The sequence below is a fragment of the Streptomyces nitrosporeus genome, assembly GCF_008704555.1.
Classification (GTDB): Bacteria; Actinomycetota; Actinomycetes; order Streptomycetales; family Streptomycetaceae; genus Streptomyces; species Streptomyces nitrosporeus.
Window position 1 is genome coordinate 1 of the sequence record NZ_CP023702.1, and the last position, 57,671, is coordinate 57,671.

At 71.3% G+C, this 57,671-nt stretch carries 43 protein-coding genes and 3 pseudogenes (1 of these 46 running past the window's edge); 16 read left to right on the top strand and 30 right to left on the bottom strand.

The genetic code is table 11. The annotated features are described in order from the left end of the window. Positions 1 to 1,558: 1,558 nt before the first annotated feature. Positions 1,559 to 1,738, bottom strand: coding sequence for a hypothetical protein (locus tag CP967_RS33795; RefSeq protein WP_167535288.1), 180 nt, complete (start codon positions 1,736 to 1,738; stop codon positions 1,559 to 1,561). A 248-nt stretch (positions 1,739 to 1,986) separates the two neighbouring features. Between CP967_RS33795 and CP967_RS00005 the strand changes: the two genes are divergently transcribed. Then, complete coding sequence (locus tag CP967_RS00005) at positions 1,987 to 2,178, top strand: hypothetical protein (protein ID WP_150485923.1); 192 nt, start codon at positions 1,987 to 1,989, stop codon at positions 2,176 to 2,178. Between the two features lie 845 nt (positions 2,179 to 3,023). Here the strand turns inward: CP967_RS00005 and CP967_RS00010 are convergent. From CP967_RS00010 to CP967_RS00020, 3 genes are all read right to left on the bottom strand, one after another. After that, positions 3,024 to 3,266 (bottom strand): hypothetical protein, encoded by a 243-nt coding sequence (locus tag CP967_RS00010; RefSeq protein WP_150485924.1) that lies wholly within the window; start codon positions 3,264 to 3,266, stop codon positions 3,024 to 3,026. Positions 3,267 to 3,891: 625 nt separating this feature from the next. After that, positions 3,892 to 4,239 (bottom strand): hypothetical protein, encoded by a 348-nt coding sequence (locus tag CP967_RS00015; protein ID WP_150485925.1) that lies wholly within the window; start codon positions 4,237 to 4,239, stop codon positions 3,892 to 3,894. Between the two features lie 1,112 nt (positions 4,240 to 5,351). After that, positions 5,352 to 5,813, bottom strand: a complete 462-nt coding sequence (locus tag CP967_RS00020) for a hypothetical protein (RefSeq protein ID WP_150485926.1) — start codon at positions 5,811 to 5,813, stop codon at positions 5,352 to 5,354. Between the two features lie 840 nt (positions 5,814 to 6,653). On the opposite strand from CP967_RS00020, the gene CP967_RS00025 reads away from it, so the two are divergent. After that, positions 6,654 to 7,328 carry a P-loop NTPase family protein gene (locus CP967_RS00025; RefSeq protein WP_150485927.1) on the top strand — a complete coding sequence of 225 codons (675 nt, stop codon included), beginning with the start codon at positions 6,654 to 6,656 and terminating at the stop codon, positions 7,326 to 7,328. A gap of 5 nt (positions 7,329 to 7,333) precedes the next feature. Beyond that, the gene (locus tag CP967_RS00030) at positions 7,334 to 8,248 is read left to right on the top strand and encodes a hypothetical protein (protein ID WP_150485928.1); all 915 of its coding nucleotides are present in this window, start codon (positions 7,334 to 7,336) and stop codon (positions 8,246 to 8,248) included. 80 nt (positions 8,249 to 8,328) lie between these two features. On the opposite strand, the gene CP967_RS00035 is transcribed toward CP967_RS00030, so the two are convergent. The 3 genes from CP967_RS00035 to CP967_RS00050 all read right to left on the bottom strand — a co-directional run bounded on the left by CP967_RS00035 (position 8,329) and on the right by CP967_RS00050 (position 10,962). Next, positions 8,329 to 9,147 (bottom strand): hypothetical protein, encoded by an 819-nt coding sequence (locus tag CP967_RS00035; RefSeq protein WP_150485929.1) that lies wholly within the window; start codon positions 9,145 to 9,147, stop codon positions 8,329 to 8,331. 760 nt (positions 9,148 to 9,907) lie between these two features. Further along, the gene (locus tag CP967_RS00045) at positions 9,908 to 10,150 is read right to left on the bottom strand and encodes a hypothetical protein (RefSeq protein WP_150485931.1); all 243 of its coding nucleotides are present in this window, start codon (positions 10,148 to 10,150) and stop codon (positions 9,908 to 9,910) included. Between the two features lie 2 nt (positions 10,151 to 10,152). Then, positions 10,153 to 10,962 (bottom strand): ParA family protein, encoded by an 810-nt coding sequence (locus tag CP967_RS00050; RefSeq protein WP_167535289.1) that lies wholly within the window; start codon positions 10,960 to 10,962, stop codon positions 10,153 to 10,155. Between the two features lie 559 nt (positions 10,963 to 11,521). On the opposite strand from CP967_RS00050, the gene CP967_RS33800 reads away from it, so the two are divergent. After that, a complete protein-coding gene (locus CP967_RS33800) occupies positions 11,522 to 11,665 on the top strand; it encodes a hypothetical protein (protein ID WP_167535290.1) in 144 nt (47 codons plus the stop codon). Positions 11,666 to 11,903: 238 nt separating this feature from the next. Here the strand turns inward: CP967_RS33800 and CP967_RS33805 are convergent, their stop codons facing one another. The 8 genes and pseudogenes from CP967_RS33805 to CP967_RS00085 all read right to left on the bottom strand — a co-directional run bounded on the left by CP967_RS33805 (position 11,904) and on the right by CP967_RS00085 (position 20,008). Next, positions 11,904 to 12,446, bottom strand: coding sequence for a hypothetical protein (locus CP967_RS33805; RefSeq protein ID WP_167535291.1), 543 nt, complete (start codon positions 12,444 to 12,446; stop codon positions 11,904 to 11,906). 404 nt (positions 12,447 to 12,850) lie between these two features. Further along, positions 12,851 to 13,186: a hypothetical protein gene (locus CP967_RS00060; protein WP_150485933.1), complete on the bottom strand. Its 336-nt coding sequence runs from the start codon at positions 13,184 to 13,186 to the stop codon at positions 12,851 to 12,853. 722 nt (positions 13,187 to 13,908) lie between these two features. Further along, positions 13,909 to 15,768, bottom strand: coding sequence for a DUF2637 domain-containing protein (locus CP967_RS00065; protein WP_280116533.1), 1,860 nt, complete (start codon positions 15,766 to 15,768; stop codon positions 13,909 to 13,911). Beyond that, a complete protein-coding gene (locus CP967_RS00070) occupies positions 15,723 to 16,295 on the bottom strand; it encodes a transcriptional regulator (RefSeq protein WP_150485935.1) in 573 nt (190 codons plus the stop codon). The genes CP967_RS00065 and CP967_RS00070 overlap by 46 nt, the downstream gene beginning before the upstream one ends. Next, positions 16,295 to 17,617, bottom strand: a complete 1,323-nt coding sequence (locus CP967_RS00075; protein ID WP_425281751.1) for a transcriptional regulator — start codon at positions 17,615 to 17,617, stop codon at positions 16,295 to 16,297. Before CP967_RS00075 ends, CP967_RS00070 begins: the two co-directional genes overlap by 1 nt. A gap of 46 nt (positions 17,618 to 17,663) precedes the next feature. Further along, a pseudogene (locus CP967_RS35325) lies at positions 17,664 to 17,909 on the bottom strand (helix-turn-helix domain-containing protein); the annotation flags it as partial. Next, complete coding sequence (locus tag CP967_RS00080; RefSeq protein ID WP_150485936.1) at positions 17,815 to 18,147, bottom strand: hypothetical protein; 333 nt, start codon at positions 18,145 to 18,147, stop codon at positions 17,815 to 17,817. The pseudogene CP967_RS35325 and the gene CP967_RS00080, both read right to left, overlap by 95 nt. A gap of 877 nt (positions 18,148 to 19,024) precedes the next feature. Next, a complete protein-coding gene (locus CP967_RS00085) occupies positions 19,025 to 20,008 on the bottom strand; it encodes a GNAT family N-acetyltransferase (protein ID WP_150485937.1) in 984 nt (327 codons plus the stop codon). A gap of 109 nt (positions 20,009 to 20,117) precedes the next feature. On the opposite strand from CP967_RS00085, the gene CP967_RS00090 reads away from it, so the two are divergent. Next, a complete protein-coding gene (locus tag CP967_RS00090) occupies positions 20,118 to 20,804 on the top strand; it encodes a TetR/AcrR family transcriptional regulator (protein WP_150485938.1) in 687 nt (228 codons plus the stop codon). Positions 20,805 to 20,900: 96 nt separating this feature from the next. After that, on the top strand, positions 20,901 to 21,947 hold the full coding sequence (locus CP967_RS00095) for a DMT family transporter (RefSeq protein WP_150485939.1): 1,047 nt from the start codon (positions 20,901 to 20,903) through the stop codon (positions 21,945 to 21,947). Between the two features lie 713 nt (positions 21,948 to 22,660). On the opposite strand, the gene CP967_RS00105 is transcribed toward CP967_RS00095, so the two are convergent. After that, a complete protein-coding gene (locus CP967_RS00105) occupies positions 22,661 to 23,392 on the bottom strand; it encodes a restriction endonuclease (RefSeq protein WP_150485940.1) in 732 nt (243 codons plus the stop codon). A 414-nt stretch (positions 23,393 to 23,806) separates the two neighbouring features. Then, positions 23,807 to 25,006 carry an MFS transporter gene (locus CP967_RS00110; RefSeq protein ID WP_167535292.1) on the bottom strand — a complete coding sequence of 400 codons (1,200 nt, stop codon included), beginning with the start codon at positions 25,004 to 25,006 and terminating at the stop codon, positions 23,807 to 23,809. Between the two features lie 218 nt (positions 25,007 to 25,224). Between CP967_RS00110 and CP967_RS00115 the strand changes: the two genes are divergently transcribed. Then, positions 25,225 to 26,033, top strand: a protein-coding gene (locus CP967_RS00115; protein WP_150485942.1) for an IS5 family transposase whose coding sequence is annotated in 2 segments (ribosomal slippage) — positions 25,225 to 25,579 and positions 25,579 to 26,033 — 810 coding nt in all. Because the reading frame shifts where the segments join, the coding sequence is not laid out codon by codon here. A gap of 24 nt (positions 26,034 to 26,057) precedes the next feature. Next, a complete protein-coding gene (locus CP967_RS34395) occupies positions 26,058 to 27,182 on the top strand; it encodes a winged helix-turn-helix domain-containing protein (protein WP_167535293.1) in 1,125 nt (374 codons plus the stop codon). A gap of 41 nt (positions 27,183 to 27,223) precedes the next feature. Here CP967_RS34395 and CP967_RS00125 read toward each other — a convergent pair. The 3 genes and pseudogenes from CP967_RS00125 to CP967_RS00135 form a co-directional block, all read right to left on the bottom strand. Further along, positions 27,224 to 27,709, bottom strand: a pseudogene (locus CP967_RS00125) (transposase family protein); the annotation flags it as partial. A 230-nt stretch (positions 27,710 to 27,939) separates the two neighbouring features. After that, a complete protein-coding gene (locus CP967_RS00130; protein ID WP_150485943.1) occupies positions 27,940 to 29,247 on the bottom strand; it encodes a DUF6357 family protein in 1,308 nt (435 codons plus the stop codon). Between the two features lie 655 nt (positions 29,248 to 29,902). Further along, positions 29,903 to 30,223 (bottom strand): hypothetical protein, encoded by a 321-nt coding sequence (locus tag CP967_RS00135; RefSeq protein ID WP_150485944.1) that lies wholly within the window; start codon positions 30,221 to 30,223, stop codon positions 29,903 to 29,905. Between the two features lie 519 nt (positions 30,224 to 30,742). Between CP967_RS00135 and CP967_RS00140 the strand changes: the two genes are divergently transcribed. Further along, positions 30,743 to 31,381, top strand: coding sequence for a hypothetical protein (locus CP967_RS00140; protein ID WP_150485945.1), 639 nt, complete (start codon positions 30,743 to 30,745; stop codon positions 31,379 to 31,381). Positions 31,382 to 31,571: 190 nt separating this feature from the next. On the opposite strand, the gene CP967_RS00145 is transcribed toward CP967_RS00140, so the two are convergent. The 3 genes and pseudogenes from CP967_RS00145 to araD form a co-directional block, all read right to left on the bottom strand. Then, positions 31,572 to 32,057, bottom strand: a complete 486-nt coding sequence (locus tag CP967_RS00145) for a GNAT family N-acetyltransferase (RefSeq protein WP_150485946.1) — start codon at positions 32,055 to 32,057, stop codon at positions 31,572 to 31,574. Between the two features lie 329 nt (positions 32,058 to 32,386). After that, a pseudogene (locus tag CP967_RS00150) lies at positions 32,387 to 33,485 on the bottom strand (alpha-L-arabinofuranosidase C-terminal domain-containing protein); the annotation flags it as partial. 193 nt (positions 33,486 to 33,678) lie between these two features. Beyond that, positions 33,679 to 34,416 (bottom strand): L-ribulose-5-phosphate 4-epimerase AraD, encoded by a 738-nt coding sequence (araD, locus tag CP967_RS00155; RefSeq protein ID WP_150485947.1) that lies wholly within the window; start codon positions 34,414 to 34,416, stop codon positions 33,679 to 33,681. A 360-nt stretch (positions 34,417 to 34,776) separates the two neighbouring features. Here araD and CP967_RS00160 point away from each other — a divergent pair, with 360 nt between their 5' ends. Further along, positions 34,777 to 35,790, top strand: coding sequence for a LacI family DNA-binding transcriptional regulator (locus CP967_RS00160; protein WP_167535488.1), 1,014 nt, complete (start codon positions 34,777 to 34,779; stop codon positions 35,788 to 35,790). Positions 35,791 to 36,441: 651 nt separating this feature from the next. Here the strand turns inward: CP967_RS00160 and CP967_RS35330 are convergent. The 5 genes from CP967_RS35330 to CP967_RS00190 form a co-directional block, all read right to left on the bottom strand. After that, positions 36,442 to 36,882 carry an aldose epimerase family protein gene (locus CP967_RS35330; RefSeq protein WP_150491611.1) on the bottom strand — a complete coding sequence of 147 codons (441 nt, stop codon included), beginning with the start codon at positions 36,880 to 36,882 and terminating at the stop codon, positions 36,442 to 36,444. A 96-nt stretch (positions 36,883 to 36,978) separates the two neighbouring features. Beyond that, the gene (gene yjfF, locus CP967_RS00175) at positions 36,979 to 38,004 is read right to left on the bottom strand and encodes a galactofuranose ABC transporter, permease protein YjfF (protein ID WP_150485949.1); all 1,026 of its coding nucleotides are present in this window, start codon (positions 38,002 to 38,004) and stop codon (positions 36,979 to 36,981) included. Continuing rightward, positions 38,001 to 39,101, bottom strand: a complete 1,101-nt coding sequence (locus CP967_RS00180) for an ABC transporter permease (protein WP_150485950.1) — start codon at positions 39,099 to 39,101, stop codon at positions 38,001 to 38,003. The genes yjfF and CP967_RS00180 overlap by 4 nt, the downstream gene beginning before the upstream one ends. Beyond that, the gene (locus tag CP967_RS00185) at positions 39,098 to 40,657 is read right to left on the bottom strand and encodes a sugar ABC transporter ATP-binding protein (RefSeq protein ID WP_150485951.1); all 1,560 of its coding nucleotides are present in this window, start codon (positions 40,655 to 40,657) and stop codon (positions 39,098 to 39,100) included. The genes CP967_RS00180 and CP967_RS00185 overlap by 4 nt, the downstream gene beginning before the upstream one ends. Before the next feature lie 72 nt (positions 40,658 to 40,729). Then, positions 40,730 to 41,728: an ABC transporter substrate-binding protein gene (locus CP967_RS00190; RefSeq protein ID WP_150485952.1), complete on the bottom strand. Its 999-nt coding sequence runs from the start codon at positions 41,726 to 41,728 to the stop codon at positions 40,730 to 40,732. A gap of 604 nt (positions 41,729 to 42,332) precedes the next feature. Here CP967_RS00190 and araB point away from each other — a divergent pair. Together araB and araA are read left to right on the top strand one after the other, a co-directional pair. Then, entirely contained in the window at positions 42,333 to 44,033 is a 1,701-nt protein-coding gene (gene araB, locus CP967_RS00200; protein WP_150485954.1) for a ribulokinase, read from the top strand. Positions 44,034 to 44,098: 65 nt separating this feature from the next. Beyond that, on the top strand, positions 44,099 to 45,610 hold the full coding sequence (gene araA, locus CP967_RS00205) for an L-arabinose isomerase (RefSeq protein ID WP_167535294.1): 1,512 nt from the start codon (positions 44,099 to 44,101) through the stop codon (positions 45,608 to 45,610). 368 nt (positions 45,611 to 45,978) lie between these two features. Here araA and CP967_RS00210 read toward each other — a convergent pair whose 3' ends face one another. After that, positions 45,979 to 46,992, bottom strand: a complete 1,014-nt coding sequence (locus CP967_RS00210; RefSeq protein WP_167535295.1) for a hypothetical protein — start codon at positions 46,990 to 46,992, stop codon at positions 45,979 to 45,981. Between the two features lie 115 nt (positions 46,993 to 47,107). Here CP967_RS00210 and CP967_RS00215 point away from each other — a divergent pair, with 115 nt between their 5' ends. The 3 genes from CP967_RS00215 to CP967_RS00225 all read left to right on the top strand — a co-directional run bounded on the left by CP967_RS00215 (position 47,108) and on the right by CP967_RS00225 (position 54,473). After that, complete coding sequence (locus CP967_RS00215) at positions 47,108 to 47,761, top strand: TetR/AcrR family transcriptional regulator (protein ID WP_150485956.1); 654 nt, start codon at positions 47,108 to 47,110, stop codon at positions 47,759 to 47,761. Positions 47,762 to 48,337: 576 nt separating this feature from the next. Then, positions 48,338 to 50,509: a TerD family protein gene (locus tag CP967_RS00220; RefSeq protein WP_150485957.1), complete on the top strand. Its 2,172-nt coding sequence runs from the start codon at positions 48,338 to 48,340 to the stop codon at positions 50,507 to 50,509. Positions 50,510 to 51,128: 619 nt separating this feature from the next. After that, a complete protein-coding gene (locus CP967_RS00225; RefSeq protein ID WP_150485958.1) occupies positions 51,129 to 54,473 on the top strand; it encodes a S8 family peptidase in 3,345 nt (1,114 codons plus the stop codon). 154 nt (positions 54,474 to 54,627) lie between these two features. Here CP967_RS00225 and CP967_RS00230 read toward each other — a convergent pair whose 3' ends face one another. Then, a complete protein-coding gene (locus CP967_RS00230) occupies positions 54,628 to 56,901 on the bottom strand; it encodes a protein kinase domain-containing protein (RefSeq protein WP_150485959.1) in 2,274 nt (757 codons plus the stop codon). A gap of 445 nt (positions 56,902 to 57,346) precedes the next feature. Between CP967_RS00230 and CP967_RS00235 the strand changes: the two genes are divergently transcribed. Further along, positions 57,347 to 57,671, top strand: the 5' portion of a protein-coding gene (locus tag CP967_RS00235) for a lysine transporter LysE (RefSeq protein WP_150485960.1). Its footprint extends 17 nt past the window's final position; 325 of the gene's 342 nt are visible here — the first part of the coding sequence; it begins with the start codon at positions 57,347 to 57,349; its stop codon lies off the right edge, out of view.

Sequence of the window (57,671 nt, forward strand, 5' to 3'; positions counted from 1 at the left end):
TCCCCGCGTGCGCGGGGAGCAGGGGCGGACGTGGGCGGACTGCTGCCAGGGCCGGGAGGTCATCCCCTCGTGCGCAGGGAGCAGATCGGCGTGGCCCACGGCCTGGCGGACGCCGCAGGGTCACCCCCGCGTGCGCGAGGACCAGCGGACTGACCGATACCCCTGTTCATGCTCGGTGGGATCATCCCCGCGGGCGCAGGGAGCAGTTCGACCTGCCCGAGCCCTCGGAGCGAACCACGGGGCCATCCCCACGTACGCGAGGAACAGAGCCAGCACTACCGGCACTCGCCCGACGACGGGGGGTGACCCCTGCGTGCGCAGGGAGCAGTCTTCTTGACCTGCGACGTTACAACGCCGTCCCGGGCTCCCGGACCACTTTCACCGAAACCGGCATACCGCCCGAACCCGCCCTGTGGGCTTGCTTCCGCTCGCGGTGGCCGCCCAGGCCACCGGCATCCGACGGACATCAAAGATCCCCAGAGTGAGCGCGGCCACCGAGCGGTCTGTGCACCTGGCGGGCCCCTCGGGCAGCACAGCCCTCTACATCTAGTAATAAAAACCGAAACGGTCCGCCGACTGCACCGGCGGACCGTTTCGGAAGATCGAGGCTAGTTTGGTCCTGCCCCCACCCAATCCGTACATGAGTTGAGGAGCGTGCTTCCTTCGAAGCGTGCAATTTCTACACCATAGTCCGCTATTCCATTCACGGAATCTTGGGCAGTAGTATTGTAAACAAGACTGCTCCCGTTCCCCCCCGTCTCAGAATGCCAGGACCATTTTTTCACGGAGAACGACGCAGTGAGCGTCAAATAGCGGACGCGAACGTGATGCCCGTCCGCCAAAGTGTCCTTAACTCGCAGGACAACATCGGCCTTACCGTAAGTCGAGCTATTGCTGGTGTAGGAAGATCCAGAGGCACCAGTAGTGGAGCAACTAGCGGTCCCACTTGACGCCGCAGCAGGCGCAGTCGATGCGGCGACCGCCGCCAAGGCTGTCGCAGACAAAACAATACCGACTCGACCGGTGGTACGCGAAAGATTCACTTTCCCCCCTCAGGTTTCAACCAGAAGATACATCGCAAACATATCTATCTTCAAGATCTTTGAAACCATTCCTACTCACTAGGGCTAAATTAAGACGCCAATCCACTGGGCAAACACCTCTCTAATCTCCCAGAGCTGCATTTTACGGATCATCTAAGTGGCCGGTTCCCGCCTGCGATGTACCGTCTTCATGACGGTGAGCCTCCTATGGATGTGCCACCGAACGTCAGCCGCCACTGCACGAAGCACCACCTCGTTTCAGCAGCCAGCTCTCTGCACGCAGCGGTTCATCTATCCTTCTCAGGGGCCAGGAAGACGTCCCGCGAGAGCACCCCGGCCGGGCCGGGCGGAACCCCCCCCCCCCAGGCCCGGGGCCGGGGCCGGGGCCGGTCGCAGGGCCGATGCCGGGCAAGCCGCTGATCTGATTCCTGCCCCGTCCAGGCCGCAGCCCTGTGGGTAAGCCTCCTGGCTACCAGGCAAGCCCCCTCCGAAAGGGCCCAGCGGGAGACAGGGTGTCACCGAACCACGACCGGGACGACGACGGCCGCGATGCCAGTCATGCCGCCGAGGCCGACGAGCATCGGGGTCGCCACCTTCAGGTAGCGGTGCGCGGGGTCGACAAGCAGGAGCACGAACAAGACGACGACGAGCAGGACGAGCGAGGACATGACGGGGGTCTCCTTCAAGTACGGCAAGCGCTCCGGATGAGCGCGGGGCCTACAGTCCGCGCCGGCCGCCGGTCATTCAACGTCTCGCGAGAACCCGCTCCAGCCGGACCCGGAAACGGTCCTGGCAGGGCGTGGAGCGAACTCGCGAGGGCTGGACAACCGGACGGTCGGGCACTGTGGCAGCACACTGCGGCACGACGGGGTCAGCCACGCAACCCCTCACCCCCCTTTGATGAAGGAAGCCGGTGACCTGCCCGGGAAAAGAGAAACCTCGGGTGACCACCCGCCACCCGCGGGGCACCGACCCCGCACCCGCCACCGACAACCCGGGGTTGTCGCCCGACCCGGACGCGGTGCCGCACGCCGTACCCACCACCGAGCACCCGGACGGCACCACCGCCGCCACACCGACGCTCCGACCGGCCGGGCGACGCCCGCTCAACACCGACCCCACCACAGCTGGGTGACAGGCGGGGGCCACCCGGCCGACCGGCGGGCACGACGGACAGGGCAGACCGGAGCGGACAGGGCAGAGGGACGACGCGTCCGATGCCGACCCAACGGGAAGCCGCCACCACGTGCGGTGCCAGCCGCACGACGATCCGCCGGCACCGCGAGGCCGGGAACCTGCCCCGCGCGGTCCAGGACCAGGCGCGAGGGTGGCTGATCCCGGTGGAGGATCTGCTGGCCACCGGGCTCCGGCTGAACGCCCCCGCCGACCCCGACATGCCGGCTGCGGATTCGGTGGCGGCCGGGACCGGCGAGCACCAGGAGCACGGCCACGGCGACGACGGCGATATGGACGAGCTGGAACGGATACGGCAGGAGCACACTCTGGCCGTGGCGGCCGAGCGGCACGGGCGGGAGCTGGCCGAAGCGGAGACCAAGTATCTGCGGGAGCAGCTCAGGGCGCGGGGCAAGCACATCGCGGACCTCCCGCCGGCGCTACGGACGCCGACACCCGCCCCAGCACGAACCGAGCTACCATCGTCCGTTCCCGGGCAGGCGGGCGGTGGGCGGCCCGGGCGGGCGCCGAAGCCCCAGAAGACGGAAACGGCCGGCGGAGAACAACGGCGGTGGCCTCGACGCGGGCCACCCTCTCGCACAGCCGGGCCACCTCCAGCGCAGCCGCGGGCGCGGGGAGCAGATGTACCTCACCCCCGCGACCGTCACAGCCGGCGCGCCCTGGTGGGACGTCACCATCTGCCTCGTCCTGCCCCTGGCCGCCACCTCCGCCGCAACACCCGCCCCTGCCCACCCGCCTGTAGCGTCGCCCCCTCGGCCGACCCGGCCGAGGGGGCGACGCAGCGGGTCACGAACGGCGGCGCTTCCACCACTCGACGCCTACCGTGGCAATGATCGCTGCGGTGACCTGCGAGACCAGACTGACGACCAGCTCCGCCCTTTCGACCGGTGCCCAAATGATCGCTGCGGTGACGCCTGCCGTGACGGTGGTACCGATTCCGACCAGAACAACCGCGCGGCGGTTGAGCCCGGCGGCATACTGGAAGCGGACGAGGACCTGTTTCATATGCGGGATCTCCTCCACGCTCACCGGCCATCTCCGACTCTGACCCCGGAAAGATGGCCGGTGCTGCGTTTGTGTGAGCAGTTGCGACCGAAGCGGTTGCCTCGGCATGCCAATAGCTTGCACACGAAGGCCGCTGGTCCCCAATCACGCATTTCAAGCACGCAGAATTAGCAACGGAGGGAAAGGGGGTGTGGGGGTACCCTGCCCATAAAACCTTGGTTTTATGGGCAGGGTACCCCCACACCCCCTTTCCCTCCGGCACTAATTCTGCGTCTCCACAACAAATGTGACTGAAGTCACAATGAGAGTTGATGGACGGTCACTTTTATCCGAATCGTCACCACGTTCCACATCGTCACCACGTTCCACCATGACGGGATTTCTATGACCGACACTCGGCTCACCGCTCGAAGGCGGTTCGGGTCCGACGCGATATACCGCCTCCATGACAGTGAGCCACCTGCGGACGTGCCGTTCCGCGCCAGTCATCTAGACACAAGGCACCACCTGGTGTCAGCGGCCAGCCATCGCCATAAGCCACAGAGCTGGAAGAACACGCCCTGCCTGATCAACCGTCACTGCCGCCAGCCCACTGACATGAAGCCGACACATCACACCAGGGCAGACGGGCCGAATCGGTCAGCCTCAGTCACCCCTTCTTCCAGAGGGTCACGTAAAGCACCACACGGCTGGGAGAATTCATCGAACCGGATCCCGCTTCTGGCCCAAAGCTCTTCACTCGAAGGAAGGCCACCCCTGCATCGGTAACTGTGCAGATCAGCGTGCCTGGCTTCACTTGACCTTGATTCTTGATGGGCGCGAGATTGATGTAATCCATACCGGAGCTTTGCGCAGACTCAGCACAGTCCTCAGCCCCTGTCGGCTCCGAGGAGATGACCCCCCAAGGGTTCGCACTACCAAATGCGCCCCACACACAGTTTCCGTAGTAGAAATCAATCGACACCTGCTGACCGTTATTGGCAGCCTGTGTCTTCATAGCGGTTAGATCTTCGCTTGAGTAAAATTTGGAAGTTCGCTCTTCGAAGTCGGCATACCAACTCCCGCCACAGTCCGGCAGTGTTAGCCCAATGGTTTTACTCTCGTAAACAAGAGCGTATGTGGCAGGCTTCTTGACCTCCGCAGACGCGGCAGACGAAGCCCGGGGCGTGCTTCCACCTGGCCGTTCCGTGCCCTTACCTACCCCTTGACCAACTTCGTTGTGGTCACGACCGGCACAGTCGGCAGCTGTAGTGCAGTTGTTCTGCGTATTGATCTTCGTCGTATCGCCACACCCCGATAGAAGCAGGGCCGCACTCACCGCCAGAACGACACCGTGAACGGTATGCCCCTTCGACACTCGCAGTCGGTCTCTCATCATTCGCTCTTGTTAACATCCCGGCCAGCACAGTACGAGGTTGTGCTGCAATCGTTCCTCACGCTGCCCTTGTCGGAATCCGCAAGAAGCATCGCGGTACCAGTGATCACCGCAGCAACGATAACGGCCACGGCGGACCACATAGAGATCTTCTGAGTGGTATCCACAGTTCCTCCAAGATCGATTTAGTTGTGCTGGATTACAGACATCATCCGCTACAACACCATCCCGCCTTGGCAGTGTTGCCGTTCTGGTACACATCCGGAACAGCCCTCAACTGCTGCACACGGGGCAGCCATCTCCCCCAGAAGCACAAACACGGCACCGCCGAGGAGACGCACCGGGGCGGTGGCCTCTCGGGCACGGCGGTCCGCCGGGGCAATGCGGGCGATGCGAGGGGAAGCGCGGCACCGAGCGCGGCAACCGGGGTCTCGGTATGCCGGTCATCCGGCAGCGGAACGCCCGCCACCACGTCGCCTCGCTGCGGGGCGTTTCGGCCAGGTCCCGGCCGCCGAGGTACCGCCCGATGCCGGCGGCCGCGGCCGCGAAGCCCTTCTCGATGGCCGCGTTGAACTCTCTCCGTTCGGTGGGGGTGCCCTGGGTGGCCATCACCGCCAGGAGCACGGCCACGGCCAGGGCGCCGCCGCCGAGCGCGCCTCCGGGGATGCTGTCGATCACGTCCATGACCGGTCAACTGCCGTACGCGGCTGCGGGATGCGTCCGGGTTCGGAAAATCAGCCGCAGTCGCCGGCCTGAAGAGAGATCCGGTTGGAGCCGGTGGGTGTCCGGCGGCGGAGAACGTGGGCGCGGATGAGTCGAACGGTGGGCGGGATGGGAATGGGGACGTGTCCGTGGCTCCACCGGAGCCACAGGGCGTGGTCGCCGAGTTCGGCGGCTCTGACGAGCTTGTTGAGCGAGTGGAGCTTGTTACCACGGTCGATCTCAATGCTGATGGGCCGGCCCTTACCTGAGCGGTGCTTGAGGCGGAGGTCCAGCAGTTCGGCATGAGGGTGGTCTGGGCGGGCAGGGAGGCGAACCTCCCGCCGGGCGTGGTAGTTGAGGCCGGCGGCCCACTCGATGGTGGTGCGGGTCAAGAACTGGGTGACCTCGCGTGCGGTGAGGTCCGTGAAGTGCTGGCGGTTGAGCCAGGCCCGTAAGGAGACGGCGGCAGCATCGAGCCCTGTTGTGGTCTGCATGGCGCGAGTATCCGACGTGCCGGAGCAACTGGTGAAAGGAGATAGCGACCGGTGCCCTCGGTCGTCTCCCAGTGCTGGGCGGCGGACCCGCGCCGGGGGCGGCACCTTCGGCAAGGGGGTTGCCGTGCAAGCGCCAGCGCTAACTTGTATCTGGATGCAAGTTACGCGCCGTAACTTGCATCCAGATACAAGTTAGGGCAGGCGGGCAGCAGCACTCGCGGCACCGCCTGACGTACGTCTTGCGGAAGCTCTCGACCGTGCCGGGCCGCGTTCCTGAACAGGTGTCAGGGGGTCAGCGTCGTGTGACCGCGTCACCCGTACCGGTGGGGTGCAGCGCGCTCCGGGCCGGGATCGGGGTCCTGCGGCACGGTGGGCGCATGCGCCCCGTGATCGTGTTTACCGTCGTGTTCGCCGCTCTCCTGACCGGATGTGTGGCGGTCACACCGACGGACAGCACCGCGCCCCGGCACCACCCTGCCGCCCTCACCGCGTCGCCCGTCGCGACGTCTCCCGCCGCGCCGCCCTCTCCGTACGTCGATGAACTGGCGCGGACCGAACCGGAGCCGGAGTCCAACAGCTCCTCGGCCCCCGTGGGCAACAAGTGCCGGGGCGCCGCCGGAGCAGAACAGCGGTCCGGCAGTGTCCGTGCCGCGCCGTGTCCAGCCTCCGGCACCCCGCCGGACCTACTGGGCCCCGGCCCCCCGGCGAGCCCCGCAGCAGCGTCCGCGAAGCGACGGTCGGCGCCGACCGTCGCTTCGCGGACCCGTCCTCGACCCCTGCATGCTGTCCGGGTGCGGGGGGCTCTGAGTCGTCCGGCCGGGCGGCCGTAGGGTGGCGCACATGCTGATCGCGAGTCTCAAGCCCCGCACCATGGGCGGTACGACCAACACCGGGCTCCTGGCCTACGCCCTGGCGCGCGCCGGCCACGCTGTCGCCTGCTACGACGCGGACGAGTCCCTGCAACTGTCGGCGTGGGCGCGGGACGCGGGTGACTTCCCGTGCGAGGTCCACGAGGCGGACACCCCCGCGTTCGCGGAGACGGTCTACCCGACAATGGACCACGGGCGGATCAATGTGGTGGACGCGGGGCACGCCGAGAACCACCCGGACGTCGTGGACAGCGTGCTGGAGGTCGCGGACCTTGCGATCGTGACGCTCTCGCCCACGCAGCCCGATTACGAGCGGCTGACGCGGCCGGAGCGGGGCACCCCGCTGGCCAAGGTCATCAAGCGGTCCGCCGCCCTGCGCGACAGCGGGCAGCCGCCGACCACCGTTGTCCTGCTGAACCGGTGCCAGGCCGAGGCGGCCAGCCCGAAGAAGTACGCGGACCTGCTGACGGGCGGCGGGAAGGACGGCACCGAGCCGGCCTGGACGGTGCTCTCCACCCGGATCCCCCGGCGCGAGGCCATCGCATCCGCGGTGGGTTTCCCCTGCGACAAACCCGAGCGGAAGGCCCCCTACGACGCGCTGATCACCGAGCTGACGCAGCGCGGGCACCTGCCCACGGTCCGGTGACCGGGATGGCCGACACCGAAGGAGCGGTGGCACGTCGGGACCGGGCGCGCGCGTTCGTGCCCGAGCTGCTCCCCGAACCGCAGGACATCGAGCGCACCGGGCCCCTGACACCCAAGGAGCAGCAGACGCTCGACCGCGTCCACGCTGCCCGTGACCATCACCAGGTCGCGAAGTGGATGCGGGGCAAGGCGCTCGCCGTGGCGTTCAGCCGCCAGCTGTACCGGGGCGAGGACGGGCAGCGGACCCGCCAGGAGTACCTGGACGATGAGTGGGACGGCATCAGTGAGTCCGCTGCGTACCGCGAGATCGGTGAGTGGCCGGTGGCGAAGGCGATCTCGGATGCGTGCGAGCGGCCGGCGCCGGACTCCCACGTCCGGGCCCTGGTCGACGTCGCCGACAAGCAGGGTGCCGAATCGGTCGCCCGCTGGTACGCCGAACTGCGCCGCCACGGCCAGCAGGCCGGACGCCGGGTGACCGCTGACGTGGTGGCCAACCTCGCGGACTTCCTGCGTGAGGGCGTCGAGCCGGAGCGCCTGGAGGCGCTGTTCGCCCCTCGCCAGCTTGCGCCCGCCGCCGGCAAGCCGAGCAAGTCCACCCCGGGCGGGCGCACCAAGCGCGGTGACGAGGCGGTGGTGGGCACGATCGTCCCCCACAGCCGGGACGGCTCATTCCCAAATTTGGGAATGAGCGCCGACGGTGCCAGTCCGGCCGAGGAGGGCGGGCGGTGGGTGCTGAGCGTGGATCACGTCGAACGGCTCAGTGCGTGGATCACCAGCGGAGCGGACCGGGCGCAGGTCAGTCCCGACCAGGCGGCGGATCTCCTCCTGGAAGCTCTCACCAGTTCGGACGCTCTGGCCGGTCTGGACGCTCTGACCAGCGACGATTTCCAGCGCTGGATCGCTGCCCGCGACCAGGTATAGCGTCCTCATCACGCGGGAGGCCCCGGGGCGATTGGTGCGCCCCGGGGCCTCCCCCTGTGCCGTGCTGTACTGCTGTCAGGTCAGATGGTGATCTCGTTCTGGCCGGGGATGGTGGCCGGGCCGGCGGCGGGTGTGGTGGTGAGGTCGGGGTCGTGCTCGGGGTAGCCCTGGGCGATAAGGCCGAGGGCAGCCTTGCGGTAGTCGGAGGTGCGGGAGGCGGACGCGCCGCCGAGTGCGGCGGCCAGGGTCGCGCCGTCGGCCTGGGGGTCGGCCAGCAGGACCCGGGCGGCGACGCGGGTCTTGATCTGCACGACGTCGAGGGACGACAGCGCTTCGGCGTGGGCGGCGGCGGCGCGGGTTTCGGCGGCGAACCGGGCGGTTTCGGCGGCCCGGAGTTCGGTTTCGGCGGCCGTCTCAAGATCTGCGGCAGCCGCCTTACGGCGTGCGGCAATCTCCTGTGCGGCTTCCTCGGTGCGGGCCTTCGCGGCGGCCTCGTCCGCCGTGGCGCGCGCTTCGTCGGCCTCCGCCCGCGTGATCCGGGCCCGCTCTTCAGCCGTCTTCCGGTCGGCTTCGGTGGCCTGCGCGGTCTCTTCGGCGGCCTCCTCCAGGGCGGCCCGGCGGTCCTGTTCGGTGGCGGCGCGGCGGGCGGCGGCGAGGGTGGTCTGCGCCTGGAGTTCGGCGGCGGCACTCGCGCCGTCGGCCTCGGCCAGGGCGACCTTCTCCTGTCCGGTGACACGGGCACGCAGCTGCGCCAGCTCCCCCGCGGCCTTCAGGCGCTCGGCCTCGGCCGCGGTGGCCTCCAGCTCCTTCTGGTGCTCCAGTGCCCGTGCGTGGCGCTGGGTGGGCTGCTGTTCGGCGCGGCGCATCCGGGCGGGCAGGGCAAGCGCCTTCTGATGCACGGGCAGAAACACGAACCAACCACTACCGGTCCGGCATAAATGAATCTGGATCGCGGGAGCGTATCTGCCGACTGGACGGCCCTATAAAGGGTGGCGGAGAACTCTGGATCGAGCACTCCGGATGCTCCTTAAGTCACTCCGAGCGTGGCAGGGATTACTCCGAGCCTGGGCGCATTCTCTACGGTGCTGTCACTGTGATGGGTATCCAGTTGTGGCGTCTTTTGCGGTCTGAATTCTTTATCTGGGCGGGTGCAGAGATTTCCTCCGGGTGCGCTGTCATTCACTCCGGGCGTGCGGCCCGGTGGTCCGGGCGCGGGTCGGGCCGGCTCCGGGCGTGGGCGGCTGCCCGGTGGTGGGTCTCCGGGTTCGTGGCGGGTGCCTCCGGGGGCGCAAGGAAGAACTCCGGGCGCGGGTGCCGGTACTCCGGACGCGTCGCGGGTGTCTCCGGGGGCGCCGGGAAGGACTCCGGGCGCGGGTGTGGGCGCTCCGGGGACGGGTGGGCTGTGCTCCGGAGACGTAGGGGGCGGCTGCGGGCGGGGCGGGCTGTCTGGCCCGGCCGTGCGCAGCTTTGTGGGGCGGCTCAGGGTCGTCCCGTGGCGTGTGGGGAGGGGCCGGGTTGTATGGCTGCGCGGGTGTTATCGCAGGTCAGAGAGCCGTGGTTTCATGCTTCGCTGGATCGGTGGATCCCGTGATCAGTGGATCCGTGGGTCCGTGGGTCCCATGATCGGTGGATCGGTGGATCCAGCGAAGCGTGGTCAGGTCATGGCTTCTTGGTCCCGGGGGTGGGGTGGGGCAGTGGGACGCCCTCGCGGGTGAGGTAGTCGGTGACGGCCTCGGTGAGGAGGGACTTGACGGTGGCTCCTCGTAGAGCCGCGGTGGCGCGGAGCGCGCGGGCCACGCTGACGGGCAGTTCGGAGGTGAAGGAGCGGTAGGGGTCCGCGTCCGGAGTGGGCTGCTTGGAGGGGAGCTGCGGGTCCTGGGGGACCTCGTCGTACTTGGGCATGTTCAGGCGGCGCTTTCCTGGAGGTGGGAGATTCGTTTGCGGAGCCAGGTGTAGGCGTCTCGGAACAGGGCTGCCATGTCGCGGCCCTGGGAACCGCATTCTGCGAGGGGGAGCGCTTTTTCCGTGGCGGTTTTCATGACGGCGAGTTCCGGGAATCTGGTGGGGCAGATTGCTTCCGGTCCGGAAATTTTCGCCATGTCTTCCAGGCGTGCGCGGTGCACTCCCAGAGCGGCCCGGTATCGGGTGGGAATGATTCCCGCGATACTGAGGTCGGGGTTGAGATTATGGCGGTCACGAGTGATTCTTTCGGATACCCGGCGTGCGGCCTGGACGGATTCGAATTCTGCTTCGCACGGCACGACCAGGTAGTCACTGGCCGTCCATGCGTTGTCGGTCAGGTGCGACAGAAGCGACGGCGGGCAGTCGATGAGGACCAGGTCGTAGGTGTCGACCACTCCGGTGAGCGCCCGCAGCAGGCGCCGTTCCGCGCCCGGGAGGCCGGCGGTGAGTCCCAGCAGCTCCAGGTCGAGATCCGAGGGCAGGACGTCGATACGGCTGCTGTAGGGGGCGCTCCAGCCGCACGAGGTGACGATGCGGGCTGCTTCTCCCCGGCCGGGGGACGGCAGGACGCCCGCGAGGCTCGCGGCGGCGCGGTCCTCCAGCGCGGCGGGGAGCTGCGCGCGCAGGCGTCGGGTGGAGTTGCCCTGGGGGTCCATGTCCACCACCAGGACGCGTTCGCCGGCGTCGGCCGCCGCGGCGGCCAGGCCCACGGTGGTGCTGGTCTTGCCGACACCGCCCTTGTGGTTGGCCACGGCGACGTGTGGCGGCAGAACGGGGGGCGGATGGGCCGGTGCTCCCATGGCGGGGCCTTTCGCAGATCAGCGGACGGAACCAGTCCGGGATATCACGGTTCCGTGGTTCCGTGGTTCCGCGCTTGCTTGGATCCGGTGTGATGCGGCGCCCTCGCTGAGGATTCGTACATCGAACAGCGCTTGCGATACGAGCCCGGGTGCGCGGGACAGCGGTGGGTTACCAACCCTCTGATCTGCATCGATGCAGTGCCGACGCCATGTGATACGGGCCCAATCATCCTGCGGCGCGGCTTAGTTGGACGGCAGCGGGTGTCAGCGGCATTACGTAAAGTGCTGGCAGGCCCCGGCAACCATTGAGGGAGACCGCTGTACGGCTTGCTTGCCGGCCGTCGTACAGCGGTCTCCCCCACGTTGCCGATGGGTTCCGTCCTGTCACCCTGAAGAGAGAAGAGGTCCCATGGCAATCTCTGATGTACCCGAAGAGGTGCCTGTGCATCAACTTAATAGCGTTAATAGCGACAGTACCGAAGGACACTGTCAGTCGGGCATCGCAGGCTGGGTGATCCTGTTCGTGGGCGTGCTGTCCATGACCGGGGTCCTCGTCCTGGCCCTGACCGACCGGACGGAAGCCGCCGTCGCCCTCGGCTCCACCGCAGCGGCGGTCTGCACCATCGGTGGCAGCCTGTTCATGCACCGCAGGTAGAACGGAACACGGGTGGAGGGCACCGCCCTCCACCCGTCGCACGGCAAGCGGCACAAGAGCCTCCTGGCCGCGATACCGTGGCACCACAACAGCGGGGCCCCGAGGCGATTTGAGCGCCTCGGGGCCCCCTTGTGGTGCGGTGGCGATCAGGATTCGGGGTGACGCGCCCCTCCCGCTCAGTTGGGCGGGTGGGCCGGCAGCGGATAGTTGCCGGCCCACCCGTACGGCACGGGCTGGGCTACTTCGATGCCGTGACGCGCGGCATCCAGGGAGCGGTACCCGGAGTTTCCAGCGCCTTGAGGTGGCGCCAGATGAACACCCACGTCTCAAGGTTGGCCCCGCCGACGCCGCACGCCCTCAGGAACGCGACGTACCGCTCGTAGTCCGGCAGGGACTCTCCCCGCAGCATGTCGCTGATCGAGCTCCGCCGCAGGACCATGTTGCTGCGCCGCTCCAGCTCCCGCAGGGACGGAGCACCACACCAGACGTGCACGGCCTTGAGCGCCGCCACCAGTTCCGCGGTGCAGGACACCTGCATCGGGTCAGGCTGCCCGAACGCCGGCACCGGCTGCCGCTCCCGCCACTCCTGCCGCAGCTGCCGCTCCAGCAGCTGCCGCTCCCGCCGGTCCTGCAGCTGCTGCCGCTCCCGCCGGTCCTGCAGCTGCCGCTCCCGCCGGTCCTGCTGCTCCCGCCGGTCCTGCTGCTCCCGCCGCTCCAGCCGCTCCAGCCGCTCCTGCAGCTGCTGTCGCTGCCGCTCCCGCTCCCGCTGCTCCCGCAGCATCCAACGCTCCGGCAGCTCCTGCCGCTCCGGCAGCTCCTGCCGCGAAAGGACATCGTCCCTACGGATACCGGTGCGGACGAAGTCCTGCCCATGCTGGGGCAACTGCCCGTGAGCCAGGGACTGTTCCTGACGGCGGAGTTGCTGAAGAAACGCACGGTCTGCCACCCCCATGCCGATGGACACACAGATCCTGTCCAAGACGTCATGGGTTGGTACGTGCCTCCCCGTGATCACACTGTTCACGTCGGCAACTGCCAGGTTGGCGCCTCTCGCAAGCTGACGCACATTGACCGCTGTCTCGGCGGTCGCAGCTCTGTGCGCGAGCCAAGCGAGCAAATGAGCCGACACGGTGCGCTGACGGCCCTCCATGAGCTTCTCGAGCGTGGGGGAGGGAGAAAACCCGTTCACCTCCATGCGAACTCACCTCCGGTGCGGAAGAACCTCTTGAGGCTTCCGTACGCCGCGGTGACGGCGGCGATGAGGGCCGGCGCCAGGAGTCCGACCGCGACCTCGGTCTCGTGACCGGTGTGCCACATCAGCGCGAGGGCGGCCGTGGTGAGGATGAGGACGGCGATGATCACGATCTTGCGGACCCAGCGCAGGGTCTTACGCAGGCCGAACCCCCGGGCAACCCCGGGGGTGATGACGCACCCCTGAGAGGCCGGCAGGGGGTCCTGGAAGGTCGGGACGGGCTGGAGCACCCAGCCGGATCCCTGCACGAAACGCCACAACGACGTCAACGAGCCACACTCCTATTGGTCTTCGAGCCTGGACGGATACAAAAAAAGCGGGGGTTAGCGGGCCCCCAGGACGTCGCCTTCGACGTCCTGCTTCCAGCTTGCCTCACGCGGGGTGACGGTTCCAACTCTCTATTCCCGCTTGCCCACGCGCCTCGGCAGACGCGTCAACAGCGTTCCCCCCAGACACTCCTGACAGGGCATAAATAGACCAATGCCCCAAAACGCACGGTCAGTGCGGAGCACAGGAACGGGCTAGTGTCCGGGCGGGCACTCAGGGCGTCCGGCGGCCGGATGCAGAGAAGGCAAAACATGCTGCTCAGAGCCGGACACTGTCCGGAGCCGTCCGATACTGTCCGGAGGCGTCCGACATCGTCCGGGACTTCCATATCTGGAAGCCGCGGCACGCACTCTGGTTCCCGAGCCCGCTTCACAGCCTGGACGGACTCACGGAGGCGGCGTTTAGCGGCACCACCTCCTACAAGCGTGATCAGAGTCACACCTGAGCGGCGGTTTGTACCCAGCGTACGGACCGCCGCTCACGCATGTCCGCGGACGCGAGCCCAGAGCCACGACCCACAACGCCCCGACTTCGCAGCCGTGGTGGCGCGGGATACCGAACGGCCCTTGGGGGCCCGTAGCGGCCGGTACGGTGGCAGGGCACGCGGAAGGGCCCCGAGGCGATTTGAGCGCCTCGGGGCCCTTCTGTGTGGTGCGTGTGCTGGTCAGGCGTGGGCGTGCTCCTGGTGCTCCTGCCCGTAGCCGTTGGCGATCAGGGTGCGGGCCTCGGTGAGGTAGTCGGACGCGGTGGACTGCTTGACGCCGCACGCCTGCTCGATCTCGTACAGGGCGACCGCGTCGCCACCGGCAGCGAGGACCATGCGGGCGACCTTGCGGACGGCGCGCTCGCGGGGCTGGAGGCGGGCGGTGTCCTCGTCCTCGGCGGCCTGACGCTCGATGCGGGCGGCCTGGGCGCGGCGCTGGGCGGTCTCGTGGGCGAGGCGGGCGGCCTCGGCGCGGGCCCGGGCGTCCTCGTTCAGGGCGAGGCCGGCCTTGCGGGTGTCCTCGGCCGCTTCCCGCTCGGCCCGGGCGGCCTCGGCGGCCAGGCGCTGGGTCTCGGCGGCGGCGGCCGCCTCGGCCCGGCGTTCCTCGGCCGTCTTACGGCCCAGCTCCGCGGCGGAGAGGCCCTCGTGGGCCAGGCGGGCGGCCTCGTCCCGCAGCCGGACGTTCCGGCTCTCCTCGAGGGCGGCTTCGTGGTCGAGACGGGCCGCCTCAGCACGGGCGGTTGCCTCGTCCTTCAGCGCCACCGCGGTCTTGCGGGCGTCCTCGGCCGCTTCCCGCTCGGCCCGGGCGGCCTGGGCGGCCAGCCGCTGGGTCTCGGCGGCGGCGGCGGCCTCGGCCTGGGCGTCCTCGGCGGCCTTGCGGCGCAGGGCGGCGGTGCGGGCGGTCTCGGCGGCCTGGTGCTCGGCCTCGGCGGCGGACAGGGCGGCCTGCGCCTGGATGCCGGCGGTCGCGGCGGTGGCCTCGGCACGGTGCGCGGCGGCCCGCGTCTCCCCGTCCGCGGTGGCCTTCAGCGTGGCCAGCTCCGCCTCCTGGCGGGCCTGGTCGGCCTCCTTGGCCAGAACGTCCATCCGAGCCTGGTGAGCGTCCTCTCGCTCCTGACGCTCACGCTCCCGGCGCTCTGTCTGCTCGCGCAGCTCCTTCTCGCGGGCACGGTCGCGCTCGGCCTGCTCCTCCTCGTGCTTCTGCCGCTCCAGGTCCTCACGCTCCTGACGCTCGGCCTGGCGCTGGGCCTGCTCTTGGGCCTGCTCCTGGGCGTGCATGCGGGCCGGGATGGCACGGGCCTCGACCACGGTGACGCCGTAGGGGGCCAGGAGGGCGGGCATCCGGTCCAGCAGCGCGGCCCGGTCCTGCGCGGTGCCCCGGGTGTAGCGGACGCGCTCCTTCTGCCACACCCGGTAGACAGCCAGCTCCCGGACGAACGCGCGGGCCTCGGCGTAGGAGGCGGCGTGGACCTTCGCGTGCCGGTAGATGGTCTTGGTGACGCGGTAGTTCATGACCCAGTCCGCCAGGGTGAGGGCCTGGTCGTCCAGGTAGCCGCCCTCGATGCGGGCGGTCCGCACGATCGCCCACCGGGCGACCTCGGTGAGGATCACGTACGCGAACGGCATCATCGCGTGGCTGCCCAGGCGCCCGGGATCGGCCTGGAATGCCTGCCAGAGGCCCGGGGAGCCCTCCATGCCCTCGGCTGCCGCCGTGACGTTCAGACCGATCGTGACGGCCGTCAGGACGTGCGCGCACATCCGCACCCACGGCCGGGACATCCGCTTCCAGGACAGCCACAGGTCAGCGGTGTACAGGGCGATGATCAGCCCGTCCATCCCGAGCGGGAACGCGTCCGCCTTCCACCCCGTGTAGCCCCAGCCCTCCGCGGCGTCACGCAGCACCCCGTACGACAACCCGAAACCCGTACCGGGGTGGCCCGGGTGGGTGTGAAGGCCGAGTGGGCGGTGCGTGCCGAGAACGCGTCCTGGTGTTGTCAGGCGGCGAAGCCGATGTTCGTCACGTACTCGTACTGGCCCCACTGGCTGCCCAGGTCCGGCAGGACACCGGTGGTCCAGGCGTCGTCGAGGGCGTGGCTGTCACTGGTGGTCCAGGCGGTCACGATGTGGTCCCAGCGGCGGACGTTGATATGCCGGTACTCGAGGGTGCGCCGGTGGGGTGCGGAGACTTGGGACTGGTCGAGGGGGTGGATTTCCACCCGGGTGCCGCCGGAGGAGTTGAGACGCTTCAGGAGGTGACGGGCGACGTTGTGGCGGCGCACGGTGCGGTAGGCCTGTTCGACGCGTTCCAGGTTGGCCTTCGATGGGTTCTGGGTGCCGGCGAGCCATGCCTTCAGTGTGCGGTCGGTGACGGTCAGCCCGGCCGCGCGGGCGGCCTTCATCGCCTTGGGTGACGTCGTCAGGTAGTGGAGGCGTGCGAGCAGACCACGCGGGGTGGTGACGGGGGTGACGATGAAGTCGACCAGTGCGTCCAGGCGGCGGGCGACGAGTTCGCTTCCCCTGGTGCCGCGGGCGCCGAGCCTTCCGAACTCGTGATTCCGGTCCGGCATCAGGCTCCTCCCCCCGCCGCGTTCGCGCCACAGGCAGCGTATTCGTCTTTCACCTTGACTTCGGCAACGCCGCGGCCCTCGGGGAAGACCTTGCGCCAGTCACCGATGACGTGGAGCTCGTCGGTGCCCATGGCCCGGATGACGGTCAGGCCTTCGTCGTGGGCCTTGAGGGCCTTCATCCACAGGTTGGCGAACGCCTGGGAGCGGATCAGATGCATCCAGTCCGGGCGGTAGAGTTCCCGGTTGTAGTTCGAGGCTCCCATCGTGGAGACGAACTTGGAGTACATCGCCTTCACATACTCCAGCGTCACCTCGTCGTCCGTGGCGATCGCGGTGTCGCGGGCGTCCTTGAGTGCGATGCGGAACTTCTCCAGCAGTCCCTCGGTGGCTCCGGAGGTGAACGACTCGTGGATCTCGGGCGGCTCGCACAGCCCGTACTTCGGGCCTGACAGGCGCAGCAGGAGGCGCAGTGTGGGCTCGGTGATCCACAGGGGGCCCGGCTCGTCGCGCTGTCCGATCGGGTTCGGCAGCACGTCGTCGTGGTCCCAGCGCGCCGGGGTGATCAGGTGGACGCCGGCCCGGCGGTGGTCGTGGTCGGATCCTGTGGAGTGCTCCAGCTGGCCCAGTGGGAGGTGTGTCTTGAGGGCGGACAGGTAGGCGCCGTTGATGTCGAGGGCGGTCACCTTGTGCTCGCCGGGCGGCAGTTCGGTCCGCGTCCACTTCGGCCGGGCTTCCCACACCTGGTCGGGGCCGCGCGCGGACTGCTTCTTGAGGATGTCCGGCATCCACGGATGGGCGATCACGTCGTACCTGCCGCCCTTGCGTGTCTCGTCGAGCAGGGCCATCGCGTCCGGGATCGCCTTCTTCACCAGCGCCGCTGTCGCCGCTTCCGCGTCGCCGCCGTGTGCTTCGAGCGCGGCCCGTACCGATCGGCCGATCAGGTCGGCTGACTCGCTGGGGAGCTGCACAGCGCGCCGGGCTGTAGAGCGGTGGCGGTCGGCAGCGGGCCGCTGGGGCGCGGGGGCGGAAGGCTCCGGCCGGCGCGGGGCAGGTTCCACCGAGCCGTCGGCCGCGGGTGCGGCGGCGTGGCATTCGGCGGCGTCCAGGTGCTGGGCGAACCCAGCCATCCGCTGGGCCGCCGGGTGACCGCACAGCACACACGGTTCGCTGTCGGCCAGTTGGATCACACCCTCGTCGGGCTCGGCGTTGTCCGTGCCGCCGGACGGGGACTTTGGCGGGGGTGGCGTCTTCGCGTGCGCGGGCGTACCGAGCTTGGCGGCCAGGCCCGTCGAGGAAGTAGCCGTATTTGGCCCGGGTCTCACCTGACGGGTCCCGGCCCGCCTCCCACGCACTCAGTGTGGAGGCACTGATTCCGAGCGCGCGGGCCACCTGCGCCTTCGACAGACCAGCCTGTTCGCGCAGGCTACGGCGCACCTGAGCCTGCGGAAGTTTTGCCTCGGGGCCCACTGAGGCGAGCAGCGAGTCGATCGCGTCGAAGTCGCTCATCACACCGCGGCTTTCAGATGTAGGTAACAGGGTTGCGGGACAGGTGTGGGCTCGGGGTGGGCCGGCCCACGCGCGGGTCACCGCGCAGCAGGTCGCCCTCGAGGGCATAGCGGTCGCCGTGCTTGGAGATCCCGGTAATCCTCGCGACGGCGAGCACGATGCCGTCGGTGTTGATGATCTGCACCTCGTCCTGGGACAGAGCCCGGTCGGCGTTGAACTTCCACACACCGCGCCCCGCCTGCCATGCCTCGTCCTCAGGCATCCCTGGATGCCATCCGACCGTGGCGCGCCCCAGGCGGTCGTCCGCGTCAGCCGGCCGCTCGGCACCCAGCTGGATCTGCAGCACGCTGTCCGCCCTCCCACCATTCGACTTTTTAACTTGTTGGAAAGTTATCAGCGGCTGGGGGGACTTCGCAACAAGTTGAAGAGTTATCGGACTGACCGACGGACCGGCGAGCCCGCCGCCGCCCGGGCGGCCAAGGAGGCACATGGCCAAGGCCCCACGCCGAGGTACTGCACGGCGTCCGCGAGGGCACCTGCGCCCCGTGCGGCACACCTCGCGCCGAGCTGGTCCACCTGCGGTTCACCCCCGACGCGAACATCGGCCGCAGCAGCGGATGCGGCAGCGAGACCCCACCGGGGATCCTCGTCTCCGCCTCACCGAGCAAAGCCGCCCACTCCGGCGTGGGCCGGTGGAGGCGGCGGGGTGAGGGGGACGGCAGGCGTCACGGCCCTGCCCGGCGCGGCGGGGCGACGGGCTCTGCGGGGGCGTGCGCCCGGAAGGCGGCGGTGACACGCCGGACGAGGAGGGACTGGTCGCTCGGCGGTCATCATCGCTGTCCACGGCGTGCGGCACGAGGACCCCGGTACGGACCACACGCCCTACGTCCTGCGCCATGAGCGGGCGCAGGACGTTGACGAGCCGTGCGGCGGTGCGGTTGGGGACCGGCAGCACGATGGCGTCGAGGCCGCGGGGCAACGGGTTGCAACTCCTGCATACGCAGCGGATGACCGGCTGGCCGTATGCGTACCGCCCTGCCGGCGAGCCGCCCTCCAAAAGGATCGCCGCGCCGAGCGTGTCCACCGCCGGCTGCGTACCGGACTCCTGGGCCTCGCCCCTCGTGGCCGGCACGACCACGGCACGGCGCAGCCGGAGCCGTTCGGTGATCCGCGCGGTCGCGTCGGCTTCGGTGGACCATTGCCGCGGACCCGGCGGGTGCGCGTCATCCCGGGAGACGGTGCGGTGCGTCGTCCCAGGCCATGGAGGACATCCTCCAGCCGGCTCGGGTCCGTAGGAACTGGGTGGTTTTGTGGCCGTGGCCCTCGAAGCGCACTCCGTCCCGGGTGCCCGACTTGCGGTACTCGCTGAACCGGTGAGCGACGGATCCGAAGATCTCCGTCCGCGCGGAGACCTCCCACTCGGAGAACTCCGTCAGGGTCCCGTCGGTGAGCATTCTCTGACGCGGCTCGATGAAAGCGTCCAGATCCATGATCACCGGATCGTTTCCGGTGTTCGAGACGATCGTCCCCTCCGGGACGAACAGTTCGCGGATCACCTGCAGATCAGGGTGCCTCCCCCCGGTGTTGGTGAAGGAGCCCATGAACAGGTCCGCCAGGCGGTCGATCTCCGCCCGGTCGCCGGACGAGGGTGCGGACCGGTCCCCTGCCGGCGGCCACTCCTGGGCCAGGACGGACCACACCTCGCTGTCGTGGCGCAGCCCGCGGTACGGGTAGCGCTGCCGGAGCACGCCGTCCCGGGTCATGCCGAGACGGCGCGCGGACGCGGTGCTGCGGGTGTTGCCGGCGGAGGCCCACCACTCGACCCTGTTCATCCCGCGCTCGGTGAAGGCCCAGTCGATCAGCGCCCTGCACGCCCGGGTCACGAGCCCGTGGCCCTGCCCGGCCTCCTCCAGCCAGCAGCCGAGCTCGCACACCCCCGAGGAGGTGTCGAAGCGGGTGAACATGACGCCGCCGACGAGCACCCCGTCCAGCCAGATCCCGTATATCCGGCCGTTGTCGGCGGACGAGAGGTCGGCGTAGCGCTGGAGGGTGGCCGTGGCCGTGGCCAGGTCGGTGGTGAGCGAGGCCCAGGGGATCCATGGGTCGACCAGGGGGCGGGCCCGGTCGATGTGCGCCAGGAACTCCGGCGCCTGCCAGGGCTCCAGGGGGCGCAGTTGCGCGTGGTCGTCGAGCGGGGCGGTGAGCATGGGCGTTCCGCCTTCCAGGTCGGGCCGGCCGGAGCGCCGGCAGGGAGACTGCCGGCGGGCACGTGGCCGAAAGGGTGCGTAACAAGCGTTTGGTATGTAGGGTAGCGCCATGCCGCCGCCCGCACCCGGAGATCACGAGGCTCGCCGCAAGGACATGTCCGAGGCGGTGTGGCGCGTCCTTGCCGCCAAGGGGTTCGGCGGTCTGACACTGCGCGCCGTGGCCGCCGCCATGGGTGTCTCGACCGGCATGCTGACGCACTACTTCCCGAGCAAGCGGGCTCTTGTCACGCACGCGCTGGACCTGCTGGAACAGGACACGGCGGGACGCCCGCGCCGGACTCCTCCCGCCGACGGCCTGCCCACCGTGCGGGCCATGCTGCTCGACATCCTGCCGCTCACGCCGGCCGGCACCGCCCGTAACCGCATCTGGGTCAGCTCCTGGGACCTGTCCCTCGCCGACGAGGCTCTGGCCGCCCAGCAGGGCGACAGGTACACGAGGTTGCGCGCCGGTTTTCGTCCTCATCTCGAGACGGCGCGCAGCCTCGGGCAGATCCCCCCGCACGCCGACACCGGCCAACTGGCCGCCGCCGCGGTCGCCTTCGTCCACGGGCTCGTCGTCCAGGCCCTCTTCGATCCCGGACGGTTTCCCGGGGACGTGCAGACCGCCATGGTCGACGGCTTCGTCGCCCGGCTCGCCGGGCCGGGGCCCGGCACGGTCCCGGACGCCGTACGCGGCACCGCGTCGGACGGTGATCACCTGCAGCCGTTCCTGACGCCTCCGCCGCCCACCGCCTGAGGCGGGCAGTCGTGCTGAGCCGTCCCGGCTTCACGGGACGGCCGCACGGGTTGCCCACGAACACATCGTGATGGCAACCGACCGAGGAGACCTCCGTTGCAGTCCTCTTCCGCCCTGCCCGTCCGGCGGGGTGCTCTCCATGTCGCGATCGCGGCCACGGCCTGGGGCACGGGCGGTGCCGTGGCCGCCGTACTGTACGACGTCGGCGGCATCGGCCCCGTCTCGGTCTCGTTCTGGCGGTTCCTGGCGGGACTCGGGCTGCTCCTGGCAGCTCACCTGGTCAGACGGGCCCGGCGGCCGGGAACAGCGTTGTCGCTGCGCGCGGCGTTCGCGGCGAACCCGCGGCGCGCCCTGATCACGGGCCTCGGGCTGGCGGTGTACCAGACGGCCTACTTCGCCTCCGTGCAGCAGGCCGGGCTGACCGTGGCCACGGTGGTGACCCTGGGCGCGGGTCCGCTACTGGTGACTGCCGGAGCCCGGCTCACGCTGGGCGAGCGCGCCGGCGCCGCCGGAATTGCCGCGGTGGCGAGCGGCGTCGCCGGCCTGGTGCTGCTGACGGGCGGTGCGGACGGGAGCACCGGACCGGCTCCCGCGCCGGGCATCGGCTACGCGCTGCTCTCCGCCGCCGGCTACGCAGGCGTGACGTTGCTGGGCCGCCTCTCCGGCCGGGATAACGCCGATGGGGTGTTCGAGTCCACGGTCACCGGCTTCGCGGTCGGCACGGTCTGTCTTCTGCCGACGGCTCTGCTGGAGGGCCTGCTGCCCGACATGGGGCGACCGGCGTGGACGCTGGGCCTGGTTCTCTACCTCGGGGCCGTGCCGACGGCGTTGGCGTACACGTTGTTCTTCGCCGGCCTCGGCGCTGTGCGGGCGACCACAGCCTCCGTCGTCGCCCTGGTGGAACCGGTCACCGCGGCCGCCATCGGCGTCCTGGTCCTCGGCGAGCAGCTCAACGCGGCCGTCCTCACCGGCACGGCTCTTCTGATGTCCGCAGTGGTGTTCCTCGCCGCCACCGAGGGGCCGGGCCGGGCCGCTGCACGACGGACGCCCGGGCGCTGCCGCCCGGGCGCAGGAGGCCGTCGCGCACCTGGGGTCGCGGCGGCGGACCGGCGACGGCCGGGCGCGGTCCGCGACCGCCGCTGATACCACCCTGCCCGCTGCCACCGCCCGCCGGAAGCGTGCGATCGCCCACCAGGGCGCCCCGCACCCCGGCTCCGCATGCGAAGACACACCGTCGACACACCCGTCGCACCCAGCACAGCTGGCGGGCCGGACCCGGCACGCGACGTCCTCGCCGGCATCACCGGCGACGGACGCACGGACACCGTCGGCTCCGGCGGCCCGGGCGTGTACGCGGCCCAAAACCTCTGCCGCCACGTCAGGACCCGGTGACCGCCTCCGCCACATGGTCTGGACGACACCGCCCGGGAGCACCTGGATCTCCCACGGCGATCTGACCGGAACCGGCACGACGACCGTGTGCACCGCAGGCCTCGGCCCCGTAGGACCGCTCGGTCCCTGTCGCAAGGAACCGCCGGAGGCGGCCCGAGCCGGCTCCTGCAGGCGGCCCGAGCCGGCCCGGGGGCTGCTTCCGCTCCCCGGAGGCAGCCCCATGCCGTCGCCCGGAAGAAGGCCGCCCACAAGCGGTACCGTCTTCCGCTGCGCCCGCCCCGCCTCCGGCCGCACGGGGGCAGTGCCCTGGTCCACCTGACGCCGTACGTACCGGACGGCCGGGCGCCGGCCTCGCACGGACCGCGGCTCCGTGAAGGGCAGGACGCCGACGGCGGCCGGCCACCTGACACCCGCCGGGGTGAACGCACGGCTGCCAGGTGAAGGTCCGGCCGCACCTCGCCCGGTCACCGGCCGTTGCGGGGAGCGGGGATCCGCGGGAGGAGTTCCCACAGCGGACGTCCGCCGCTCGCCCAGGCCGCGAGGATGCGCCGGTCGGCCAGGTGCATGCGCAGTTGCTGGGCCAGGGGTGCGCAGCGGGTGGAGAAACGGCCGTTGGTGACGACCAGGACGATGTCGGCGCCGTACAGCTGGCGGGCGGTGCCGTTGACCCGTTGGAGGTCGGGGGTGCCGACGGCTGAGCCGCGGTCCCCGTCCTTGCGGTGCTTGGCCTGGATGACCCAGGTGCGGCCCAGGGGGTCGGTGGCCAGGACGTCGGCGCCGTTGTCGCCGGCCCCGCCGATCTGCCGGGCGTCGGCGCACCCGTCACGGAGCATCAGGTCGCGGATCGCGTACTCGAAGTCGCGGTGGTGCAGGGCGTCCAGCTGCGGCAGTCCGTAGCGAAGTGCCTGCTGCCGTACCCGGTCCCATGCCTGCTGCCGGCGGTACCGGTGGACCCGCACCGCCGTGCCGACGGCGGCGAGGGCCCCGAGTACGACCAGCACCCACCAGTTGACCAGCAGCCAGGAGACCACCGCCCAGACCAGGGCGAGGCCTGCGACGGCACCGGAGCCGAGCAGGAGCAGCTGAGTGTCCTGGCGCTGCCGCCGGCGCGAACGACGCCGGCGCCGAGGCGTGCTGCGGCGTACGGGACGACGTGCCGCAGGCCGGCGGCGGGGCGGTGGGCGGCGGTCGGCCATCAGGCGCGCTCCGTTTCCAGCGGGAGGAATGGGTGATGCCGAAGGCGAGTCGGCCCCAGAGGCCGCCGAGGCCCACGCCCGGCGGGGACGGAGCGATACGGTGCCGGGAGCGAGCACGGTGATCACGGTCAGCTTCTCGTCGTTCCGGCTCCGGGCCTCGGCGCACCGGCGCAGCCGCAGCCGCAGCCGCAGCAGACGATGACGGCGAGCAGTGCTCCCGTGTTGATCGTCAGCACACTCTTCCGCCCCCGGACCACCCTCGGTCTCGTTTCGACCCCTCTGTGTATCCGCATCCCGCAGTCCGTACCTCCAGGTCACCGGATGATGACGCAAAGGAACCGATTGGCCGGATCTCGCAGAAGGCGCACCGGTCCGGCCGCGTGGCGGATGCGGCGAAGCGGCCGCCGTGCGAGGTCAGGGGTCCGGCACGGGACGGCGCCGCTCGGCTCGGCGTGCCGTCGGCGGCAGGGCGAGTGCCGCGCCGCCGAACACCGCACCGAGCGCGAGCCAGCCCGTGGTGCCGTGCGGCAGGACGAGGGTGGTGACCGCGAGGGGGCCCAGAGCCTGGGTGAGGGAGATGCCGGTCTGGAAGACGCCCTGGTAGGCGCCCTGGGCATGATCGGGTGCCAGGGCGTAGCCGAGTGTCCAGCTGCCGGCCTGGGAGGTGACCTCGCCCAGGGTCAGGAGCAGGACGGCCGCCAGGAGGATCACGCTGGCGGCGGCCGGGGCGCGGTGCGCGGCTGCGGCGGCCGTGACGCAGGCGAGGGCGGTGAGCAGGCCGCCGAGGCGGAAAGCCCGTGCCGCGGCGGGGAGTTCGGTGGCGCCGCGGCCGGCCCGGACCTGCAGGGTGACGACGAGGACGGTGTTGAGGACGAGGAGGACGCCGACCAGGGGGCGGGGGGCGTTCGTGTAACCGGTGAGCCATAGCGGCAGAGCGACCTCCAGGACGACGTAGAGCATGTTGACGATCGCGTTGAGCGCCGTGACGGCGAGGTAGGGGCGGTCTCCCAGTGCACCCGGACCGCGGCCGGGGGAAGCGGAGCGGTTCGGCCGGCGGGAGCCGCCGGGCCGGTCGGTGACGGGCTTCTCCGCGACCGGGTGCGTGGCGCGGACCGAGCGCAGGGGGAACAGCGCCAGCAGGAACGTGAGGGCGTTGGCGAGGATCGCGGCCTGGTAGGCGCCGTGGTGGCCGAAAGCCGCGACTCCGGCGCCGAGGGCGGCACCCGCGCCGATGCCGGCGTTGTTGACGGCGCGCAGCAGACCGAGGGCGGGGGTGCGGGTGGCGGCCGGCAGGCTGTGCGCGTAGAGAGTGCTGCGCACGGCGGCGTTGGCCCTGCTTCCGGCGGTGACCGCGCACGCCAGCAGGACGAACGCCGGATAGGTGCCGGCGAAGGCGAAGGCGGCCATCGCGGCGGCCTGGAGGACATGAAGGACGGCGAGGACCTCCTTGGCACCGTACCGGTCGGCGGCCCGGCCCGCGGGGTAGGCGGCGAAAACGCCGCACAGCCCGGCGAGGGTGAGCGCGAGGCCGATCCGGCCCGTGGAGTAGCCGAGCCCGCGGGTGAACCAGAGCATGCTGACAGCAAGGAACAGGCCGTTGCCTGTCGCGTTCACGACGATCAGCAGACCCAGGGACCGCACGACGGGGTCAGCCGCCGGCCTGGACCTCTCCGCCCCGGCCCGGAGCCGGGCCGGGGACGGCGAAACCGGAAGAGACGTAGAGGAAGAAGATGATGGCGCGGTACTCATGGCCGTCAGCCAAGCCCGCACGCGCACAAGCCGGAATGGATTAAGAAGTCATCTCATTTGGGCGACTCGGTAGTCTGTGAGCCATGGTGGGGATCGTTGAGCGGCTGGTGCCGGACGAGTTGTGGGCGTTGTTCCAGCGGGTGGTGCCGGAGGCGCCGTCGCGGCCGCAGGGTGGTGGTCGGCGTCGGTACGGCGACCGGGAAGTGCTGGCGGCGATCGTCTTCGTGGCCACGTCAGGTTGTACCTGGCAGCAGCTGCCTTCGGCGTCGTTCGGCCCGTCCGGAGCGACCGCCCACCGGCGGTTCTCGGAGTGGTCGAAGGCCAGGGTGTGGGCCAGGCTCCACCGCCTGGTCCTCGACGAACTCGGTGCCCGCGGCGAGCTTGACTGGTCAAGGTGCGCGATCGACTCGGTGAACATGCGAGCCCTGAAAAGAGGGACCTGACAGGTCCGAATCCTGTCGACCGGGGCAAGTACGGCTCGAAGATCCACCTGATCACCGAACGGACCGGTCTGCCCATATCCGTCGGCATCTCCGGGGCCAACCTGCACGACAGCCAAGCCCTGATACCCCTCGTGAAGGGCATCCCACCGATCCGCTCACGCCGCGGCCGGCGACGGCGCAAGCCCGCCAAACTCCACGCCGACAAAGGATACGACTACGCCCACCTGCGGCGATGGCTACGCGAACGCGGCATCACCCACCGCATCGCACGCAAGGGAGTCGAGCCCTCCCAACGGCTGGGCCGCCACCGCTGGACCGTGGAACGCACCATGGCCTGGCTCGCCGGCTTCCGCCGACTCCACCGACGCTACGAACACAAGGCCGACCACTTCCTCGCCTTCACCAGCATCACCTGCACCCTCATCTGCTACCGCCGACTCGCCAAATGAGATGACTTCTAAGACTGGGGCTTAATGATTCGTTTCCGCCTCGGCCTGGCCGACCTCGCCGCCACCTCCTTCGCGTACTCCCCTCTGCAGGAGACCGTCCTCAGCCTGCGCATATGGGGACCTCACTCCCCCCGCATGCCCCATATGAAAAACGCCTTCGCCAATACCCGACCGGCCTTCGAACAGCTCGACCATGAGCTGCTGACCGCTCTCGTGGCCCGGCGGCGCTACTGGGTCCCCGATCTCCTCACCCCGCGCCCCGCCGTGCCCGCGCCCGACATCAGAGCGGAACTCGCCGCCCTGCGGGCCACCGACCCCGCGCTGCTCGGCCCCGGCCTGGAGCAGACCTTCGCCCCGCTCGGCGAGCCGGTCCCGCCCCGGCTCGCTGCCGGCCTGCACGATCCGGCCGGGCTCCTGGCCGACATCGCCGACGCGCTGGAGTCGTACTGGAACGTCTGCCTGCTGCCCCTCTGGCCCCGCCTCCGCTCACTCCTCGAAACCGATCTCGCACACCGGGCCCGGATCCTGGCCGAGCACGGAGCCGGCCTGCTGTTCACGGGCATCAGTGAGCGGCTCACCTGGCAGAACGGCATCCTCAGCATCCACCGGCGAGGCCCCTGGGCCAGTACCACCGACGACATCCCCATCGACGGCCGCCGGCTGCTCCTGACCCCCAGCTGCTTCGTCGACGGCGTCTCCACCATGCTCGGCCGCGACGCCCCGCCCCACATCGTCTACACCACCCGCGGCACAGCCCTCCTGACCGAGCGGCACGAACCCACCACACCCCATGCCCTGGAATGCCTGCTCGGCCGCCCCCGCGCCCGGTTGCTGGCCCTGCTCGCCGAACCGGCCACCACCACAGAACTCGCCCACCGCCTGAACGTCACCCCCGCCGCCGTCAGCCAGCACCTCTCCGCCCTCGCCGCGGCCCGCCTCCTCGACCGCACCCGACACATCCGACCAACAGACACCTCCCGAAAACCACCAACCAGGCACTACGACAGCGCACAGAAACCCCCAGTGTTCCGCGGCAGAGCGATCGCCGACAAACCCCCAGAACTCCGCAGTGGGGCCGGCGCCCACCGCTGTCGTCGGGGCCTCGGATCGACGGCCCGCCGGTGCGGCAGCAGACTCGCAACGACCTGAACCATGTCGCTCATCCGTTCGCGGCGGCCGAGATGACGGGCCGGTGCCCGCCAGTCCTTCAGGCGGGCGACGTTGTGCCCGGCCCGGACGCGGCGGGAGGAAGGCGCTCTGCGCTGCCGCTGGTGCATTTCCTCGTACCAGTCCGGGGCGTTCTTCCTGAACTTGCGACGGGGTGGCGTCACCACGCGTCCGCCGGTCCGGGCGCCCAGGCCCTGGCAGCCGACGTCCGCAAGGATCTCCACCGCTGGACCGTCCGCCAGGAGCTTGACCAACCCCAACTGGCGGGCGTCGGTGATGTCCCCGTAGCTTCCGGGTGTGGTCGGGCTGCTGAACAGAAGCCGCCCGCCTCCGCCGGTGAGGACCATGGCCTTGACTGTGTTCTGCTTGTTCCTCCCGGAGAAGTACCTGTCCCGGCCCTTGCGCCGGACTGCCGGGCGGCGGACCCGGATCCCGGTGCCGTCGGTGATGCCGGTCTTCCCGGTCGCGCCGAGGCGGCCGATGACCTCGGCAAGGGGCCGCAGCCGCACGCCGGGGCTGGTCGTGCACCCCCGCCCGGCGAGCAAGGGGCCCTACCTCGCCGATGGTCCGGGTGATGGTGGAGCGGTCCACGTTGAATCAGCAGGCCAGCACGTCATGGGTCACTCCGTGACAGAGATGGACAAGAGCGGCCAGGGGCCGGTCGATGAACACCGCCGGAAGAGCGGAGGCGGGACGCGGGGCCGGGCCCGCCTTCGCAGGACCGGCGCCCACCGCCTGTTCACAGGTCCTGCCGGCGGCCCGTACGCGGGCCCGCTGCGGAGGGCTGCCCGGCGTCGCGGTGCCGGCGCGCGCGCTCCAGCTCAGCGGCATCCGGCATCCAGAAGCCGTGCTGTCCAAGGGCGGCACAGCCGCCGCGGACGAAGACGCTCACCAGGTTCCGGTACCCCTCGATCCCGTCGACCAGGCTGTACTCGACCCGGTACTCCGGATCCGACCCGCCTTCGGCCTTGTGCACCGTCGTGACCCGGGCGGCGGAGTCCGCGTAGAAATGGAGCTGGATCCCCTCGCCCATCTCTTCGTCCTCGATGGTGAACACCTCGTTGTCCGCGGCAGAGCGATCGCCGACGAACTCCCAGAACTCCGCGGTGGCGGTGCGGGATGCGCCCGCGCGCCACTTCTTCTCGACGCCCTTGTCGTCGGTGAACGACAGGGCCGTCTTCCTCGCCTCCCCGCCGGCCCCGGGATGATCGCCCGCGGCCTCCTCGTCATCCTCGACGGGCGTGCTCCTGGAGCGGCCCGCGGCCTCCGAACAGATCAGGAAACCCACGGTACGTACCGCGTCATCGACGAGGTCAGGGTACGCACGGCGCACGGCCGTCCCGGCCGTCGCCGCCATCCGCTCCCAGGCGCGCTTGTCCGTGGCGCGCTTCCCCCTCCGCGGATCGAGGCCGATCCGCATGCCGGCGCACGCCTGCTCGGCGGTGGCGATCACACGCATGACCTCGGGCAGCAGCGCGGGGTCCACCGCATCGGGTATCCGTCCCGGGATCGTCGCGCCGTGCAGGTACTGGCCCGTGTACCGCAGAACCGCGGCGTCGAGTGGAGCGAGGACCACTCCGCGCACGGCGCGACGCCGGTCCGCGTGGTACTCCTGCGCCCGTTTCCCGTCGGACGCCTCTGTCGCCCCGCGCATCGCCGCGCAGACCTGACCGCGTTCGAGCAGACCGATGTCGGCCCCGTGGGCGATGAGCCGCCCCCTGTCCCACCGGATGTGCCGGAAGAGCGTGTCGACGTCCGCGGGCGGGGAGAGGAGGATCGGGTCCAGGAGCGCCACGGCGGCGTTCTCGTCGAGCCGGCCCCGGGTGCCGGCGGCGTCGCACAGCGGAAGGACCGCACTCCACAGCAGCAGGTGCCTGGCCAGGTCCTCCCGTATCACCGAAAGATGGGCCTCCCCGATCGGGAACGTGAACGTGCGGGGCTCATGGTTGGCGTCCGCTCCGCCGCCGAGCATCAGCCTCAGCTCCCCGCCCTCGCGGATCACCTCCACACCCCACCCGCTCCTGCGTGTGAAGACAATGTCTCTCATGGGCTCTGCCCCCAAGGCTGCGGAAATCGGGTCGGGTTCTGACAAGGTGCGGCGGCGATCGACAGCCACCGCACGAAGCCGCCTGCCCATCATGAACCGTCCGGTATCGGTGGAGGCACGATGCGCTCAACTCCAGCCGCGGCCGGGCTGGAGTTGAGCGCGGTAGCTGGTCCCCTGCCCACGGGACGGGACGTCGCCGATCGCTGTGCGAAGACGCCGGTTGTCCAACCGGTCGACCCGTACCGCGGGGCGAATCCGGCGCCGGCGGGGCCGTGCCGGGGCTTGCGCGCTTCGGCCGGCTCCGTTGCGTAGAGACCGGTCCGGGATTCCATGAGCGCGTCGTCCGGGGCACTGCCGACCGCACCGGTCAGGCGCAGACACCGGCGCCGAGGAGGCGGGCGGTGGTGCGGCGTGCCGCCGGTATGCCTTCGCGGTGCGGCTGCCACCAGGCTTTTCGGACTTTGCGGACGCTGGAGTTGCCCGCATGGATTCGGCTGGTCTGCGTCTCCAGCTCGGTGTCACGGACCGGCCGGATACTGGGGGGTGCGGTTCTCGGCAGCGTAGTAGCTGCTCGTCGCGGTCTTCGGTCCATGGCTGGTCAGAGCGCGGCAGACCAGCCCGGGGGCGGATACCTGGCGGTGTGCGTCGATGAACGCTACGAGCGTTTCGACAGCCGGCCGAACCCGGCCACGAAGGAAGCCGAGGCCGCTTCCAGGATCCCGTCGGCCCCTCTCAACTCTGCGCCACCGGCTCCGAGCCACTTGATCTCCTCGGCCTCCTCGGGCGTGTCGCCGGGCCGCCGGCCGGCACCGCCCTCGCGGACCCCGGCCCGCACCGTCCAGGCCGCACCGGTTCCCGGCTCGGCCGCGACCGTCCTCGTCTCGGCCCACTCGTTCCGGTGGTCGGGACCGGTCTCCGCGACCACGCGCGCCGCGTGCTCATGAAGCTCGGGCGGACAGAGGGACGGGCGTGTCATGACTCGGTCCTCCCGGAGGATCGAGCCTCCATCGGACCCGGAGCGGTTCGCCTCGCCGCACCCCTCCCACAGCCGCCCGAGCACGGCCGGAGTCCAGCCCGAGGTAGGTGACGTACCGGTCCGCCCCATACTTCTCGGACACGTCTCTGCCCGCCCGCGTGTGCTACGCGAAGGCTTCGGGCAGCCGCATGCGGCTCACCGGCCGGATAGCCGGACCGCGACTGCTGGGGTCTCGGCCCCGATGGCCGAAGGTATCGGCCCACCGGCACCGCACGGGCCAGGACACCGGCCGTGAGGCGGCCGGGCACACAGGCGGACAGGGGTAAAAAAGGCGACAGTGAAGTGGACGACGGCGCACGCGGCCAGGTGCGCACGGCGGGCCCTCCGGTCTTGCCGGTGAGCGCGCCGATCGTGTGCCTTAAGGAAGGAGTCCGGCATGTGTGACGTGGCAACCCGCTGCCCTGCCCGTCGAGGGAAGCATCTCCCGGGAGAAGGCTCCGGTACGGCCGGAGGCCGACGATGAACCGGTCCCCCGTACGGGACGCGTCCCGGCGCAGGGTGCGCTTCGAGGGCTGGATCGCGGGCCTGGGTTCCTCCTCGGGGACGCGTGTGGTGCTCGGCCACTGGCAGCACTCCCCCTTCGGCGCGTTCAGCGACGTGATGCTGGAACGGGCCGGAGGCGAGCGGCTGCTGTTCGCGCCCACACGGGAGACGGCGGACTTCATCGCCGCCACGTACGTCTTCGACGCCGTGCACGTCGTACCGGTGCAGGTCGGCGTCACAGGACGGACCTGGACCGTGACAGCCGGCCCCCTCACGCTGCGCTTCGTCACCGGACGGCGCGGCCCACTGGGCCTCCTGCTGCGCGCCGTGCCCGGCGCACTCGCCCGCCGGCCGGCATGGAGCGCCCTCCTGGACCGGCCGGCCCGGCTGCTGCTGCCCGGGGTACGGACCCGGGGCAGCGCCCGCACAGGCCGCCGCGAGTGGTACAGCGCCCGGGACCTGCGACCGGCACACCTCGTCTCCGGAGTCTTCGAAGGCACCGGTCTGGGAACGCCAGCTCCTGTCGAACCGCCCGTGCGCTTCGGTTTCGGCTCAGTGCCGAGGAAACCCGCGCTCACCCAGGTCACCACGACCGTGGAACTCAGCCCCGGCTGACGGCCACCACCCCACAGACAACCCCCCGACGGGGTGCGGGTGTGCCGGACCGGCCAGGACGCCGGACAGCTCGGCCGGGATTACCTCTTGGCCGAGAAGCTGCGCGAGGACGTGTACGCCGTCGAGGTGTGAGCATCCGTCCCGCCCCTCATGGCGGTGGCTCCGGCGCGGGGCCACCGCCATGCCCGGTTCAGAGCGGACGGAACATCATGTGCTGGCCGACGAGTCCTGCGTCGGGGTGGTCGAAGGCCAGCGGTGCGGTGCCGACGACCTCGAAGCCCAGCGACTTCCAGAGGTGCACCGCCGGCTCGTTGACCTCCACGACCGCGTTGAACTGGATGCCCCGGAAACCCTGCTCGCGGGACCACTCGATGACGTACTCCCCGAGCCGGCGGCCGACGCCCTTGCCCTGGTGGGCCGGGTCGACAAGGAACGAGCCCGTCCCGATATGGGAGCCGCGTCCCGGCTTGTTCGGCCCCATCTTCGCCGAGCCCACGATCCTGCCGTCGACGACGGCGACCACCGTGCGCCCCGGCGGCTGCTCCATCCACCACGGCTTTGCCTCGTCGAGGCTCTGCCCCTCGGGGAACGCGTACGTACGCCCCTCGGTCATGATCGCGGAGTAGAACGGATAGATGCTCGGCCAGTCCTCGTCTGTGGCAACGCGAATCTCCATTCGGCACACGATACGTGGCGGGCGAACGGGGGCTCCGGCCGAGGGTGTTGCCACGTGGGCGTTTCACCTGTGGCTCAGGAACGAACTGCCACCGGGCCGGCCGCTCCCCTTCCGGGCGGGACGGCGCGAGGCGCGTGGTGGCCGGCCCTCCGGCTCCCCGCCGGCGACGGTTTCACAGGACACACGGCCCACCCGGCCGGGCGCCCTCATCCCACCGGCCGAGCGCGCCGCGCACACCGCGCCCGGCGCCGAGCCAGGCCGTCGTGATCCGCTGCCTCTGCCCGAGATGCCGGTACCCGTGGCCCGGGAGCCCTGTTCCGCGACTGCTCCTTCTCCCTGGTCCCCAGGAACGTGACCGAGTTCGCCGGGAAGGTGTACGGAAAGGAGCCTGGCACCCCGGTCAGGGTGGACGTCACCGGGGTGAGGGGGGTGGCGGTCCCGCTGTTCACAGCGGCTGGGCCGGCCGCCAGCGTGGTGACCCGCGCTCTGGGCGCGACCCGGGCCCCGCCGGAATCGATGCCGGTGCGTGCCGCGGTCCCTGGGCGTTGACGACCTTGCCGATCAGGTCACCGGTCCCCGGCCCCGAGTCGCCGGCGGAGACCGCGCCGGAGAAGTCGTCGGCCATGGGGGCGTACCGTCCGTCCTCCGATGTGACCCGTACGTCGTCGCAGGAGGCGGACGTCGCCCACGTGGACAGGCCGACGGCACCGGAGACCGGGCCGTCGAGGGCCGGTGTGCCGGTGGCTGTGGAGAGGACGACCCGGTCGCCTCCGTTGTTCATGACAGCTTCTGGACCTCGTAGTCGGCCGGGCCCCGGGCCGCTTGGTTGTTGAACCAGATGAGGTCGGGCTGCCTCTGCACGTAGTCCTCGTTGACGAGGAGGGGCTCGCAGGAGGCCAGTTCGACGACATCCGCGTTGCGTCCCAGACCGGTCATGAACGCGGCCTCGGCCAGGCCGTCGCCGAAGGTGTTCCCCTGGGAAGCGTACTCACCGAGGAAGACCTCGGGGCCGGAGCGGTCGTACGTGTCGTAGCGGTTGTTGTTCTCCGGGAACCACTGCGGGCTGTTGTGGTGATGCTCGTCGACCATGGCCACGCCGGCGTCGCGGCTGAGTTCCCAGGCGGTGCCGGAGGCGGCGGGCCCGGAGTCAAAGGCCACCGTGACGTCGGGGTACTTCGCTTCGATGGCCGCCCGGAACTGTGTGAAGCGCTCGAAGAACTCGTGAGGCAGGTTCTCCTCGTTGCCGGCCTCGGTGTGGGTGAGGCCGAACGGCTCGGGGGCCCCTGCCCGCGCGCTTGCCGCACCGGGGGACGTCACCGGCCCGTTCGCGAACTCGATGAGGTCCAGGGGGTCCTGGTCACGGCCGCCGGGCCCCTCCCCCGCGCCTTCCGGAACACAACCTGTGTCCGGCAAGCGCCTTCGCCCCATGGTCGACTGCCGTGCCGGGCCGTGCCGGGCCGTACCGTCATCGGCAACACCGCCGCGCCGGTGCCGGAAGAGCACCGGCAGAAGTGCTGTCCGGAAGCGGCGGGAGGCGGTTACCCGTTCGCCTCCGGGGCACCGAGGAGCAGCCCGCCTCCGAAGGGCCCCGCACCGGTGCCCGGCCTTCCCCGTCGGCCCGTCAACGAGAGCCGGTGGAAGGGGCGTTGCCGTAGTAGGCGTCCGGCCCGTGCTTACGCGTGTAGTGCCTGTCCAGGAGGTGCCGTGGAGGTTCCGAGGGGCCGAGGGGGGCCGGCCGGAGGGCCAGGGTGTGCAGGGCCATCTCCGCCACCGCCTCGCAGACGATGGCGTTCTCCAGCGAGGCCGTCGCGGTGGCGCCCCAGGTGAACGGCCCGTGCCGGGAGACGAGCGCCCCGGGCACCGCGTCGGCCCGCGCCCCGTCGCCCTCCAGCATGGCCACGATCACCTGGCCCGTGTTGTATTCGTAGTCCCGCGCGCACTGTTGGGCGGTGAGGTCCTTCGTCACGGGGATGGCTCCGTTGAAGGTGTCCGCGTGCGTCGTGCCCAGGACGGGGATCGGGTAGCGGGCCTGGGCGAAGGCCACCGCGTGGACGGAGTGGGTGTGCGTGACACCGCCCAGGGAGGGGAAGGCCCGGTACAGGCAGCGGTGGGTCTCGGTGTCGGTGGAGGGCCGGAGCTCCCCTTCCACCACCCGCCCGTCCTCCAGGTCCACCACCACCAGGTCCTCCTCGCGGAGGTCGGCGTAGGAGACGCCGGAGGGTTTGATGACGAACACGCCCGCCTCCCGGTCCACCCCGCTCACGTTCCCCCAGGTAAGCGTGGCCAGGCCTGCCTCCGGGATGCGCAGGTTGGCCGCCAGCACCTCTCGCCGAAGGCTCTTGAGGCTCGTATCGCTCACTACACTCTCACCGTATTCCGGACAGGGCCCCACAAGCGGGCTCGATAGGTCGATTCAGACTCAAGGCGAGAACCGCACCGGCCTGGACCGGCGCGAAGAACTCGCATGGCGCGAGCTGACACTCCCCAAATTGTGAGCGCTAACATGTCGCACACTCAAGTCCTTCGCAAGATGTTTGTGGGCTCGGCCCGGCCGAAGCCCAGGGAGGTTGTGAGCGCAAACACTCGTAGTTGCCCCAAAAGCCCCGCCCCGGGTCCCCCGGGGTGGGGGCGAAGCCGGGCGGTACCTTGGAGAGAGCTGCCGCTCCCCCCGGAAGGAAATGGATTGCCCCAGGTCCCCGGCGCCCTCAGGGCGCCCACCATGTCGGACGTGGCGCGCGCGGCGGGCGTCTCGCACCAGACCGTCTCACGCGTGCTCAGCCACCACCCCAACGTGAGTCCCAAGACCCGGGCCGCCGTGACGGAGGTCATCGAACGGCTCGGCTACCGGCGCAACCCGGCGGCGCGTGCCCTCGCCACCAGGCGCACCCACACCCTGGGCGTCATCGCGGTGAACACCACCCTGCACGGGCCGGCGAGTACGCTCACCGGCGTCCAGGAGGCGGCACGGGACCGGGGTTATCTGGTGTCGGCCGTCACCCTGCGGACGGCCACCGAGGCGGCGCTCACCGAAGCGATGCAGCATCTCGGCACCTGGGGTGTCGAAGGGGTCATCGCCATCACCCCCCAGCGCGACACGGTCGAGGCGCTGGCCGCCCTCGACGCCCCGTGCCCGATGGTGACGGTGGAAGGCGGCCACGCCCTCGGCCTCCCCGGGGTCTCCCTGGACCAGCACCTCGGGGCCCGCATGATCACGGAACACCTCCTCGCCGCCGGGCACTCCACCGTGTGGCATGTCGCCGGGCCCGAGAACTGGCTGGAGAGCGAGGCCCGCACCGCCGGGTGGGAAAGCGCCCTTCGTGACGCGGGGGCCGAGGTGCCTCCCCCTCTGCGGGGCGACTGGAGCCCTTTGTCGGGATACCAGGCGGGGCAGCAGCTGGCAGGCCGCGTCATGGCGTCCTCCACCCGCCGGCCGGGCCTCACGGCCGTGTTCGTCGCCAACGACCAGATGGCGCTCGGGGTACTGCGGGCCTTCCGCGAGGTCGGTGTGCGGACGCCGGAGGACGTCGCGGTCGCCGGCTTCGACGACATTCCGGAGGCGGAGTTCTTCCCGCCCCCGCTCACCACGATCCGGCAGGACTTCGCCTCGCTCGGCCAGAGCAGTATCGCGCTGCTTCTGGACCACATCGAGGGCAGGGAGGAGAAGCCGAGGCACGTCACGGTCGCCCCCGAGCTGATCGTTCGCGCGAGCACAGCGCGGCGGCGCACGGCCTGAGGAGAGCAACCCCTTTCCGGGCACGGGCCGGTGAGCCGTGACGGGCGGTGAGCCGTCGCGGGCGGTGAGCCGGGGAAGTGCTGTGTCTCCAGGGCCACACCGGCGCAGGCGCGGCAGGGGTGGCCGCGCGTGCCGACGATCTCGCCGGAGAAGCCGTTCGCCGTTGTGGACCCGGATGCCCGGCTCGGTGGTGCGCGCTTCGAGGCGTCTTCCCGGGACGGGGGCGTGGAGTACGGCCGCCCTGCGCGGCAGCGAGCGCCTGCCGCCGTCCAGGACCCGGTAGTGGTGGTGGGATCCGCCTCCGTCCAGGAGGAGCCGCGTGTCCGCGCGGGTCAGGGCGTCCGGCAGCCGGCGGGGGCGCCGCGGGCCGAACGGCGAATCGCTGACGGACCGGTGCCCGCCCCGGGGGATGAGGTCCGCGCCGACAGGGGTGTGGAGCGACGCGCCGGTCCGCAGGCGGTGGGCGGGCGCGCTGCCGCGCCCCTCCCCCCTCCGGGTTCCCGTACGCGTGGTTCGTGAGGTCGACGACGGCGGGCGCGTCGGCCACGGCGTGGTGGGCCGGGGCGAGGTTCCCGTCCCGGCCGAACGTGTAGGTGACACGCGCGTTCAGCGCTCCGGGGGGGAGCCCTGGCCGCGGTGCGGTCCGCGCGGTCAGAGCCGGACACCGGTGCGGGCGGCGGAGTGGAACGGTCCGCAGTTCCAGAGGCGTTGGCCGGGCCCCTCGGGCCCGCCGTGCAGGGCGTGGCCGTCCGCCTGCGTGTCCAGTTGGTGGACGGCGCCGTCCACCGGGAGCCGGCCGCCGGCGACGCGGCCCGCCGCCGCCCCGGAACAGCCCCCGGGCCCACGGGCCTGGGCGGCGTCCCGGGCGCCGGAGACGGTCTCGGCGAAGTGCCCCCACCGGCCGGGCAGGAGCAGGGAGTGCGGGCGGGCACCGAGTCGGTGAACCTCCGCGCGTGCCTGCCCCGGGAGTCCGAAGGCCCGTCTTTCCCCCGGGCCCGTGCCGGGCCGGCGCCCAGGGCGGCCGGTCCGCCGCCGCGGCGGTGTCCTCTGCCGGGCCGGTTCCCCGGCCGGTTCCTGCGGATGTCCCGTGATCCGCGTTCCCCGGCTGCCGGCCCGCTCGGAGGCCGCGCCGGGCGGGAGACGGCTCCGGCACGTCCGGTGGCCGGTGTCCGGGGCGGGCCCCGGTCCTCACTCGCCGGCGGGGCGGCGGCCGCTCATCAGACGCTGCAGCACGATGAAGACCAGCAGGAGGGCCCCGATGACGATGCGGGTCCACCACGAGCTGAGTGTTCCCTGGAAGTTGATGACGGTCTGGATCATGCCGAGGACCAGTACGCCCAGAGCCGTGCCCAGGACGAAGCCGGATCCGCCGGTCAGCAGGGTCCCGCCGATGACGGTGGCCGCGATCGCGTCGAGTTCCAGGCCCATGGCGTGCAGCGCGTACCCGGAGAGCATGTAGAACGTGAGCAGCAGTCCGCCCAGGGCCGAGCACAGGCCGCTGATCGCGTAGACGGCGACCTTGGTGCCGCCCACCGGCAGGCCCATCAGCCGCGCCGAGGTCTCGTTGCCGCCCAGGGCGTACACGTTCCGGCCGAAACGGGTGTGATGGAGGATCACGAAGGCGGTCGCCACGGTGACCAGGGCGATGATCACGGAGAGGGAGACGAAGAGGCCCTCGGGTCCGTACAGGCGCATCTGCGCGATCCTGACGGTGGCCGGATCGTTGATCGAGATGGACTCGGTGCTGATCATGTAGCAGAGTCCCCGGGCCAGGAACATGCCGGCCAGGGTCACGATGAAGGGCTGGATCTCGAAGGTGTGGATGATCCAGCCCATCAGCGCCCCGCCGGCGCCGCCGACGAGGAGCACCAGCGGGACGACGGAGGCGAGCGGCCAGTCGTACTGCTCCACCAGCCACGCGGTAAGCATCGTGGACAGCGCCACCATGGAGCCGACCGACAGGTCGATGCCGCCCGTGAGGATGACGAAGGTGACGCCGACGGCGACGACCAGGAGGAAGGCGTTGTCGATGAGCAGGTTCAGCACGACCTGGGCGGAGAAGAAGCCCTCGTAGCGCACCGAGCCGACGGTGAACATGGCCGCCAGCAGGACGGCGGTGACCATCAGGGGGATACGGGTGCGGCCGCGGGCCGAGGCCGCTCCCCGGAAGGGCCGGGTGAGGAACGCGGCGGTGTTCGCGATGCCGGTGCTCATGCGCGGGCCTCCTGGTGCGGCAGGACCTCGCCCGCCGGGGTGGTGGGACGTGGGGGTGCGGTCCCGCGCCGTCGCAGGACCTTGGACCGGAAGGCCGGGGACTGCACGAGGCAGACCACGATGACGACCACCGCCTTGAAGACGAGGGTGGTCTCGGGTGGGACACCGAGGGTGTAGACGGTCGTCGAGAGGGTCTGGATGATGAGCGCGCCCAGCACGGTGCCGCCCAGGGAGAAGCGTCCCCCGGTCAGGGCGGTGCCCCCGATGACGACCGCGAGGATCGCGTCGAGCTCGATCCACAGTCCGGCGTTGTTGCCGTCGGCGCTGGAGACGTTGGAACTGATCATCAGTCCGGCGACGGCGGCGCACACCGCGCTGAACACGTAGACCAGGGTGAGCAGGCCGGCCGCGCGGATGCCGGCCAGGCGGCTGGCCGTCGGGTTGCCGCCGACGGACTCGATCAGCATGCCCAGCGCGCTGCGCCGGGTGAGGAGGGAGGTGAGGGCGACGACGGCGGCCGCGAGGAGCACGGCGAAGGGGAACATCAGCAGGTGGCCGCCACCGATCATCTTGTACGGGCCGCTGCTCACGGTGATGATCTGGCCGTCGGTGATCAGCTGCGCGACGCCGCGGCCCGCGACCATCAGGATCAGGGTCGCCACGATGGGCTGCACGCCCAGCCGGGAGACCAGCAGTCCGTTGGCGAGGCCGAGTACCAGTGCCACGCCGAGGGCGAGGGCGACGGCGGTGAGCACGGTGCCGACGCTGCCGGGACTGGACGAGGTCGCTATGTACTGGCAGGCCAGGGCTCCCGCGATAGCGACGGTGGAGCCCACCGAGAGGTCGATGCCGCGGGTGGCGATGACGAGTGTCATGCCGAGTGCCACCAGGATGAGCGGGGCGCCGAACTGCATGATGTCGATGAGGCTGCCGTACAGATGGCCGTTGCGCACCCGCACGGCGAAGAAGTCGTGGGTGAAGGCGAGGTTGCCGAGCAGCAGGGCGAGCAGGGTGAGCGACGGCCACAGCAGACGGTGGCCGGTCAGGCGCTTCCCGGGGCCGCCCGCCGGGGTGGCCCGGGCGGGCTGGGAGGTCATGGGTGCGCTCCGGTGGCGATGGTGGCGAGTACGCGTTCGGGGGTGACGCTGTCGTCGTTGGTCAGGGTCGCCACCATCCGGTGGTCCCTGAGGACGCCGATGCGGTGGCTCAGGCGCAGGACCTCTTCGAGTTCCGCGGAGATGAACAGCACCGCGGTGCCTTCCGCCGCGAGACGTGCGACGAGTTTCTGGATCTCGGCCTTGGCCCCGATGTCGATGCCCCGGGTGGGTTCGTCGAGGATCAGGAGGCGCGGGTCGGTCAGCAGCCAGCGGGCCAGCAGGACCTTCTGCTGGTTCCCTCCGCTGAGGTGGCGTACCTGGGCCCCGGGGTCGGCGGGGCGGATGTCCAGGGCCCGGATCCAGTGCCGGGTCAGCTCGTCCTGTCTCGCACGCGCGAGCGGCCGTGTCCAGCCGCGTGCGGCCTGGAGCGCGAGCACGATGTTCTCGCGGATGGTCAGCTCCCCCACGAGGCCCTCGGCCTTGCGGTTCTCCGAGCAGAAGGCGATGCGGTGGGCGATGGCGTGCCGGGGGGTGCGCAGGGAGACCGTCTCCCCCGACACGCTCAGCTCGCCGGCGTCCGCGCTGTCCGCGCCGAACAGCAGACGCGCGGCTTCGGTGCGGCCCGATCCGAGGAGTCCGGCCAGGCCGATGACCTCTCCGGGGTGGATGTCCAGGTCGTACGGCTCGATGAATCCCGTCCGCGTCAGCTGCCGGGCCCGGAGGAAGGGTTCGCCCTCCGAGCGGCCGGCCGCCTCGCGGTGGGCCCGGTCCGAGAGCTGGTCGAGGGTGGTCAGCTCTCCGCCGGTCATGCGCTGCACCAGGGACACGGGGGTGAGTTCCCCGATCGTGTACTCGCCTTCCAGGCGGCCGTTGCGGAGGATGGTGACACGGTCGCAGATCTCGAAGACCTGGTCCAGGAAGTGGGTGACGAAGAGGATGGCGACTCCGCGGTCGCGCAGGCGCCGTATCAGGGTGAACAGTTCGGCGACCTCGTCGCGGTCCAGGCTGGAGGTGGGTTCGTCCAGGACGAGGACCTTGGCCGACACGTCCACGGCCCGGACGATGGCGACCAGTTGCTGGACGGCCAGGGAGTGCGCGCCGAGCGGGCTGGTGACGTCCAGCCCCAGGTCCAGCTCCTTCAGCAGGCCGGCGGCCCGCCTGCGCAGCGCGGACCAGTGGATGAGGCCGAACCTCCGGGGTTCACGTCCGATGAGGATGTTCTCGGCGACGGAGATGTTCTGGCAGAGGTTGACCTCCTGGTAGACGGTGCTGATGCCCGCCTGCTGGGCCTGGAGGGGGTCACCGAACCCGTGCGGCCGGCCGTCGACCAGGATGCTGCCCCCGTCGGCGGGGTGGACCCCGGTGAGCACCTTGATCAGCGTGGACTTGCCCGCGCCGTTCTCGCCCATCAGGGCGTGCACTTCGCCGGGAAAGAGCCGGAGGGCGACTTCGTCCAGGGCGAGTACGCCCGGGAACTGCTTGCGGATGCCCTGTGCTTCCAGCACCGGCTGCCGCTCGGCGGCGGCCCGGGGCTGCGGGGTGGATGGGACTGTCATCCGCCCTCCTCTCGTGAGGTGTGGCGGAGGAGGCGCCTCGCCGGGCCCCCTCCCGCGTCGAAGCGGTCTGCGTCAGTACCTGCGGCCGGGCAGCGCGGCCTCCGCCTCGGCCTGCGGGAAGACGCCTTCCTCGGTCTCCACGCGCGCCGGGACGTCCTCCCCGGCCGCGACCTTCTCGGTCAGGTCCATCAGCTGGTCGCCGAGCAGCGGGTTGCACTCCACCACGACGTTGATCTTGCCCTGGGTCATCGCCACGAAGGCGTCCTTGATCCCGTCCACCGAGATCACCTTGATGTCCTTGCCGGGCTGCTTCCCGGCCTCCTCGATGGCCTGGATGGCTCCGAGGGCCATGTCGTCGTTGTGGGCGTACAGGACGTCGATGTCCTTGTGGGACTTCAGGAACGCCTGCATGACCTCCTTGCCCTTGGCCCGGGTGAAGTCGCCCGTCTGCGAGGCGATGACCTCGAACTTGCCGTCGCCCTTGATGACCTCGGCGAACCCGGCCTTGCGGTCGTTGGCGGGGGCGGAGCCGGTGGTGCCCTGGAGTTCGACGATGTTGACCGGCCCCTTGTCGTCCGCGTACTCGGCGGTCAGCCACTCACCGGCGGACCTGCCCTCCTTGACGAAGTCCGAGCCGAGGAAGGTCTTGTAGAGCGAGGTGTCCTGGGTGTCCACGGCGCGGTCCGTGAGGATCACGGGGATACCGGCGTCCTTGGCCTCCTTGAGGACCGTGTCCCAGCCGGACTCCACCACCGGCGAGAAGGCGATGACGTCGACGCGCTGCTGGATGAAGGTGCGGATCGCCTTGATCTGGTTCTCCTGCTTCTGCTGCGCGTCGGAGAACTTCAGGGTGATGCCGGCCTTCTTCGCCGCCTCCTGGACGGACTTGGTGTTGGCGGTGCGCCATCCGCTCTCCGCACCGACCTGGGCGAAGCCGAGCACGATCTCGCCGTCCGGCTTCGCCCCGGGCCCCGGAGCGGTACCGGAGTCGGGGTTCTCGGTGGAGCAGGCGGTCAGCGCGGTGGACGCGATGAGGGCGATACCGGCGAGGACGGCGGTTCTGCGGGCCATGGCGGGTGGTCCTTTCGGGAGTTCACGGGGTGCCACCGGCGCGGCAGGGAGACGTACGGCCGGTGCGACGAGCCTTGGTCGAGCGACTTCGGGTGGCTTCGAGCGGTTTTCGGGTGGCTTCGAGCGTCTTCCGGACGGCTTCCGGGTGTCTTCGGGCAGCTTGGGGCGACGGGGCCCCGCTGCCGCCGGACGGACCGGCGCCAGGAACCGGCACGGGCGGACGGCCCTCCGGAGGAAGGGCGCCGCTGCATTGTGAGCGCTAACACCTCCGGTTCTCAATCCCCCGGTGTGCGTTACTTTCCCGTTATCGTTTCGCGCGGCCACGCGACTGCCTCCACCGCCGCCGCCCCCACCCACGGGCGACAAGGGCGCGGACCGGTACCCCCGAATCGGGCGCACACAGGGGTGATTATCACTGTTGACGGTCCGTCATGCCGGGTGACGCCCGTCGGTCACGCACCCCGCCGCGTGTACGCGAACCTCTTGATTCCCGGATTGTTAGCGCTCACACTGCATCTGATCGCCCGGTCCGCTCGTCAGCGACGCGCAACCGCGCGCCTTCCCGGCCCGCCACCACGCCACGACTCCCCGAAAGGCCGATCCGGTGACACCACCCCACCCCGCCACAGCCCCAGCTCCTCGACGCGCGGACGACTCCGAGCGGTACACCGTAGGCGTGGACTTCGGCACCCTGTCGGGCCGTGCCGTCGTGGTGCGGGTGCGCGACGGAGAGGAGCTGGCCTCGGCGGTGCACGACTACACGCACGGGGTGATCGACCGGCACCTTCCCGGTACGGGCGCCCCGCTGCCCCCGGACTGGGCCCTCCAGCACCCGCGGGACTGGCTGGACGTGCTGCGCCGTGCCGTGCCGGAGGCCGTGGCCGCCTCGGGTGTGGACCCCGGCTCGGTCATCGGCATCGCGACCGACTTCACCGCCTGCACCGTCCTGCCGGCCCTGGCGGACGGCACCCCGCTCGTCGAGACGTCCTTCGCCGGCCGGCCCCATGCCTGGCCGAAGCTGTGGAAGCACCACGCGGCTCAGGGCCAGGCCGACCGGATCAATGAACTGGCACACGCCCGCGGCGAGAAGTGGATCACGCGGTACGGCGGCAGGATCTCGGCCGAGTGGCAGTTCGCGAAGGCCCTGCAGGTACTGGAGGAGGACCCCGGGGTCTACGACGCCTGTGCGCGCTGGATCGAGGCGGCCGACTGGATCGTGTGGCAGCTCACCGGTTCGGAGTCCCGTAACGCCTGCACAGCCGGATACAAGGGCATCCACCAGGACGGCGCCTACCCCGACGAGGAGTACCTGGCGGCTCTCCACCCGGGCTTCGCCGACTTCGCCAGGACCCGGCTGGAGTTCCCGCTCTCCGCGCTCGGCTCACGGGCGGGCTCGCTGACCGAGGAGGCGGCCCGGTGGACCGGGCTGCCGCAGGGCATCGCCGTCGCGGCCGGCAACATCGACGCCCATGTCACCGCCGCGGCCGCCCGGGCCGTGGAGGACGGCCGTCTGCTCGCCATCATGGGCACCTCGACCTGTCACATCGTCAACGCCCCGGTGCTGGCGGACATCCCGGGTGTCTGCGGTGTCGTCAACGGGGGCGTCGTCGAGGGCACCTACGGCTACGAGGCCGGACAGAGTGCCGTGGGGGACGTCTTCGCCTGGGTCCTGAGCCAGGGCGTCCCGCCGGAGTACCTCGCCGAGGCGGCCGAACGCGGGGAGGACCTGCACGCGCTGCTGACCCGCAAGGCCGCCGGGCAGCCGGTCGGTGGTCACGGGCTGGTGGCCCTGGACTGGCTGAACGGCAACCGTTCCGTCCTGGTGGACCACCACCTCTCCGGCGTCCTGGTCGGGCTCACCCTCGCCACCCGGCCGGAAGACGTCTACCGCGCGCTGCTGGAAGCGACGGCCTTCGGTACCAGGATCATCGTCGAGGCCCTGGAACACGGCGGTGTCCCGGTGCACGAGTTCATCGTGGCCGGCGGCCTGGCCCGGAACGGACTCCTCATGCAGATCTACTCCGACGTGCTGCGCCGCCCGGTCTCGCTGGCGGCTTCGCAGCAGGGTCCCGCTCTCGGTTCGGCCATCCACGCCGCGGTCGCGGCCGGAGCGCATCCGAACGTGCGCGCGGCGACCGCCGCCATGGGGCGCCTGCGGCGCGATGTCTACACACCGGACCCCGCGCGGGCGGACGCCTACGACGAGCTCTTCGCCGAGTACCGGTCGCTGCACGACCTCTTCGGCACCGGAGAGCTGCTGCACCGGCTGAGGAGCATCCGCAACCGGGCCGTTGCCGCCGACTGACCCGGCGTCACTCCCGCCGCCCACCACGCCCTCACCGAAGCCATCCCGTCACACCAGGAGACCATGTGCCCAGCCTGAACCCCTCCGACCGTGAAATCTGGTTCCTCACCGGGAGCCAGGGCCTGTACGGCGAGGAAACCCTGCGGCAGGTAGCGGAGCAGTCGGGGCGGATCGCCGCCGTCCTCGCCGGAGCACCCGGCATCGCGGCACGTGTCGTCCAGAAGCCGGTACTGACCGACGCGTCCGCCATCCGGCGTGTCTGCCTCGAAGCCAACAGCGACGACCGCTGCGTCGGCCTCGTCGCCTGGATGCACACCTTCTCCCCCGCGAAGATGTGGATCGCCGGCCTGGACGCGCTGCGCAAGCCCCTGCTGCACCTGCACACCCAGTCGAACGTGGCGCTGCCCTGGGCCACCATCGACATGGACTTCATGAACCTGAACCAGGCCGCCCACGGCGACCGCGAGTTCGGGCACATCCAGTCACGCCTCGGCGTGGCCCGCAAGACGGTCGCGGGCCACGTCACCGACCCGGTGACGGTCGAGCGCGTGGCGGCCTGGGTCCGTGCCGCGTCCGCGCGGGCCGAACTCGCCACGCTCAAGGTCGCCCGTTTCGGGGACAACATGCGCGACGTGGCCGTCACCGAGGGCGACAAGGTCGAGGCCCAGGTCCGCTTCGGCGCCTCCGTCAACACCTACGGTGTCAACGACCTGGTCGAGTACGTCGATTCGGCCGGTGAGGCCGGGGTGGACGACCTCGTCAAGGAGTACCAGGACACCTACCGGCTCGCCCCGGAACTCATGGCCGGGGGCGAGCGGCACAGCTCCCTGCGCTACGCGGCCCGTATCGAGGCAGGTCTGCGGGCCTTCCTCGAAGAGGGCGGCTTCGGCGCCTTCACCACCAACTTCGAGGACCTCGGCGGCCTGCGCCAGCTGCCGGGCCTCGCCGTCCAGCGCCTCATGTCGCAGGGGTACGGCTTCGGCGGCGAAGGCGACTGGAAGACCGCTGTGCTGCTCCGCGCTCTCAAGGTGGCGGCCGACGGCCTGCCCGGCGGGACGTCCTTCATGGAGGACTACACCTACGACCTGACGCCGGGCGGTGAGCTGATCCTCGGGGCGCACATGCTGGAGGTCTGCCCGACCATCGCGAGCGGAACGCCGAGCTGTGAGATCCACCCGCTCGGCATCGGCAACCGCGAGGACCCGGTACGCCTCGTCTTCGACGCCGCACCCGGTCCGGCGGTCGTGGTGGGCCTGGCCGATCTCGGCGACCGCTTCCGCCTGGTCGCCAACGACATCGACGTGGTGCCCCCGGTGGAGCCCCTGCCCGCCCTGCCGGTGGCCCGCGCCGTCTGGCGTCCCCGCCCCGACCTGCGTACCTCCACGGAGTCCTGGCTCATGGCCGGAGGACCGCACCACACCGTCCTGACCACCGCACTCACCTCGGAGCACCTGGACGACCTGGCCGAGATGCTGCGGACGGAGCTGGCCCTCATCGACGGGACCACCACTCCCCGGCAGTTCCGGCGCGACCTCCGGTGGAACCAGGTCTACCACCGGCTGGCACTCGGCCTGTAGGACCACCGGGGGCCGGTCGCGGCCGGCCCCCGTCAGGGTTCTGGCCTGCGGCCGGGCCGGGACCCCGGCGAGGAGTTCGGGGCGGGCAGGCCCGCCGGAGCCGGCGCGCCTGCCTGGGACACGGGAAGGGCCGCCGCCACGCACCACGCCGGTACCGGGCGCACGGCCGAGCCGCCGGGGCGGGCCGCGCGGTCAGCCTTCGGGGCCCTCGGTGTGCCAGGGGGAGCCGGCTCGGGCGGGGCGGGTGGTACGTCAGCCGGGGCCGCGGCCCGGCCGGGCGTGAGCCGGGGGCTCCGCCGTGCCGGTGTCCGCGGCGTGCCCGCCGCTCGCCGCCGGCGCCACGCCGTGGTCACCGCGGATTGGGCCCATCACCTCCGGTACCGCTGCGCCACTGCCGCGAAGGCGGCCTTGGGTTCCCATTCCATGTCGGGGTAGGTCTGCCCCCGGCGCCCCTCTCCGAGGAGTTTGACGATGCCCAGGCCGGCCCGGTCCAGATCGTCCCGGGGGTCGCCGTCCGGACGGTACGGGTAGCCGGACAGGGCGAACAGGAACACGAACGCGCTGTCCACGCCCTGGGACTCGAAGATCTCCAGCAGTTCGCTCAGATACGCGGCCTGGCCGGCCTCGTCACGCTCGTACACGCCGTTCAGGCGCACAGGGACCCTGGTTTCCGGGTCGTACTCGACCACTTCCAGCACCCGCCCGCCGCGGTCCCCCGCGCCGCGGTAGGCCGCGGTGCCGAACCCGGTGACGGCGAGCGGCTTCGGACCCCGGGCCAGGGTGCGCACCGCGTCCCGGAACTGCCCGGCGACCTCGGCGGAACGGATCAGTTCGAACGTCACCATGTCGAAGGGAGCCCAGTCGACCTGCTCGAACTGGATGGACGCGTAGGTGAGTACGCCCTGGAAGTGCTCGCGGACCGTGGCCACGGCGTCGCGGAGGAAGGCGTTGACGCGCACCCCGAGCTCGCGCATCGCCTCGGCCCGCCGCTCGGGCCGGCTCATCAGCCGCTCGACCCGCTCCTCGGGGCTCCCTCCGGGCAGCAGCCCCCGGTTCATCACGCTCAGTTCGACCCCGGTGACGAAGACGACCGCGGCCCCCTGCCGCCGGAGCCGTTCCGCCCGCTCGGCGCAGTCACGGAAGAGCGTGAGGATCTGCTCCAGTTCCAGTTCCAGCGGATAGGGCGAGAACCAGACCTCCAGGCCGAGTCCGGCGGCGGCACCGGCGGCCAGCTCCAGCCGGTCCGGGTCGCCGCCGATGATCTGGACCGCGTTGCAGTGCAGGTCGTCGCGGATGACGGCGAGCTCGCGCCGCACCACCGCGGGGTCGAAGTGCTCGCGTGACATCTGGCCGTGCACGACGAATCCGGTGTCGTAGGTCATCCCTCTTGCTCGCACGGTGGGGTCCTCCCTGTGGGTGCCGGGCGGCCGAGACTGACAGAAAAAATGCGTACACGCAAGTTTGCGCGTACGCATCTACGCATGGGATGCTGACACCGTGACGACACCACCCCCGGGGCTGCGGGAACGGAAGAAGCGGGCCACGCGTGAGGCGCTGCGCGAGGCGGCCCTGCGACTGGCCGTGGAGCGCGGACCGGACCAGGTGCGGGTCGAGGACATCGCCGAGGCCGCCGGGGTCTCGCCGCGCACCTACAACAACTACTTCGCCAGCCGCGAGCAGGCGATCGTCGCCGCTGTCACCGCGGACCGGGAGGCCCGGATCGCGGCGGCGGTCGCGGCCCGGCCCGCAGGGGTCCGCCTGGCCGACGCCATCACCGAAGCCGTGGTCGAGCAGTACACGGACACCGGCGAGCGCGAACACGAGGCACTGCTGCTGATCACCACCCGGACCGCGCTGCGCGACGCGTTCCTCGACACCACCGCCGGCATCGAGCCCCCTCTCACAGCGGTGATCGCCGAACGCCTGGATGACGCCGGGGCGCAGACGGCCCGCGTTCTCGCGGCAAGCGTGGCCACGGCGGTTCGCATCGCGCTGGAGGACTGGCTCCGGCCGGCCGGGACCGCAGCGGCCGCCGACGACGGCGGCGGGGGGCTGGTCGTGCTCTCCGGATCGCTGCCCGGCCGGCTCCGCGCGGCACTGGCCCCGCTCGCACCCGCGCTCGACGCCGCCGAACGGCGCACCCGGCCGTGAAGTCGCCCCGGCCGCCGTCCCCGCCGCCCCGCGGCCGCGCCCCCGACGGCGGGTTCTGACGTACCTCCGCGTCCGCGCGGGGCCGTCTCTCCAGGTCGTCGACACCGCTCGTCGACGCTGCCGGACACGGGTGCGGATGTGGCCGGTGGTGCGCCGCCCCGGCGTACGGCTGCTCCCCGGCCCCTGTCAGCGGCGAGGTCACCAGCGGCTTCAGCCGGGCCGCTCGCGGCCGGCCGGGCATGGGACGCGGCACGGTCGGGCCGGCCGCGCGCGAACGCCCCGCGAGTGGAGGCAGGCGCCTCTGCGACGAGCCCCCGGCCGGCCGGGCCAGGTGCGTCCTGCCGCGCGAGCGGCGCCCGTTCTGCCGGTGGCCGGCTCGCCCGGCGCCCGGCGGGTCGCCCGGTGTCCCGGCCCGTCGTCCGGTGAGCCGGACGGTGAGCGGGCGGAGGGCGTCCGCGAGTCCGCGCCGGGGCCCGGAGCGCGGGGCCCGGAGCGCGGGGCCCGGAGCGCGGGACGCGGGGCGCGTCCCGGGAAACCCCGGTGCGTCAGCTCGTACATCTCTGCGATCATCCCCGGATGTCGTACCGTCTCGAATCGCTGGTAGTCCGGCACACCCTCCGTCTCCCCTCGCCGCACGGTGCCGCCGGTCAAGGGGCCGTCGCCGCACGGCAGTTCGACGCGGCGCTGATGTCCGTGGGCTTCAAGCTCTCCGCGGAGCTGCTGGCGCGGCTGTCCCATCTGTCCGAGGCCGCGGTCGTGCACACCGCCCGGCGGACCCTGCGCACCGTGAGCGAGATGGCGGGTGACCACGTCCGCCACAACGCGTACTTCATCGACTTCCCGGCGAACGTGCCGGACACCGGGGAGTTCTGGGCACGGTGTGTGGCGGAGGCGCTCGCCGACGACACGGCACGGGAGAGGGTGGCCGAGCAGCTGGCGAACGGGGTGCTGGACCTGCTCGGCCTGCCCGCCTACGGCCGTTACCAGCACACCTACGAGGAGATGCTGGCCGCACAGGACGAACTGATCGCCTCCGCGGGCGACCGGGTCACCGTCCTGCACCTCGGCCAGGGCCTGGAGGAGGAACTCACCTCCCTGTACCTGGCGTTGGCGGGCAGCACGACCCCGCTGGGCGAGGAGGACCTCCGTGATCTGGAGATCCTGGCCGGCCGCTGCGCGCTCGGCCCCCAGCCGGAGTCGATCCCCGTCCGGGAGAACCGGGCGGTCGTCAACCTGGCCCGTCTCACCGCCGGAGCGGACCTCCTGCTGGACACCGTCGTCGATGTGCTGCGGCTGGCGTGCGCCCTGTCGGGCGGTGATGTGACGCTGCGGGAACCGACACGGTTCAGGACCTTCCCGCGGCCGGTCCGCCGCGCGCTGCTCGCCGGTCTCGACGCGGTGGTCGCGGCCGATCCCGCCAAGCTGGCCGATGTACACGCCTACCGGGAGCGGTTCAAGCGGCTCGGTGAGCGTCTCCACCCGCACGAGCACCCGGGCCGGCCGCACGCCGCCGAGGTGTTCGCCGTGGCGCGGGGCGAGAAGAAGGCGCGTTCCCTCGACAGCCGGCTCGAAGAGCTGCTCGACGCGTACGACGTACCCGGCGCGGTGCGGCTGCTGTCGTCGGCCCCCGGCAGGCTGTTCCGCGCTCTGGACCTCCTGCTGCGTACCGCCGCCGGCCAGGAGGAACGTGACGCGGTGGTGGCCGCCGCGGTGCGGGTCGCCCCGAAGGTCTCGGGACGGGTCCTGCTGTCGGTACGCGAGCACTTCCTGAACCGGGAGCGGGAGACCGGCGGGTCCCGGATCTTCGTCGACCGCCGCGGCAGCGGCTGGGCGGCTCCCGATGTCCGGCCTCCGGTGCCGGCCGCCGACCGCGACCGCCTGGTCGCCGCCCTCGACGCCGAACTGCGCCGCAGACTCCCGGCGTCCGGGCGGGTCCTGCTCGACCCCGACGTGCTGGACGTGGCCCTGCCACTGAGCGGCAGGGCGGCCGCCGCCGGGCTCGGCGTACTGCCGCGCGGCTCGGTCTCAGCGGCCGACGGCGAGCATCTGCGCTTCTTCGTGTACTGGAAGGAGGCCCGGCGGCGGACCGACTACGACCTCTCCGCGCTGCTGCTCCACCCCGACTACAGCACCGGCTCCTGGCTCTCCTACACCGCGCTGCGGGCCGTGGGGGGCGTGCACTCGGGCGATGTCACCGAAGCACCGGACGGGGCCTCGGAGTTCATCGGCCTCTCCCTGGACCGGGTACGCGCCACGTACATCGTGCCGCAGGTCAACATCTACTCCGGTGAGGGCTTCGAGGAGGCCGAGGAGTCGTTCTTCGGCTTCATGCTGCGCGACGGTGAGCAGAAGGGCCGGCCGTTCGAACCCCGTACGGTGCGCATGAAGTCGGAGCTCCGCGGGGCGGGCCGGGTGGCGCTGCCCCTGGTGTTCCTGCGGGCGGACGACGGCCGGTGGCGCGCGAAATGGCTGCACATGTACCTGAGGGGCCTCTCCTCGGCCAACCGGGTCGAGGAGAACCACATCTCGGTGTCCAAGGTGGTGCGTGCCGTCGTGGAGCGCGAGTACCTGACGGTGCGGTACCTGGCCGGGCTGATGTCCGGGGAGGCCACCGCCGTGGAGGTGTGGGACGGCGGGCCCGTGCCGGACGAGCCCGTGACGTACGTCGGCCTCGAACGCCCCGAGGGGCTGCACCCGGATTCCAGGGTCGTCACGCTCGGAAATCTGCGCGACCTGATCCCGGGCTGAGTGTTAGCGTGGTCCACGGCGAGGCCATGAAAGGGCTTCCTTCTCCTTTCCTCTCATGAAACCGAGTTCTTTCGCTCTCCTCGCCCTCGACGTCACTCCGGGCGGTGCCCGCGCTCACCACGCGGCCACCGCCCGAGCCGTCCGGCCCGGATGCGGGAGCGGCCCCGTGCGGGAGCGGGCGAGCAGCCCTGAATGCCCGTACCGCACGTACCGCACAGTCCGTGCCGTGGCGGCCCCGGACGCGGCCGGGCCCCTCACGGCGCCTCACACCTCGAACGCCCGACGCCGCGCCGGCGGCCCCCTGCCGGCGTCCGCGCCGCGCGTGGCCGCGCCCGGCCCCACGGCGGTGCGCGCGCCCCTTCGCCGGGCGGCCCGAGCGACCCGGCGACCCGGCGGCCGGCGGCTGGCGGCTGGCGGCCCCTGACACGACCGGACCGAACACCCCTTCCGTACCGGTCTGTTCGGCTCCCGCCACTGTCACAGAATGATCATCGAACGGTCATTGAGTGCGCCCGGTGCCCCCGGAATACTTCAGGGCCCGGGGCCGTACGCATCCGTACACGTCCCCGCGCGGGCTGGGACCTCTCCCGCCCCGAACCACTCCTGAGCAGGGACAATCTTGCGTAAACGATCAACGAAGGCGTATGCCGTCGCCGCTGCGGCCGCCGTCGTCCTGACGGCGGGGACAGCGGTCCCGGCATCGGCGGAACCCACCGGTCCGGGCGCGGTCCCCCCGGTCGCGGGGCAGGGATCGACGGCGGCCGGCAGGACCGTGCACACCGTCACCCTCATCACCGGTGACCGGGTCCGTGTGGACTCCCGGGGCAGGGTCGGCGGCATCGAGCGGGCGAAGGGCCGGGAGGACATACCCTTCTTCACCCGGACCCAGGACGGCCATACGTACGTCGTACCGCGTGACGCCCGGCGGATGATCGCCGAAGGCACGCTGGACGAGCGGCTGTTCGACATCACCCGGCTCGCCGAACCGGAGAGCCGCAAGGCCAACCGGGCCGGGCTCAAGGTGATCGTGGGCTACCGGGGCACGGCGGGCGAGTCGGCCCGTGCCGAGGTGCGGTCCTCCGACGGCACCACCGTGCGCCGGAAGCTGTCGGCCCTCGACGCCGACGCCGTCACCGGCTCCGCCGCCACCGACAGCACGGGGTCCCTGTGGGACGCCCTGACCCGCCAACGGGACGACGGCTCGGCGGCCAGGACCTCCGGCATCGCGCGGATCTGGCTGGACGGCGTACGGAAGGCTTCGCTCGACACCAGCACCGGGCAGATCGGTGCCCCGGCGGCCTGGGCGCGCGCGTACGACGGCACCGGCGTGAAGATCGCCGTCGTGGACACCGGGATCGACGCCACCCACCCGGACCTGGCGGGCCGGGTGGTGGCGGAGCGGAACTTCAGCGGCGCCCCGGACGCCCGGGACCGTGCCGGGCACGGCACGCACGTCGCCTCCGTCGCGGCCGGTTCGGGGGCGAAGGACGCCCGGTTCAAGGGCGTGGCACCCGGAGCACAGCTGATCAGCGCCAAGGTGCTGGACGACCACGGCGTCGGTGACGACTCCAGCATCCTCGCGGGGGTCGACTGGGCCGTCTCCCAGGGCGCGGACATCGTCAACATGAGCCTGGGCAGCCCCGACACCCTGGGAATCGACCCGCTGGAGGCGCAGGTCAACCAGGTCTCCGCGGAGAAGGGCGTCCTGTTCGCGGTGGCTGCGGGCAACAGCGGGCCGGGGCAGGGCACGGTCGCCTCGCCGGGCAGCGCGGACGCGGCCCTGACGGTCGGTGCCGTGGACGGCGAGGACCGGATCGCGGACTTCTCCAGCATCGGCCCCCGTACCGGGGACGGCGCCGTCAAGCCCGACATCACGGCGCCCGGCGTGGACATCACGGCGGCCGCGGCGGCCGGCACCCAGGGGCAGAACCCTCCCGGGTACATCAGCAAGAGCGGCACCTCGATGGCGACCCCGCACGTCGCGGGTGCCGCCGCCATCCTCAAGCAGAAGAACCCGGACTGGACGGGCGCCCGGATCAAGGCGGTGCTGACGGGTTCGGCGGAGGGCGGCCCCCACTCGGTCTTCCAGCAGGGCGCGGGCCGGCTCGCTCTCGACGAGGCGCTCGACCGGACGGTCGTCTCCGAACCCGGGTCGGTCGGCCTGGGCACCCAGCAGTGGCCCCACACCGACGACACCCCCGTCACCAAGAGCGTGACGTACCGCAACAGCGGCACCTCGGACGTGACGCTGGACCTGTCCCTGGAGGCGCCCACCGACGGGGACGGGGAGCCCGCACCGGCCGGGTTCTTCACCCTCGGGGCACAGCGCGTCACGGTCCCCGCGGGCGGCGAGGCCGCCGTGGAGCTGACGGCCGACACCCGGCTCGGCGGTACGGTCGACGGCTCGTACTCGGCCACCGTCGTCGCGACCGGGGACGGCCGGACCGTCCGCACCCCCGCGGCGGTGACGCGTGAGGCCGAGTCGTACGACGTCACCTTCGAGACCGTCGGCCGGGACGGGAAGGCCGCCACCACCTGGCAGGCCGACCTGAAGGGCTACGAGGGATCCGCCGCGAACCAGCGGTTCTTCCCGGACCTGTCCTCGGGCACCACCACGGTCCGGCTGCCGCGCGGCACGTACAGCCTCGCCGCCGACATGCTGGTCGACCCGGAGGACCCGCGCGCGGGCGCCGACCTGATCAACAACCCGCAGCTCTCGGTGACCGGACCCACCACCGTCACCCTCGACGCGCGAACCACCCGGCCCGTGGAGATCGAGGTGCCGGACGCGACCGCACGCCCCCTGCGCGCCGGCATGATGTACACCCTGAACACGCCTGACACCTTCATCATCGAGGGCGGCGAGTTCAGCAGCTTCGACAACCTGCGCACCGCCTACCAGGGCCCCGAGCTGGACGACGGCTCCCTCGCCCAGCAGTGGTCCGCGCAGTGGAGGCAGGGCACCGCCGAGTACAACGTCCTCACCGGTGGGCCGGTCGACAAGCTGGCCACCGGCTACAGCAGGACCTACACGTCCCAGGACATGGCCCTGGTGAAGGCGGAGGTCGGGTCGTCCGTGCCCGGCGTCGACGGTGCCCTCGCGGCGCACGGCGTACTCGACTACGGAGGCGGCGTCGAGGCCGCCTACTCCGTGCAGCCGGCTCCGGGGACCCGTCAGGTGTACCTGTCCACGGGCGACGGGGCGGCCTGGAACATCGTCGCGGGCGTCCTGGGCGAGGCGGACGCGGCGGGCTACCGGAGCTTCGACTCGGCGTACGAGCTCGGCGGGGCGCAGCACTTCGCCGCGGGGAAGACGTACACCGAGAGGTTCAACGTCGGCGTCATGGGGCCGCGGATGAACGCCGACGACGGGATGGTGCGCGACGGCGACGACGTCTACGCCGCGTTTCCGCTGGTGAGCGACGGTGCGGGTCATTCCGGGTCCGCCCGGTACACCGACGCGGTCACCACCGTCCACCGCAACGGCGAGCTGTACGCGCAGCGGGACACGGCCCTCGACGAGGGTCCCGTCACGCTGCCGGCCGACGCGGCCGAGTACACGGTGGCGACCACGGTCCACCGGGATCCGGCGTTCAACCGCACCGGGACCCGCATCGACGCCTCATGGACCTTCCGCTCGGCTCATGCCGACAGCCCGGCCCTGCTCCCGGTCTCCACGGTCCGGTTCCTGCCGCGGCTCGCGGCCGACTCCACGGTTCCGGCGGGTACCAGGCAGACCGTGCCGGTCGAGGTGCAGGGCGCGGCGGCCGGATCCGGCCTCGGGTCCCTGCGGGTGCTGGTGTCGTACGACGGCACGCAGTGGTCGCCCCTCACGGTGAACGCGGGCAGCGTGACGGTACGCGCTCCGGGGAAGGGCAAGTCGCTCTCGCTGAAGGCCGTCGTCACCGACAAGGACGGCAACCGGTCGGCGGTCACGGTCCACGACGCCTTCCTCGGCCGGTGAGGCCTGACGGGCACGGGACCCGCGGGGCACCCGGTCCGGTGTGATCCGGGTGGACACCCCCGCACCCGGGTGAGTTGACAGCGGCGGCCCGCCGGAAGGAGGTTCCGGCGGGCCGCCGCTTTCCCGTGCGGGCCGCCGCCGGGCGCCGGGCCGGTCAGCCCTGTTCCGGCGGGTTCTGCGCGTCGAAGGCGAAGAGGGTGTTCCCGGCCGCGGCCACGATCACCGCACGCCCGACGACGGTCACGCGCGGACTCTCGCCCTGCCCGCCTGTCAGACCGTCGGCCTGCGGGTCCGTCGCCCACAGGTGTTCGCCGCCGTCCGGCGACAACGCGACCACACGGCCGGTGGCCGAGCTGAAGTACAGCGCGCCCGCTCCGGCGGCGGGGCCGGATGCGCCTTCCACTCCGGTCTGCCGCGACCACTTCTTCCGGCCCGTCACGGAGTCGAGCGCGGTGACGAGTCCGGTCTGCCCGCTCAGGTAGACGGTGCCGTCCGCCATCCCCGGCGTCCCTTCATAGGTCCGCTCCAGTCGCGCGTACGTGACCTCCCCCGAGGCCGGGTCGGCCCGCGCCACCCCGTCGTAACCGGCCAGCGCCGGCCCCTCCATGTGCGCCCGCAGGAGTACGAGCGTGCCGTCGTCGGCGCCGACCGGCACGGCCGGGCCGTCGACGGCGAGGGGCCTGCCCAGGGCTCCCGAGGTGCGGTCGACCGTGTACAGGGTGGGGTGGCGTACCTCCGAGGCGTCCATCTCCGTGTCCGTCGCGCACATCGCGAGGAGCCGCGAGCCCGCCGGGACGGGGGCGCACCGGGTGCCGGCGGGGAACGGCGCCGTCCAGAGGAGGTCGCCACCGTGCGCGTCCCGGGCCTCGAAGCGGGAGTTGGAGGCGTCGACCGTCACGACGGCGGAGCCGGCCACCACGGCGTCCATGGTCCGTCCGGTGACGGCTGTCGACTGGGCTCCGGACGGCACGGACCACAGCTCGCGGCCGCTGCCGGCGTCGAGGGCCACCACCTCGCCGGGCGGGTCCTGCGGGGCGTCCTCGGCGGCGAAGCGGTAGCCGAGCACCGTGTCGTCGGTGGCGCCCACCAGATGCATGCCCTGGACGGGGACGCCCGGGCTCGTCACCGTCCACACCCGCGAGCCGTCCAGGGGCCGGACGCGGGCCGCGACGACGCCCCCTCCTCCGCAGAACACCGCGTCACCTCGCGCGACACAGCGCAGTTCGTCGGGGATGTCCTCGCGTCCGCCCCGCACGGTCCCGTGCCACGGCGTGAAGCCGTCCGGGAGCGCGGCAGCCGGCGCGGCGGCGCTCCCGCCCGGTCCGTCGCCGCCCCCGTCCCCGGAGCCGCCGGCCTTCAGCGCGGCGGCTCCCCCGCCGATCACCGCCACCGCGACCGCGGCAGCGAGGACCGGCCGCCACCGGCGGCGCAGACGGCCGCCGGCGGGGCCCCGCGCGCCGGGTCCGGCCGGGGCGGAGGACATCGGGGTGGAGGCGGCAGGGACGGGGGGAGCCGGCGCCGGGGTGTCCGGCGTGGCGACGTGGTTCTGGGTGGCCACGTCGCGGGTGCAGCCCGTACCGGCCCCCTTCGCGCCGGTCCCGCCCGCCCCCGTCCCCCCGAGGTCGGCCGGCAGGTCCCGCAGCAGCACGAGGAGTTCGTCCGCCGAGGGACGCCTCCGGGGCTCCTTGTCCAGGCACGGCTCGACGACCGCGCGCAGCGCCGCAGGCACGGCGTCCAGCGACGGCTCCTCGTGCACCACCTGATACGCCGTCATGTACGGGCTGTCCGCGTCGAAGGGCCCGCGGCCGGTCGCCGAGTACACCAGCAGCGTCCCCAGCGAGAAGACATCGGACTGCGGCCCCACACCGCGTGGCGTCTGCAACTGCTCCGGCGACATGAAGGGCGGCGTACCGATGACCCTCCCCGTCATCGTCAGCGTCTGCTGGTCCGCGGCGCGTGAGATGCCGAAGTCGATGACGCGCGGGCCCTCGGGCGAGAGCACGACGTTCGAGGGCTTGAGGTCGCGGTGCACGACTCCCACCCGGTGGATGTCGCGCAGCGCCTCCGCCAGCCCGATGGCGAGCCTCCTCAGCTCCGCTCCGTCCAGCGGGCCCTGCGCGGCGATCCGCTGGGCGAGGGTGAGCCCTTCGATGTAGGCCGTCGCCATCCACGGCTGCTCGGCGTCGGGGGCGGCGTCGACCACGGCGGCGGTGAAGGCACCGCTCACCCGTCTCGCCGCCGCCACCTCCTGCCGGAAGCGGATACGGAACTCGTCGTCCGCCGCGAACTGCTGGTGGATCAGCTTGATCGCGACAGGCCGGCCGGAACTCGTACGGGCCAGGAAGACCGTGCCCATACCGCCCGAGCCGAGCCGCGCTTCCAGCGGATAGCCGCCGATCTCGGCCGGATCGCCTCCGCGCAGCGACACTCTGCCCGTCCTCCCGTCCCCCGTGCGTCATCTCTGTCACCACGGGCGTGCGTATCTGTCCTGCGCACAAACTATCCGCAGGGCACCGGGCCGGAGCAAAGAGGGGGCCGGACAGGGGGCCACGACCGGGTTCGCGCCTTTCGCGCAGGAGCGTTCCTTCTCGTCCACCGGCGGGGGCGGTGGCGGTGGTGAAGGGGCGCGGAGCCGGAGCCCGGCCGGCCGTCACCCCTCCCCGCCGCCCCTTCCCGTGGGCCCTTCCCTTGGGCCCTTCCCGCCGCTCCTTCCCGTGGGCCCCGAACGAGCCGTCCGGCGTTGCCCGGTCACCCGGAGGCTCCCGCACACCGCCGCACGGCAAGGGCGGGGGGCGGCAACCATTCCGGCCCCCCGGGCGTCTGAGGCACGGGACCCGCACAGAGGCGAGTCGGCAGCGGCGAATGGGAGCGACATGGCGGGTATCCGCAGGGCGGCGAAGGGGACGGGCAGGTTCCTGAGGGAGGTGGCCGGAGAGACGGTCGCCGAGATGGTTCTCGGTCTGCTCGCCTGTGTCCTGCTCGGTGGGCTGGCCCTGCTCGTGTACCTGAGCTGGTCCCTCAGCCCGCGCGCGACCCTCGCGGGTGCTGGGCTGCTCACGCTCCTTCTCGCCCATGGGGCGTGGGCGGCCTACCGTGACGCCGGAAAGAAGCACCGCCGAAGGGGCGTTGCCGCCGTGACCACCACGGTTTTCACGTCGGCCGCCGTGACGGCCGCCTTCCTGCTGTTCTACGCCACGG

What these genes read in the sequence shown, in the direction of transcription:
- CP967_RS00180 (WP_150485950.1), bottom strand. Translation starts at nt 39,101, where the DNA reads ATGACCTCCCAGCCCGCCCGGGCCACCCCGGCGGGCGGCCCCGGGAAG.
- CP967_RS00185 (WP_150485951.1), bottom strand. Translation starts at nt 40,657, where the DNA reads ATGACAGTCCCATCCACCCCGCAGCCCCGGGCCGCCGCCGAGCGGCAG.
- CP967_RS00025 (WP_150485927.1), top strand. Translation starts at nt 6,654, where the DNA reads ATGCTGATCGCGAGTCTCAAGCCCCGCACCATGGGCGGTACGACCAAC.
- CP967_RS00070 (WP_150485935.1), bottom strand. Translation starts at nt 16,295, where the DNA reads ATGCCGGACCGGAATCACGAGTTCGGAAGGCTCGGCGCCCGCGGCACC.
- CP967_RS00160 (WP_167535488.1), top strand. Translation starts at nt 34,777, where the DNA reads ATGTCGGACGTGGCGCGCGCGGCGGGCGTCTCGCACCAGACCGTCTCA.
- CP967_RS00090 (WP_150485938.1), top strand. Translation starts at nt 20,118, where the DNA reads ATGCCGCCGCCCGCACCCGGAGATCACGAGGCTCGCCGCAAGGACATG.
- CP967_RS00045 (WP_150485931.1), bottom strand. Translation starts at nt 10,150, where the DNA reads ATGCCCAAGTACGACGAGGTCCCCCAGGACCCGCAGCTCCCCTCCAAG.
- CP967_RS00105 (WP_150485940.1), bottom strand. Translation starts at nt 23,392, where the DNA reads ATGGCCGACCGCCGCCCACCGCCCCGCCGCCGGCCTGCGGCACGTCGT.
- CP967_RS00210 (WP_167535295.1), bottom strand. Translation starts at nt 46,992, where the DNA reads ATGACCTACGACACCGGATTCGTCGTGCACGGCCAGATGTCACGCGAG.
- CP967_RS00145 (WP_150485946.1), bottom strand. Translation starts at nt 32,057, where the DNA reads ATGGAGATTCGCGTTGCCACAGACGAGGACTGGCCGAGCATCTATCCG.
- CP967_RS00015 (WP_150485925.1), bottom strand. Translation starts at nt 4,239, where the DNA reads ATGAAGACACAGGCTGCCAATAACGGTCAGCAGGTGTCGATTGATTTC.
- CP967_RS00030 (WP_150485928.1), top strand. Translation starts at nt 7,334, where the DNA reads ATGGCCGACACCGAAGGAGCGGTGGCACGTCGGGACCGGGCGCGCGCG.
- CP967_RS00220 (WP_150485957.1), top strand. Translation starts at nt 48,338, where the DNA reads ATGTCGTACCGTCTCGAATCGCTGGTAGTCCGGCACACCCTCCGTCTC.
- CP967_RS33805 (WP_167535291.1), bottom strand. Translation starts at nt 12,446, where the DNA reads ATGCTGCGGGAGCAGCGGGAGCGGGAGCGGCAGCGACAGCAGCTGCAG.
- CP967_RS00130 (WP_150485943.1), bottom strand. Translation starts at nt 29,247, where the DNA reads ATGAGAGACATTGTCTTCACACGCAGGAGCGGGTGGGGTGTGGAGGTG.
- CP967_RS00085 (WP_150485937.1), bottom strand. Translation starts at nt 20,008, where the DNA reads ATGCTCACCGCCCCGCTCGACGACCACGCGCAACTGCGCCCCCTGGAG.
- CP967_RS00135 (WP_150485944.1), bottom strand. Translation starts at nt 30,223, where the DNA reads ATGACACGCCCGTCCCTCTGTCCGCCCGAGCTTCATGAGCACGCGGCG.
- yjfF (WP_150485949.1), bottom strand. Translation starts at nt 38,004, where the DNA reads ATGAGCACCGGCATCGCGAACACCGCCGCGTTCCTCACCCGGCCCTTC.
- CP967_RS00190 (WP_150485952.1), bottom strand. Translation starts at nt 41,728, where the DNA reads ATGGCCCGCAGAACCGCCGTCCTCGCCGGTATCGCCCTCATCGCGTCC.
- CP967_RS34395 (WP_167535293.1), top strand. Translation starts at nt 26,058, where the DNA reads ATGATTCGTTTCCGCCTCGGCCTGGCCGACCTCGCCGCCACCTCCTTC.
- CP967_RS00020 (WP_150485926.1), bottom strand. Translation starts at nt 5,813, where the DNA reads ATGCAGACCACAACAGGGCTCGATGCTGCCGCCGTCTCCTTACGGGCC.
- CP967_RS00140 (WP_150485945.1), top strand. Translation starts at nt 30,743, where the DNA reads ATGAACCGGTCCCCCGTACGGGACGCGTCCCGGCGCAGGGTGCGCTTC.